At 41.3% G+C, this 57,671-nt stretch carries 52 protein-coding genes, 5 tRNA genes and 2 pseudogenes (2 of these 59 cut by a window edge); 36 read left to right on the forward strand and 23 right to left on the reverse strand.

The genetic code is table 11. The annotated features are described in order from the left end of the window. The 6 genes in view from thiC to thiH are tightly spaced (at most 27 nt apart) and all read left to right on the forward strand, a layout consistent with a single transcriptional unit that may run on beyond the window. Window positions 1-1,697: the 3' portion of a phosphomethylpyrimidine synthase ThiC gene (gene thiC / locus IM45_RS00235; protein ID WP_051984586.1), read on the forward strand. 157 nt of this gene lie to the left of the window's left edge; 1,697 of the gene's 1,854 nt are visible here — the last part of the coding sequence; its start codon lies beyond the left edge, outside the window; its stop codon occupies window positions 1,695-1,697. Window positions 1,698-1,715: 18 nt separating this feature from the next. Further along, the gene (thiE, locus tag IM45_RS00240) at window positions 1,716-2,363 is read left to right on the forward strand and encodes a thiamine phosphate synthase (RefSeq protein ID WP_038497769.1); all 648 of its coding nucleotides are present in this window, start codon (window positions 1,716-1,718) and stop codon (window positions 2,361-2,363) included. After that, window positions 2,356-3,117 carry a HesA/MoeB/ThiF family protein gene (locus tag IM45_RS00245; protein WP_038497772.1) on the forward strand — a complete coding sequence of 254 codons (762 nt, stop codon included), beginning with the start codon at window positions 2,356-2,358 and terminating at the stop codon, window positions 3,115-3,117. Before thiE ends, IM45_RS00245 begins: the two co-directional genes overlap by 8 nt. 27 nt (window positions 3,118-3,144) lie before the next feature. Beyond that, complete coding sequence (gene thiS, locus IM45_RS00250) at window positions 3,145-3,345, forward strand: sulfur carrier protein ThiS (protein ID WP_038497775.1); 201 nt, start codon at window positions 3,145-3,147, stop codon at window positions 3,343-3,345. Window positions 3,346-3,348: 3 nt separating this feature from the next. Continuing rightward, complete coding sequence (locus IM45_RS00255; RefSeq protein WP_038497778.1) at window positions 3,349-4,131, forward strand: thiazole synthase; 783 nt, start codon at window positions 3,349-3,351, stop codon at window positions 4,129-4,131. Continuing rightward, window positions 4,128-5,291, forward strand: a complete 1,164-nt coding sequence (gene thiH, locus IM45_RS00260) for a 2-iminoacetate synthase ThiH (RefSeq protein WP_051984587.1) — start codon at window positions 4,128-4,130, stop codon at window positions 5,289-5,291. The genes IM45_RS00255 and thiH overlap by 4 nt, the downstream gene beginning before the upstream one ends. 64 nt (window positions 5,292-5,355) lie before the next feature. On the opposite strand, the gene mreD is transcribed toward thiH, so the two are convergent. The 3 genes from mreD to mreB form a co-directional block, all read right to left on the reverse strand. Further along, entirely contained in the window at window positions 5,356-5,838 is a 483-nt protein-coding gene (mreD, locus tag IM45_RS00265) for a rod shape-determining protein MreD (RefSeq protein WP_038497781.1), read from the reverse strand. Window positions 5,839-5,867: 29 nt separating this feature from the next. Continuing rightward, window positions 5,868-6,824 carry a rod shape-determining protein MreC gene (gene mreC, locus IM45_RS00270; protein WP_051984626.1) on the reverse strand — a complete coding sequence of 319 codons (957 nt, stop codon included), beginning with the start codon at window positions 6,822-6,824 and terminating at the stop codon, window positions 5,868-5,870. 82 nt (window positions 6,825-6,906) lie between these two features. After that, window positions 6,907-7,950, reverse strand: a complete 1,044-nt coding sequence (mreB, locus tag IM45_RS00275; RefSeq protein WP_038497783.1) for a rod shape-determining protein MreB — start codon at window positions 7,948-7,950, stop codon at window positions 6,907-6,909. A 429-nt stretch (window positions 7,951-8,379) separates the two neighbouring features. Between mreB and aroQ the strand changes: the two genes are divergently transcribed. The 4 genes from aroQ to fis all read left to right on the forward strand — a co-directional run bounded on the left by aroQ (window position 8,380) and on the right by fis (window position 11,169). Further along, window positions 8,380-8,832, forward strand: coding sequence for a type II 3-dehydroquinate dehydratase (gene aroQ / locus IM45_RS00280; protein WP_038497786.1), 453 nt, complete (start codon window positions 8,380-8,382; stop codon window positions 8,830-8,832). Between the two features lie 21 nt (window positions 8,833-8,853). Further along, window positions 8,854-9,306: an acetyl-CoA carboxylase biotin carboxyl carrier protein gene (gene accB / locus IM45_RS00285; RefSeq protein ID WP_038497789.1), complete on the forward strand. Its 453-nt coding sequence runs from the start codon at window positions 8,854-8,856 to the stop codon at window positions 9,304-9,306. Window positions 9,307-9,317: 11 nt separating this feature from the next. Further along, complete coding sequence (accC, locus tag IM45_RS00290; RefSeq protein WP_038497792.1) at window positions 9,318-10,667, forward strand: acetyl-CoA carboxylase biotin carboxylase subunit; 1,350 nt, start codon at window positions 9,318-9,320, stop codon at window positions 10,665-10,667. Window positions 10,668-10,872: 205 nt separating this feature from the next. After that, window positions 10,873-11,169, forward strand: a complete 297-nt coding sequence (fis, locus tag IM45_RS00295; RefSeq protein ID WP_038497795.1) for a DNA-binding transcriptional regulator Fis — start codon at window positions 10,873-10,875, stop codon at window positions 11,167-11,169. Window positions 11,170-11,240: 71 nt separating this feature from the next. On the opposite strand, the gene IM45_RS00300 is transcribed toward fis, so the two are convergent. Then, entirely contained in the window at window positions 11,241-11,891 is a 651-nt protein-coding gene (locus IM45_RS00300) for a MarC family NAAT transporter (protein WP_038499438.1), read from the reverse strand. A 383-nt stretch (window positions 11,892-12,274) separates the two neighbouring features. On the opposite strand from IM45_RS00300, the gene prlC reads away from it, so the two are divergent. Beyond that, window positions 12,275-14,326: an oligopeptidase A gene (gene prlC, locus IM45_RS00305; protein ID WP_038497799.1), complete on the forward strand. Its 2,052-nt coding sequence runs from the start codon at window positions 12,275-12,277 to the stop codon at window positions 14,324-14,326. 6 nt (window positions 14,327-14,332) lie between these two features. On the opposite strand, the gene pitA is transcribed toward prlC, so the two are convergent. Then, window positions 14,333-15,847 (reverse strand): inorganic phosphate transporter PitA, encoded by a 1,515-nt coding sequence (pitA, locus tag IM45_RS00310; RefSeq protein WP_038497803.1) that lies wholly within the window; start codon window positions 15,845-15,847, stop codon window positions 14,333-14,335. Window positions 15,848-16,238: 391 nt separating this feature from the next. Here pitA and tusA point away from each other — a divergent pair, with 391 nt between their 5' ends. From tusA to hemD, 9 genes and pseudogenes are all read left to right on the forward strand, one after another. Next, window positions 16,239-16,529 carry a sulfurtransferase TusA gene (gene tusA, locus IM45_RS00315; protein ID WP_420021800.1) on the forward strand — a complete coding sequence of 97 codons (291 nt, stop codon included), beginning with the start codon at window positions 16,239-16,241 and terminating at the stop codon, window positions 16,527-16,529. Window positions 16,530-16,792: 263 nt separating this feature from the next. Further along, a pseudogene (gene ftsY, locus IM45_RS00320) lies at window positions 16,793-17,710 on the forward strand (signal recognition particle-docking protein FtsY); the annotation flags it as partial. 6 nt (window positions 17,711-17,716) lie between these two features. After that, on the forward strand, window positions 17,717-18,385 hold the full coding sequence (ftsE, locus tag IM45_RS00325; protein ID WP_038497805.1) for a cell division ATP-binding protein FtsE: 669 nt from the start codon (window positions 17,717-17,719) through the stop codon (window positions 18,383-18,385). After that, on the forward strand, window positions 18,375-19,337 hold the full coding sequence (ftsX, locus tag IM45_RS00330) for a permease-like cell division protein FtsX (RefSeq protein ID WP_038497808.1): 963 nt from the start codon (window positions 18,375-18,377) through the stop codon (window positions 19,335-19,337). The genes ftsE and ftsX overlap by 11 nt, the downstream gene beginning before the upstream one ends. Before the next feature lie 108 nt (window positions 19,338-19,445). Continuing rightward, window positions 19,446-20,306: an RNA polymerase sigma factor RpoH gene (gene rpoH, locus IM45_RS00335; RefSeq protein WP_038497811.1), complete on the forward strand. Its 861-nt coding sequence runs from the start codon at window positions 19,446-19,448 to the stop codon at window positions 20,304-20,306. 81 nt (window positions 20,307-20,387) lie between these two features. Next, complete coding sequence (ubiD, locus tag IM45_RS00340; protein ID WP_038497813.1) at window positions 20,388-21,869, forward strand: 4-hydroxy-3-polyprenylbenzoate decarboxylase; 1,482 nt, start codon at window positions 20,388-20,390, stop codon at window positions 21,867-21,869. A 56-nt stretch (window positions 21,870-21,925) separates the two neighbouring features. Further along, window positions 21,926-22,627, forward strand: coding sequence for an NAD(P)H-flavin reductase (gene fre, locus IM45_RS00345; RefSeq protein ID WP_038497816.1), 702 nt, complete (start codon window positions 21,926-21,928; stop codon window positions 22,625-22,627). A gap of 222 nt (window positions 22,628-22,849) precedes the next feature. Continuing rightward, entirely contained in the window at window positions 22,850-23,800 is a 951-nt protein-coding gene (gene hemC, locus IM45_RS00350) for a hydroxymethylbilane synthase (RefSeq protein WP_038497820.1), read from the forward strand. Beyond that, window positions 23,801-24,541, forward strand: a complete 741-nt coding sequence (hemD, locus tag IM45_RS00355; protein WP_038497823.1) for a uroporphyrinogen-III synthase — start codon at window positions 23,801-23,803, stop codon at window positions 24,539-24,541. It abuts the gene before it with no gap. 9 nt (window positions 24,542-24,550) lie between these two features. Here hemD and lnt read toward each other — a convergent pair whose 3' ends face one another. From lnt to miaB, 3 genes are all read right to left on the reverse strand, one after another. Further along, entirely contained in the window at window positions 24,551-26,146 is a 1,596-nt protein-coding gene (gene lnt, locus IM45_RS00360; protein ID WP_051984588.1) for an apolipoprotein N-acyltransferase, read from the reverse strand. Window positions 26,147-26,163: 17 nt separating this feature from the next. Beyond that, window positions 26,164-26,634 (reverse strand): rRNA maturation RNase YbeY, encoded by a 471-nt coding sequence (gene ybeY, locus IM45_RS00365; protein WP_038497826.1) that lies wholly within the window; start codon window positions 26,632-26,634, stop codon window positions 26,164-26,166. Window positions 26,635-26,758: 124 nt separating this feature from the next. Then, the gene (miaB, locus tag IM45_RS00370; protein WP_038497829.1) at window positions 26,759-28,096 is read right to left on the reverse strand and encodes a tRNA (N6-isopentenyl adenosine(37)-C2)-methylthiotransferase MiaB; all 1,338 of its coding nucleotides are present in this window, start codon (window positions 28,094-28,096) and stop codon (window positions 26,759-26,761) included. Between the two features lie 126 nt (window positions 28,097-28,222). Here miaB and IM45_RS00375 point away from each other — a divergent pair, with 126 nt between their 5' ends. Next, complete coding sequence (locus IM45_RS00375) at window positions 28,223-29,410, forward strand: FAD-dependent oxidoreductase (protein WP_038499448.1); 1,188 nt, start codon at window positions 28,223-28,225, stop codon at window positions 29,408-29,410. On the opposite strand, the gene ligA is transcribed toward IM45_RS00375, so the two are convergent. Both ligA and zipA read right to left on the reverse strand, forming a co-directional pair. Beyond that, a complete protein-coding gene (gene ligA, locus IM45_RS00380) occupies window positions 29,399-31,456 on the reverse strand; it encodes an NAD-dependent DNA ligase LigA (protein WP_038497833.1) in 2,058 nt (685 codons plus the stop codon). The genes IM45_RS00375 and ligA overlap by 12 nt on opposite strands. Window positions 31,457-31,526: 70 nt before the next feature. After that, window positions 31,527-32,318: a cell division protein ZipA gene (gene zipA / locus IM45_RS00385; RefSeq protein WP_038497835.1), complete on the reverse strand. Its 792-nt coding sequence runs from the start codon at window positions 32,316-32,318 to the stop codon at window positions 31,527-31,529. A 272-nt stretch (window positions 32,319-32,590) separates the two neighbouring features. Between zipA and cysK the strand changes: the two genes are divergently transcribed. The 4 genes from cysK to dapE all read left to right on the forward strand — a co-directional run bounded on the left by cysK (window position 32,591) and on the right by dapE (window position 37,215). Then, window positions 32,591-33,559: a cysteine synthase A gene (gene cysK / locus IM45_RS00390; protein ID WP_038497838.1), complete on the forward strand. Its 969-nt coding sequence runs from the start codon at window positions 32,591-32,593 to the stop codon at window positions 33,557-33,559. Between the two features lie 233 nt (window positions 33,560-33,792). Beyond that, window positions 33,793-34,050, forward strand: coding sequence for a phosphocarrier protein Hpr (gene ptsH, locus IM45_RS00395; protein ID WP_038497841.1), 258 nt, complete (start codon window positions 33,793-33,795; stop codon window positions 34,048-34,050). 55 nt (window positions 34,051-34,105) lie between these two features. Beyond that, window positions 34,106-35,830, forward strand: coding sequence for a phosphoenolpyruvate-protein phosphotransferase PtsI (ptsI, locus tag IM45_RS00400; RefSeq protein ID WP_038497845.1), 1,725 nt, complete (start codon window positions 34,106-34,108; stop codon window positions 35,828-35,830). Window positions 35,831-36,081: 251 nt separating this feature from the next. Then, window positions 36,082-37,215, forward strand: coding sequence for a succinyl-diaminopimelate desuccinylase (dapE, locus tag IM45_RS00405; RefSeq protein WP_038497849.1), 1,134 nt, complete (start codon window positions 36,082-36,084; stop codon window positions 37,213-37,215). A 50-nt stretch (window positions 37,216-37,265) separates the two neighbouring features. Here dapE and purC read toward each other — a convergent pair whose 3' ends face one another. Then, window positions 37,266-37,979, reverse strand: coding sequence for a phosphoribosylaminoimidazolesuccinocarboxamide synthase (purC, locus tag IM45_RS00410; protein WP_038497852.1), 714 nt, complete (start codon window positions 37,977-37,979; stop codon window positions 37,266-37,268). A 302-nt stretch (window positions 37,980-38,281) separates the two neighbouring features. Here purC and purM point away from each other — a divergent pair, with 302 nt between their 5' ends. The 3 genes from purM (at window position 38,282) to ppk1 (ending at window position 42,356) form a co-directional block, all read left to right on the forward strand. Next, on the forward strand, window positions 38,282-39,325 hold the full coding sequence (gene purM, locus IM45_RS00415; protein ID WP_038497855.1) for a phosphoribosylformylglycinamidine cyclo-ligase: 1,044 nt from the start codon (window positions 38,282-38,284) through the stop codon (window positions 39,323-39,325). Continuing rightward, the gene (gene purN, locus IM45_RS00420; protein WP_038497858.1) at window positions 39,325-39,990 is read left to right on the forward strand and encodes a phosphoribosylglycinamide formyltransferase; all 666 of its coding nucleotides are present in this window, start codon (window positions 39,325-39,327) and stop codon (window positions 39,988-39,990) included. The genes purM and purN overlap by 1 nt, the downstream gene beginning before the upstream one ends. Before the next feature lie 281 nt (window positions 39,991-40,271). Further along, the gene (gene ppk1, locus IM45_RS00425) at window positions 40,272-42,356 is read left to right on the forward strand and encodes a polyphosphate kinase 1 (RefSeq protein WP_038497861.1); all 2,085 of its coding nucleotides are present in this window, start codon (window positions 40,272-40,274) and stop codon (window positions 42,354-42,356) included. 54 nt (window positions 42,357-42,410) lie between these two features. Here the strand turns inward: ppk1 and tkt are convergent, their stop codons facing one another. Continuing rightward, on the reverse strand, window positions 42,411-44,405 hold the full coding sequence (gene tkt, locus IM45_RS00430; RefSeq protein ID WP_038497864.1) for a transketolase: 1,995 nt from the start codon (window positions 44,403-44,405) through the stop codon (window positions 42,411-42,413). A gap of 18 nt (window positions 44,406-44,423) precedes the next feature. Further along, complete coding sequence (gene tal, locus IM45_RS00435; protein ID WP_038497867.1) at window positions 44,424-45,374, reverse strand: transaldolase; 951 nt, start codon at window positions 45,372-45,374, stop codon at window positions 44,424-44,426. A 544-nt stretch (window positions 45,375-45,918) separates the two neighbouring features. Here tal and cysT point away from each other — a divergent pair. The 5 genes and pseudogenes from cysT to IM45_RS00460 form a co-directional block, all read left to right on the forward strand. Continuing rightward, window positions 45,919-46,749 (forward strand): sulfate/thiosulfate ABC transporter permease CysT, encoded by an 831-nt coding sequence (gene cysT, locus IM45_RS00440; RefSeq protein WP_038497870.1) that lies wholly within the window; start codon window positions 45,919-45,921, stop codon window positions 46,747-46,749. Between the two features lie 12 nt (window positions 46,750-46,761). Then, on the forward strand, window positions 46,762-47,628 hold the full coding sequence (gene cysW / locus IM45_RS00445; RefSeq protein WP_038497873.1) for a sulfate/thiosulfate ABC transporter permease CysW: 867 nt from the start codon (window positions 46,762-46,764) through the stop codon (window positions 47,626-47,628). Continuing rightward, on the forward strand, window positions 47,628-48,725 hold the full coding sequence (cysA, locus tag IM45_RS00450) for a sulfate/thiosulfate ABC transporter ATP-binding protein CysA (RefSeq protein WP_038497877.1): 1,098 nt from the start codon (window positions 47,628-47,630) through the stop codon (window positions 48,723-48,725). Before cysW ends, cysA begins: the two co-directional genes overlap by 1 nt. An 89-nt stretch (window positions 48,726-48,814) precedes the next feature. Continuing rightward, a complete protein-coding gene (locus tag IM45_RS00455) occupies window positions 48,815-49,150 on the forward strand; it encodes a DMT family transporter (RefSeq protein ID WP_038497880.1) in 336 nt (111 codons plus the stop codon). Between the two features lie 126 nt (window positions 49,151-49,276). Then, a pseudogene (locus IM45_RS00460) lies at window positions 49,277-49,462 on the forward strand (RnfABCDGE type electron transport complex subunit B); the annotation flags it as partial. 113 nt (window positions 49,463-49,575) lie between these two features. Here IM45_RS00460 and tyrS read toward each other — a convergent pair. The 3 genes from tyrS to slyA all read right to left on the reverse strand — a co-directional run bounded on the left by tyrS (window position 49,576) and on the right by slyA (window position 52,183). Beyond that, entirely contained in the window at window positions 49,576-50,850 is a 1,275-nt protein-coding gene (gene tyrS / locus IM45_RS00465) for a tyrosine--tRNA ligase (protein WP_038497884.1), read from the reverse strand. 24 nt (window positions 50,851-50,874) lie between these two features. Continuing rightward, window positions 50,875-51,525: a pyridoxamine 5'-phosphate oxidase gene (gene pdxH, locus IM45_RS00470; RefSeq protein ID WP_038497887.1), complete on the reverse strand. Its 651-nt coding sequence runs from the start codon at window positions 51,523-51,525 to the stop codon at window positions 50,875-50,877. Between the two features lie 223 nt (window positions 51,526-51,748). Continuing rightward, a complete protein-coding gene (slyA, locus tag IM45_RS00475; protein WP_038497890.1) occupies window positions 51,749-52,183 on the reverse strand; it encodes a transcriptional regulator SlyA in 435 nt (144 codons plus the stop codon). A 503-nt stretch (window positions 52,184-52,686) separates the two neighbouring features. On the opposite strand from slyA, the gene rnt reads away from it, so the two are divergent. Next, a complete protein-coding gene (rnt, locus tag IM45_RS00480; protein ID WP_038497893.1) occupies window positions 52,687-53,346 on the forward strand; it encodes a ribonuclease T in 660 nt (219 codons plus the stop codon). Between the two features lie 13 nt (window positions 53,347-53,359). Here the strand turns inward: rnt and IM45_RS00485 are convergent, their stop codons facing one another. After that, window positions 53,360-53,704: a Grx4 family monothiol glutaredoxin gene (locus tag IM45_RS00485; RefSeq protein WP_038499451.1), complete on the reverse strand. Its 345-nt coding sequence runs from the start codon at window positions 53,702-53,704 to the stop codon at window positions 53,360-53,362. Window positions 53,705-53,928: 224 nt separating this feature from the next. Further along, window positions 53,929-54,570 (reverse strand): riboflavin synthase, encoded by a 642-nt coding sequence (locus IM45_RS00490; RefSeq protein WP_038497895.1) that lies wholly within the window; start codon window positions 54,568-54,570, stop codon window positions 53,929-53,931. Window positions 54,571-54,799: 229 nt separating this feature from the next. Between IM45_RS00490 and IM45_RS00495 the strand changes: the two genes are divergently transcribed. Continuing rightward, a tRNA-Val gene (locus tag IM45_RS00495) sits at window positions 54,800-54,876 on the forward strand. Window positions 54,877-54,987: 111 nt separating this feature from the next. On the opposite strand, the gene IM45_RS00500 is transcribed toward IM45_RS00495, so the two are convergent. The 4 genes from IM45_RS00500 to IM45_RS00515 form a co-directional block, all read right to left on the reverse strand. Continuing rightward, window positions 54,988-55,059, reverse strand: a tRNA-Gln gene (locus IM45_RS00500). A gap of 22 nt (window positions 55,060-55,081) precedes the next feature. Then, a tRNA-Met gene (locus IM45_RS00505) sits at window positions 55,082-55,155 on the reverse strand. A 9-nt stretch (window positions 55,156-55,164) separates the two neighbouring features. Beyond that, window positions 55,165-55,238 (reverse strand) — tRNA-Gln (locus IM45_RS00510). 15 nt (window positions 55,239-55,253) lie between these two features. Beyond that, window positions 55,254-55,335, reverse strand: a tRNA-Leu gene (locus tag IM45_RS00515). A gap of 222 nt (window positions 55,336-55,557) precedes the next feature. Between IM45_RS00515 and glnS the strand changes: the two genes are divergently transcribed. After that, the gene (glnS, locus tag IM45_RS00520; RefSeq protein WP_038497898.1) at window positions 55,558-57,240 is read left to right on the forward strand and encodes a glutamine--tRNA ligase; all 1,683 of its coding nucleotides are present in this window, start codon (window positions 55,558-55,560) and stop codon (window positions 57,238-57,240) included. A gap of 17 nt (window positions 57,241-57,257) precedes the next feature. On the opposite strand, the gene fldA is transcribed toward glnS, so the two are convergent. Further along, window positions 57,258-57,671, reverse strand: partial view of a flavodoxin FldA gene (gene fldA, locus IM45_RS00525; protein ID WP_038497901.1) — the 3' portion only. 102 nt of this gene lie beyond the right edge of the window; 414 of the gene's 516 nt are visible here — the last part of the coding sequence; its start codon lies beyond the right edge, outside the window; it ends in the stop codon at window positions 57,258-57,260.

The raw sequence follows: 57,671 nt of genomic DNA on the forward strand, positions 1-57,671 counted from the left end.
AGCTCAATCCTACATTTATAGGTGATAACTGCGACGATGCACGTTATGAGAATAATGAACCAGTGCCTGTTTACGATACCTCAGGTCCTTACGGCGATCCAGCTGTGGTCATTAATGTGCGTACCGGTCTGCCACGTTTACGGGAAACGTGGATTGTCGCACGACAGGATAGCGAGCAAATTAGCGCCCTTAGTTATCGGGATAACAGGAAACGGCGTACCGAAAAGGGACTAGAGCAGTTGCGTTTTGCTGCCCACCATGATCCGCGTCGTGCTCGTAATAAGTGCTGCGTGACCCAGTTGCATTACGCACGCGCTGGCATCGTTACGCCAGAAATGGAGTTTATTGCCTTACGTGAAAATATGGGTCGGGAGCGTATCTATAGTGATGTACTACATCGGCAGCATTCTGGCCAGAGCTTTGGCGCGGCATTACCTGATCACATCACTGCAGAATTTGTGCGACAGGAAGTAGCTGCTGGACGCGCTATCATTCCGAGTAATATTAATCATCCAGAATCTGAACCGATGATTATCGGCCGTAATTTTCTAGTTAAGGTCAATGCAAATATCGGTAACTCGGCTGTTACCTCATCCATCGAGGAAGAAGTTGAAAAGCTAGTATGGTCTACTCGTTGGGGAGCAGACACAGTGATGGATCTCTCAACTGGCCGTTATATTCATGAAACTAGAGAATGGATATTACGCAATAGCCCAGTGCCTATCGGTACTGTGCCTATCTATCAAGCGTTAGAGAAAGTTAATGGAGTAGTGGAAAATCTTAACTGGAAGGTATTCTACGACACATTATTGGAACAAGCTAATCAAGGTGTAGATTATTTTACAATTCATGCTGGCGTGCTTATGCGTTACATTCCTATGACCGCTCGGAGGTTAACTGGTATCGTATCCCGTGGTGGTTCGATTATGGCACAATGGTGTTTAGCACATAATAAGGAAAACTTTCTTTATGAACGCTTTCGCGATATCTGTGATCTTTGTGCTGCTTATGATATTGCTTTATCTCTTGGAGATGGTCTGCGTCCTGGTTCCGTACAGGATGCTAATGACGAAGCACAATTTTCTGAACTTTATACCTTGGGTGAGTTGACGAAAATAGCCTGGGAGTATGATGTACAAGTAATGATTGAAGGACCAGGTCACGTTCCGATGCATATGATTGAGCGTAATATGACAGATCAACTAAAACATTGCCACGAAGCACCGTTTTATACTCTAGGGCCACTTACAACAGATATAGCCCCAGGCTATGACCATTTTACCTCAGGTATCGGTGCCGCACTAATCGGCTGGTTTGGATGCGCGATGCTGTGCTATGTAACTCCCAAAGAACATCTAGGTTTGCCTAATAAAGAAGATGTTAAACAAGGGCTGATAACCTATAAAATTGCTGCCCATGCCGCAGATCTTGCAAAGGGGCATCCTGGTGCGCAGATACGTGATAACGCTATGTCTAAGGCGCGTTTCGAATTCCGCTGGGAAGATCAATTCAATTTAGCGCTGGACCCAATTACAGCGCGTACCTATCACGATGAAACTATGCCGCAGGCAGCAGGTAAAATGGCACATTTTTGCTCAATGTGCGGCCCTAAATTCTGTTCGATGAAAATCTCTAAAGAAGTTCGTAATTACGCCGATGCCCAAGTTAGACAGGCTAATTCCCCTCATATCACTTAATTATGGTGTAAATAAAGAATGTTTAGTAACAAATCTTTTACACCGCTACCCTATCGGCTTGGTCTATATCCTATAGTAGATTCGCTGATGTGGTTAGTGCGCATGCTGGATGCTGGAGTGACCATCGTGCAATTACGAATAAAAGATAAGAGTGAGGCTGAGGTAGCGCCAGATATCGAGGCCGCGGTATTACTTGGACAACGTTATGCAGCGCGAATCTTTATAAATGACTACTGGCGCCTCGCTATTCGCTATAACGCCTATGGTGTACATCTGGGACAAGAAGACATGGATCAGGCTGATGCAAATGCTATTAATCGTGCCGGACTATTTTTGGGACTGTCTACTCATAATGAAGTCGAATTAATGCGTGCAATGGCTTGGCGTCCCTCCTATATTGCACTTGGTCATATCTTCCCTACGATCACTAAAAAAATGTCCTCTAGCCCACAGGGGTTAGAAGCATTACGGAGTATAGTTGCAAAGTTGCGGAATATTCCTACGGTGGCTATCGGAGGAATTAGCGCTGATAAGGTAGAGGCTGTACTAGAATGTGGTGTTGGTAGTATCGCTGTAGTCAGCGCGATCACTCGTGCGCCGGATTGGCGTCAGGCAACTCTTAGTCTACTAGATAAAATTAATCGCTGGCAGCACTGCCATGCTTAACGATCAGGATTTTTTACGCTACAGCCGTCAGCTGCTGCTAGAAGAAGTGGGTCCTGCGGGACAAAAACAGCTGCAGGCAGCTACAGTACTACTAGCTGGATTAGGCGGATTAGGATCAGTAGCGTCGCTGTATCTAGCTGCTGCAGGTGTTGGTACTTTATTGCTAGCAGATGACGATAGTCTCTATATGACTAACTTACAGCGGCAAATTCTCTATCGTACTGGAGATATTGGACAATTAAAAGCAGAGGTAGCCAAGCAACAACTTACTGCACTAAATCCACAGGTACGTTATATTGCTCTGACAAGGAGACTACAAAACACTACTTGGTTAGATGAGCAAGTAATGCGTGCTAATGTGGTACTAGACTGTAGCGATAATATGGTTACTCGCCACGTGATAAATACTACTTGTGTGCGCAGCAGTATACCGCTGATTAGTGCTAGTGCGGTAGGTTTTAACGGTCAAATGATGGTTTTGCAACCACCGTGGCGCAGCGGCTGTTACGCCTGTCTATTTCCAGATCTGCAGCCGCCACAGAATACGCAACGTAATTGTCGTACCGCAGGTATTCTGGGTCCGGTAGTAGGTATCATGGGTACCTTGCAGGCACTAGAGGCCATTAAATTGCTGTGCGGCTTACCAATGAAAACAGCAGGTAAATTGTGGTTATTCGATGGTAAAACCCTTCAGTGGCGTATTTTATACTTAAGTCGGAATAAGCAATGTTCGGTCTGCGCTACTAATACTTGACTGGTAGTAAGAAAGGAGAAAACTATAATGACAATTACTTTTAATGATCATCCGATGCAGTTAGCTCAGCCATTAACCTTAAGTACACTACTTAACCAACTCTATGCACAGACTTCTGGCTCCGCACTAGCTGTTAATCAGACGATCATTCCCCGCACGTGTTGGTCCGAATATCAGGTACAAGATGGCGACGATATTTTATTATTCGAGGCCATTGCCGGAGGATAAAAAATGTTTACTCTTGCTGATACTAATTTTCGTTCTAGATTATTCATTGGTACTGGAAAATTCGCTACCCAAGAACTGATGTTGCAAGCCATAGCTGCTGCTGGTAGTGAGCTAATAACCTTAGCGATGCGCAGGGTAGATCTAAAGGAAGGTAATGATGCTCTACTCCCGGGGCTGCGTCAAACAGGTGTGAAATTGCTACCTAATACCTCTGGTGCGAAAACAGCTGATGAGGCGCTTTTTGTCGCTAGGCTGGCACGCGAAGCCATCGGTACTAATTGGATCAAATTAGAAATTCATCCAGACATGCAATATCTACTACCAGACCCAATAGAAACTTTGAAGGCAGCAGGAAAATTAGTTAAGGAGGGTTTTATTGTACTGCCATATTGTAGCGCAGATCCAGTATTATGCCGCCGCCTTGAGGAAGTAGGTTGTGCGGCCGTTATGCCGCTAGGATCTCCTATAGGTTCCAATCAGGGGCTAAAAACTCGCGATTTCCTACAAATTATTATTCAACAAACGCAAGTACCTGTAGTAGTAGATGCAGGTATTGGAGCTCCAAGCCAGGCGCTAGAAGCACTAGAAATGGGTGCAGATGCAGTGTTAGTCAATACAGCTATTGCTGTCGCACAAGATCCCGTAGCCATGGCTAACGCTTTCCGACTAGCATTAATGGCGGGAGAGTTAGTTAACGCTGCAGGTCTAGCGCCGCGCAGACAGTATGCTAGTGCAACTAGCCCATTAACAGGATTTTTATCCTGCGACCGCGAGGTATGTTCATGACAACTTTTAGTCAGTACTGGCAACAGATAGACTGGAATGTTACCAGTATGCGTATCCATAGTCAGAATAAACTAGATGTAGAACGAGCGCTAATGGCTAGCTCTCTTGGTCCAGAAGAGATGATGGCACTATTATCACCAGTAGCGAGTGTATATCTAGAACCTCTCGCACAGCGAGCTCAGAATTTGACTCGCCAACGTTTCGGTAATATCGTTAGTTTCTATTTGCCGCTTTACCTCTCTAATCTTTGTGCTAATGAATGCAGCTATTGTGGTTTCTCAATAAGTAATCGCATACGGCGTAAAATTCTTGATGAACAGGAAATTATCGACGAATGTGAGGCGATTCGTGCCCAAAGTATCGACTCTCTACTGTTAGTAACCGGAGAACATAAAAATCAAGTAGGTATGAACTATTTTCGTCGTTGCGTACCGAAAGTACGCGACTACTTTAGTTCCCTGATTATGGAGGTTCAACCTCTTTTGCAACAGGAGTATACTGAATTAAAGATGCTTGGACTAGACGGTATACTAGTATACCAAGAAACTTATCATCTACCAACCTATCATCTTCATCATCTACGTGGTAAGAAGCGGGATTTCTTCTGGCGGTTAGAAACACCAGATCGTGTAGCACGCGCTGGAATAGATAAAATCGGTCTAGGAGCATTGATAGGGTTGTCGGAAGACTGGCGTACTGATTGTTATATGTTAGCCCGCCATTTACTTTATCTGCGCAATAGCTATTGGCGTAGTAACTACTCTCTATCGTTTCCGCGGCTGCGTCCTTGCGCTGGCCGCGGAGTCACGCCCTCATCTTTGATAAATGAAGCTCAATTATTGCAGATAATGTGTGCTTTTCGCCTACTAGCCCCTGAAGTTGAAATTTCTCTTTCTACCAGAGAATCGCCGTATTTCCGCGATAATGTTGTGCCCATCGTGGTAAATAGTGTGAGTGCAGGCTCTAAAACTCAACCTGGTGGTTATGCCCATGAAAAGCAGGAGCTGGAGCAGTTTTTACCACACGATAATCGTTCTCTACAAGATGTAGCGCAAGCATTTATCCGCGCTGGCTTACAGCCTATATGGAAAGACGGACTGGAATGCTTATCTATTGATTCGCCAGCTGAGAAAAATCAAAGAATCAAATCTATGAAATAATTTTCAAATCACTTTATAATTTTGCTGTTTACTAGTAAGAGAGCAGATCCGTGAGAAATATTTTTTATTGTACTTGGCGTCGTATTTTTCGCATGAGTAAAAAAAGCCAGGGCCACATTATGCCATCGACTAGACTGCTCCAAAATATTTCTGGTTTGAATAAAATATTCATAAAACAAAGAGATGTTATATATACAATAAATTTAGTTAATAATGATAGTATTGTGACAATAATAGCCTGTTGACAAAGGGTTATATTTCTGAATAACCTAAATTTTAATACCGCAAGATATGCGATAATACTAAGTGCTAGTGCATGTACACCTAGCGTCGAACCAATCATTAAATCCATGATGAGTCCTAGTAAAAATCCTGTTCCTACATTCACACGATGTGGTAAGACCATCACCCAATAAATCAGTAACAAACTTAGCCAAGAAGGACAGAAGATATTAATGGGTGGCGGGCAAGGCATGATTTGTAGGATTATCGTGATAATAAAAGAGAACCAGATAATCCAGCCTCCGTAACGATGATACCGATTCATTATTGCGTTTCAATCAACGTAGATGTAATTCAATGTTCGTTCAAGTAGGTTAAGCTTTGACCCGTAGCTGACGCTGAATACTGCAGGCCCTTTGGCATCATCTGTATTAGCCGTTCTTTAGCGACACGACGTACCTCATCTGGTGGTAGCGGGACTTCAAGACGTAGACCCGCACCCCACAGTAAGAGTAGATAACGTAAATGCTGCAACACGGCTGTAGGTCGCGCCTTAATTATAGTATGTGCATGCTGCGTATCTAGTTGAACCGACGATACAACAGCAACAGGATAACCTTCTGGAAAGCGGCCTCCAAGACCTGAGGTAACTAGTACATCACCGACACGAATATCAGTATTACACGGTAGATGTTCAAGCTGTAGATCTACCGTGCATCCATTACCCACGACAATTACCCGGATATCATTACGTAACACCTGAATTGGAAGCGCGTGGGAGGCATCACAAATTAGCAAGATACGACTAGTTAACTTACTGGTAGCAATAACCTGCCCTACTACTCCTTGGTCGCTGATAACTGGCTGGCCGATATACACACCATTACCCCACCCTTTATCAATTACCACTTGATGACGGTATGGATCAGTCCTGAGAGAAATCACTTTGGTAACCATTTTACGCTCATCTTGAAGCATCGGAGATACCAGTAGCTCACGTAGTTTACTATTTTCCTTTTTATACTCCCCGAGCAACAATTGCTCACTTTTTTTTAGCAGCAACTCTTGGCGCAAAGCACGATTTTCTAACTTTAGTTGAGCGTTAGTAGCCAAAATTTGTGAGATATCATCTAGCATTTGGCGTGGTCGATGAGCAATCAAATAAAACTGACTGACTGCAGTATCCATGTAGGTACGAATATTCACAAAAGTCTCTAGCCTACTATCTACCATAATTATAATTATGGCAACTATCATGGCTAGCAATAGTCGCAGCAGCAGAGAATAGCTTCTGCTGAAAATTGGCTTTATAAACGACACTTTGACCTCAATAAAAAAAGGAAGTACTATCTCGGACCTATTCTCCCTTATTTTTCTTTTAGTTTGAGGTAAGTTATTCTTCGCTGAATAAATCACCACCATGCATATCAATCATTTCTAACGCCTTACCACCGCCCCTGGCAACACAAGTTAATGGATCATCTGCTACGATAACAGGAATACCTGTCTCTTCCATTAGTAGACGATCTAAATTACGTAGCAGCGCACCTCCGCCAGTAAGCACCATACCACGCTCTGAAATATCTGATGCCAGCTCCGGCGGGCATTGTTCCAGCGCTACCCTAACTGGACTAACAATACCAGTAAGTGGCTCCTGTAGCGCTTCTAGAATCTCATTGGAGTTCAAAGTGAAACTACGTGGTACTCCCTCTGCTAGATTACGACCACGTACTTCAATCTCCCGCAGTTCATCGTCGGGATAGGCAGCACCAATGCTATGCTTAATTCGTTCAGCGGTAGCTTCACCAATCAGGGAACCGTAGTTGCGGCGTACATAATTAATAATAGCTTCATCAAAGCGATCGCCTCCAACGCGTACAGAAGAGGAGTAGACTACACCGTTCAGCGAAATTACTGCAACTTCTGTGGTACCGCCGCCAATATCGACTACCATTGATCCCGTTGCTTCAAATACCGGCAGTCCAGCACCTATTGCTGCAGCCATAGGCTCCTCAATCAAGAAAACCTCGCGTGCTCCAGCACCCTGTGCTGATTCACGGATAGCACGGCGTTCTACTTGGGTAGCACCTACCGGAACACAGACTAGTACACGCGGACTTGGACGCATGAAACTATTACTATGAACTTGTTTGATAAAGTGCTGCAGCATTTTCTCCGTCACAAAAAAGTCGGCAATCACACCATCTTTCATCGGACGGATGGCTGCAATATTACCGGGCGTACGCCCCAGCATCTGTTTTGCTTCATGGCCAACTGCCGCTACGCATTTCGGCGTACCAGCACGATCTTGACGAATCGCAACAACGGAAGGTGCGTTCAGGACAATGCCCTGTCCTTTTACATAAATGAGGGTATTCGCAGTCCCTAGATCAATGGATAAGTCATTAGAAAACATGCCTCTAAATTTTTTAAACATAAATTATATCCTGCTAGTAATAGTGCAAAATCAAAACGGTGTAAAAAACATACAATATGTTGTTATAGAAGAGATAATATTCGTAATATTATTACAAAAAAATAAATATTGGTTATAGATTTTAGCCCGGAGAGGTGCGAAACTATTGTCTTTTTTGCGGTCAAACATAAATTTGACTGAAATATTAAAAAAAATTTAAGACTAATCTGGGTTCAAAACATGAATATTTTTTATACTCCAGTAAGATCAGTACGAAACAAATATCAATTGCACCGATAAAAGTATCGGAAACCAATTGAGTGTTCAAAATACCTTTTTTCTATTATGTGATCATAATAAATAACAAATATTTAAGCAAAAAAGTGACAAATAATTTGTTGTTAGTTATCTTCTACGGGGTATCGTAAATTGAAGCTAGATCACCGTATAATGGCTGAAAAGTTCCACATTTTGCTTCTGAATGGCCCTAACCTAAATCTGCTAGGTAACCGTGAAGTCAAAAAGTATGGCGGTACCACACTTAATGAGATAATCATAGATATGATTAATCTTGCTGCTAGCCTTGGAGCAAAACTAAGTCATTTTCAGTCCAATGCAGAGCATACGCTAATCCATCATATACATGAAGCTCGTGGCAAGAATGATTTTATCATTATTAATCCTGCCGCGTTTACCCATACTAGCGTTGCCTTGCGTGATGCATTTTTAGCGGTAAATATTCCGTTTATCGAGATTCATCTCTCCAATATATATGCTCGTGAGCCTTTTAGACATTCTTCCTATCTGTCTGATATTGCGGTTGGCGTGATCTGTGGTTTCGGTGTTGATGGGTATCACTTTGCTTTAAAGACTGCGGTAAAACTTCTATCAAAATCTAATTAATTAGAGTATGGAACTTCACTTATGGATATTCGTAAGATCAAGAAACTAATTGAACTGGTTGAAGAATCTAGCATTTCAGAGCTGAAAATATCTGAAGGTGAAGAATCGGTTCGTATCAGTCGTGCTACGGTACAATCTGCCTACCCAATGATACAGACTTATATCCCTACTTCCCAACCGCAGTCAGGGACTGTACATGAAGCTGCTATCGAAACCGCTGCCGTACCTGCAACTATGAGTAGTCATATTGTGCGCTCACCAATGGTGGGGATTTTTTACCGTACTCCGAGTTCGGACACTAAAACTTTCATAGAAGTAGGTCAGAAAGTAAACGTCGGCGACACTCTATGCATAGTTGAAGCTATGAAAATAATGAATAGTATTCAATCCGATAAAGCCGGTGTGGTAAAAGCTATTTTACCAGATAACGGTCAACCGGTTGAATTTGATGAGCCACTAATTATCATCGAGTAACGAGGCGTCAAATGTTAGAAAAAATTGTCATCGCAAATCGCGGTGAAATTGCGCTGCGTATCCTTCGTGCATGTAAAGAACTAAACATTAAAACCGTAGCTGTGCACTCTACCGCCGACCGTGATCTCAAACATGTACTTTTAGCAGATGAAACGATATGCATCGGCCCTCCGCCCTCTATGAAAAGTTATCTAAATATTCCTGCCATAATTTCTGCCGCGGAAATTACCGGATCTACTGCTATTCATCCAGGGTATGGATTCCTGTCCGAGAACGCTGATTTTGCGGAGCAAGTTGAGCGTTCAGGATTTATTTTTATCGGTCCTAAAGCAGAGACTATTCGTCTGATGGGAGATAAAGTCTCTGCCATCAAAACAATGAAACAAACAGGTATACCATGTATACCTGGCTCAGATGGACCAGTTAGCGAAGATATGCAAAAAAACCACACTATTGCTAATCTTATCGGCTATCCAATAATTATTAAAGCTTCCGAAGGCGGTGGTGGACGCGGTATGCGTGTTGTGTGCAATTCGAAAGATCTAGAGTATTCGATCCGAATTACTCGCGCGGAGGCTAAAGCCATGTTTAGTAACGATATAGTCTATATGGAGAAGTATCTAGAGAATCCTCGCCATATCGAGATTCAGGTTTTAGCTGACAACCAAGGCAACGCTATCTATTTGGGGGAGCGTGATTGCTCAATGCAACGCCGACACCAGAAAGTTTTAGAAGAAGCGCCGGCGCCGGGTATAACTGATGAGTTACGTCGTAATATCGGAGAACGTTGTGCTAAGGCTTGTGTTGAAATAGGCTATCGTGGGGCTGGCACTTTCGAATTTCTATATGAAAAAGGCGAGTTCTTCTTTATCGAAATGAACACTCGTATCCAGGTTGAGCATCCAGTTACTGAAATGATCACTGGTATAGATATTATTAAAAAACAGTTATTAATTGCATCAGGCCAACCACTGTCCATCACTCAAGATAAGATCAAAATATCTGGCCATGCAGTTGAGTGCCGTATTAATGCAGAAGATCCCAATACTTTCCTGCCTAGTCCTGGCAAGATCACTCGTTTTCATGCTCCAAGCGGTTTCGGCGTTCGCTGGGAGTCACATATTTATACGAGTTACTCAGTACCGCCGTATTATGACTCTATGATTGGTAAACTGATTTGTTTTGGTGAGAACCGTAATGTCGCTATTTCACGTATGAAAAATGCACTTACAGAATTAATTATCGATAATATTAAAACTAATATCGATCTCCAGCTTCAAATAATAAATGATGAGAACTTCCAGAACGGTGGCACTAATATCCACTATTTAGAACAAAAGTTAGGTATACATAAAACTTAATATACTATGGTATTGTACCAAATATGGTATTGTACCAAATATTGAGTTTTCTTCTCGGAATAAAATGCGTAAGATATCTACTCTTGCGGAGAAAAGAGATTCTTAATGTTTTCTGTGCACATTCAATACTATACCTTTGTACATATCGGTAAGTTACATACCTAAATATGGGTGAAGAAATTATTTGGTTAAGGCTGACATAATTATGTTAGAACAACGTGTTAATTCTGATGTACTAATTGTTTCTACCATTAATGCGCAAGATAAGGTTACACAAAAACCTCTACGTAACTCAGTTAAACAAGCATTAAAAAACTATTTTGTTCTCCTGAATGGTCAGGATATTAAAAACTTATATGAATTGGTGTTAGCCGAAATAGAGCAACCACTCTTAGATATGGTCATGCAATATACTCGAGGAAACCAGACCCGCGCTGCTCTAATAATGGGTATTAACCGTGGCACACTACGTAAGAAATTAAAAAAGTATGGTATGAATTAATAATTTTTTTGATTGACTTTACTAGTTACGGCAATAGTAATGTATTTACTGTTGCCGTAACAACTAGCTTATTACTCTTGGACTAGTACTTCTAACATACCATTAATAATAAATTGTACACCCATACACACTAGTAAGAATCCCATTAGTTGTGAGATTACCTTAATTCCATTAGCGCCGATAAAACGCATGATTGCGCCTGAGCTACGCAGTACTCCCCAGACTATCAAGCTAACGGTGAGAAACACCAAAATAGGCGCAATCTTAGTTATCCAAGGTGCAAAATAAACACCCTCTTTAATCGTAGAGACCCAACTAATAATCATAGCGATAGTACCTGGCCCTGTTGTGCTTGGCATGGCGAGCGGTACAAAAGCTATATTAACGTTTTTTATCTTGTCTTTGGTCTGGTTTTCTATTTCGTTAGTCTGCTCTAGATCTGGAAATAACATGCGAAATCCAATAAATGAGACAATCAGACCACCAGCAATACGCAAACCTTGGAGAGAAATTCCAAAAGTTTTCATGACTAGGGTTCCAGCATAAAATACCACTATCATGATGATAAAGACATAAAAAGATGTCAGTAGCGACTGCTGGTTACGCTCCTCAGGAGTCATATTTTTACTGAGGCTCAAAAATAGTGCTAGGGTAGTAAGGGGGTTTGCGAGAGGTAATAGAGCCATCAGGCCCAGGCCAATAGCCTTAAAGAGTTCTAACATAGGTAATTTTTCTCCTAGTAAACTAGTAAATCTGGTGGCATATTCGATAGAATATCGTACAAAAATAAGAAGCGCCGGCCCTATCATTTAGAGCGTTACCTGCTACAACTACTTTGAATATCTATTCATTATTAAATGTACTGCCTACGACCGTAAATGCCAATCATTATACTTTATAGGTACTATTAATAAAAAGATTCTATTAATAAATTCTAGTGAACAGCAATATTTATTACGGTTTAAGTCAGTTAATAAGTTATTTCTTCAAATGAAGGGCGTTTATTCAGCTGGTTTGATTTTGTTTTAATCTTTATATAAGGAGTAAAAACAGTGCATTATTTGAATTATGGTTATGAACGAATGATCATCTGGAACGTACTACTATGAAAAATGCTTTGCTTACCCCTTTTTTCTTACCTCCTTTTTCCGCGATCCATCCTGAGGATATTATGCCGGCTGTCCAAGCAGCATTGAACCATTGTCGTCAAACCGTTGAAAAGGTAGTAGCCTATTCAGGTGCATTTAACTGGGATAATCTTTGTCAGATACTAGCAGATGCGGATGACGATTTAAGCCGTATTTGGTCACCAGTCAATCATCTAAATGCAGTACAGAATAGTGCACAACTACGCGCTGTCTATGAACAAATTCTGCCACTATTATCAGAGTACAGTACCTGGGTGGGGCAACATAAAGGGTTGTACAATGCCTATTATAATCTGCGTCATAGCGATGATTATAATCAGCTAAGCATAGCGCAGAAAAAAGCTATAGATAATACATTACGCTCTTTCGAACTTTCCGGAATTAACTTGACTACAGAAAAACAGCAGCGCTACGGACATATTGTCGCCAGGTTGTCTGAGTTAGAGTCAGCTTACAGCAATAATGTACTAGACTCCACAACCGGATGGAGTAAATTGATCACCGATGAACATACGTTATCTGGAATACCAGATAGTACGCGAATGGCTGCACGCGCCAATGCCGAGACCCACGAGCAGGAAGGGTGGTTACTTACGTTAAATCTTCCTAGCTATCTATCTGTTCTAACCTACTGTGATAATAGTATCTTACGTAAAGAATTATACCGAGCTTACAATACTCGTGCCTCAGATCAAGGACCAAATGCAGGTAAATGGGATAACGGACCTATTATGAGTGAAATACTAGCGTTACGCCATGAACTAGCGCAAATTCTGGGATTCAACAGCTACGCAGAAAAATCTTTGGTCACTAAAATGGCACGTGAACCTCAACAAGTACTCGATTTTCTGAACGATCTTGCTAAGCGCGCTCGACCGCAGGGAGAGCAAGAACTTGCGCAGCTACGTACTTTCGCAAAAATGCATTTTGATCATGATACGCTAGAGCCTTGGGATATCGCTTATTACAGTGAAAAACAAAAAGAGTCTCTATTTTCTATCAACGATGAACAGTTGCGTCCTTATTTTCCAGAACCGCAGGTTCTCAGCGGTATGTTTGAGGTCGTGAAACGTATTTATGGTATCACTACGGTAGAGCGTAATGATGTCAATACCTGGCATTCAGATGTTCGTTTTTTTGACTTATTTGATGAGCTAGGCGAATGGCGTGGCAGTTTCTATTTAGACTTATATACCCGCAACAATAAACGTGACGGTGCTTGGATGGATGAATGTGTAGGTATGATGCGTAAAGTAGATGGTACCTTACAAAAGCCTGTTGCTTATTTGACCTGCAACTTTAATCTTCCGGTGAGCGGAAAACCAGCACTATTTACCCACAACGAAGTTACCACATTATTCCATGAATTTGGTCATGGTTTACATCATATGCTAACTCGTATAGATACCCCAGGAGTAGCTGGTATTAATGGTGTTCCATGGGATGCGGTAGAGCTGCCAAGTCAGTTTATGGAAAACTTCTGTTGGCAACCTGAGGCGCTAGAGTTAATTTCCGGCCACTATGAAACCGGTAAACCACTACCAATAGAATTGCTGAATAATCTGCTAGACGTAAAGCACTACCAAGCTGCATTATTTATTTTACGCCAAGTAGAATTCGGCCTTTTCGATTTCTGCATGCATTACCAGTACAATCATCAGCAAGGAGCGCAAGTATTGGAAATACTGAAAAAAGTTAAAGCACAGGTCGCAGTTGTTCCTAGCGTTGAATGGGTACGTTTTCCCCATGCTTTTAGTCATATATTTTCTGGCGGTTATGCTGCCGGCTATTACAGCTATTTATGGGCTGATGTACTAGCTGCCGATGCATGGTCGCGCTTAGAAGAGGAGGGTATTTTCAACAGAAAAACCGGCGATTCATTTCTAGATAATATCCTTTCACGTGGCGGATCTGAAGATCCAATAGTATTATTTACACGTTTCCGCGGACGCAAACCACAGTTAGATGCTATGCTACGCCACTACGGTATCCGAGATATTAGTAAGTAATACTATTTAAATTAATTTAAGTGCCAGCCAGTATAACCCCCCTGCCAGCACAATAGCTACTGGCAGGGTTAAAATCCAAGCCATCAAAATATTTTTTACTGTTTTACCCTGTATACCACCACCGTCAACCAGCATAGTACCTGTCACAGCTGACGAAAGCACGTGAGTAGTAGACACCGGCATGCCGGTATAGCTAGCGATACCTATGAATAACGCTGCGGTCATCTGCGCCGAAAGACCTTGCGCATAGGTCATCTCTTTTTTGCCTATTTTTTCACCGATAGTGGTCGCGACCCTTTGCCAACCTACCATCGTACCTAGCGCCAGTGCTAGTGCTATGATTACAATAATCCATAGAGGTGCATACTCGACCGTGTACAATAGATCTTGTTGTAGATTATTTAAGAACAGTTTATCAGTAGCTGGCGTTTCTGGAAATTTCGTAACTTTGTCAGCAATATCGGCGAGGCACATAAGTAAACGACGTAGGTGTGAGCGCTGCTCTGGACTCAACTCGTCGTAACTATTGAGATTATTCAGTAGCAGCGAAGCACGATGTATCGGAATAAATGCCTGTGAAAGCTCACAGTGTAATTCTTGTCGTATAGGTTTTTCGCTCTGACTCCAACTCCAAACCTTGTGGTTAGTTTGTAACGTTAAAAAGGGATTTACGACACTAAAAGTGCATTGATGCTGCGTATAGTACTGCTGTAAGTGATTAACAGCATCACGGGTACGGCTGATATCATAACCGCTGGCATTCATATTGACGACAAAGCCCGCCGGCGCTACACCTATTAGTACTAGCATAATCAGGCCGATGCCTTTTTGACCATCATTAGCACCATGCGAAAAACTGACGCCGGCAACAGAGAAGATAAGTGCGATGCGAGTCCAGAATGGCGGCTTACGTTTTCCATCTTTTTTTTCTCGTTCGTTGGGCGTCATATGAATACGACGGCGCTTTTTAGTATTACTCCAATAGTAGCGTAGAAAAAAAACCATAGCACCGGCTAGCACCAAACCTACTAGAGGAGAAATGACTAACGATAGGAATATTTCAATCAGCTTAGGAATATTAAGAGCCTGTACTACTGAACTATTAATAATCAGCGCGTTTGTTAACCCTATGCCGATTATTGCACCGATAAGAGTATGGAAACTCGAGGCAGGTAAACCAAAATACCAGGTACCTAAATTCCAAAGAATCGCTGCCAATAGCATAGAAAACATCATAGCTAGCCCCTGTGCCGAACTAACATTAAGGAGTAGATCAATCGGTAATAGATGAACAATGGTATAAGCCACACTCAGACCACCCATCAGTACACCAAGAAAGTTGAACAAACCAGACATCGCAACTGCTAATTGAGAACGCAAGGCTCTAGTATAAATAACAGTTGCTACGGCATTCGCAGTATCATGAAAGCCATTAATCGCCTCATAAAGTAAGATAAAAAATAATGCACAAATTAACATTGTACCGGTATGGAAATCCATGCCGTCGAACAAATGTAGCATAGGAGAGGGGTGCCATTGTTTGGACATGAACGGGCCGCATTATCTGCGACAAATAGCCCTAGGGAAAAGAAAAATATGGCTTTTTTGACGATTATTGTAGTGCAGATAGAATTAGCAATACCTTTATATGATGTTATTCAACTCTTTACTTTCGAAGGTTTCAATCATTAATGAGCTTAATTTAAGTAGCAAGTCAGGTTGCTTCTACTAGTAATTGTTGTACTGCAGTATAAGACTAATACTATGTTTCGCCGACTTATAACAGACCAAATTATGTCAACAAAAAACTGATCACTCACGTATACTCAGTAGTGTAGTGACAGTAAGTAGTGCGATTTTTTTAATTGAATAGTATCAATTTTTTTACTAACAATAGGAGAATTAATCCTTAATGTTGATATCGAAGGTTTTTGACTCTGCGAATGAAATTCTAGATGCTCGCGGTCTACGTTGTCCTGAGCCTGTCATGATATTACGTAAGACTTTGCGTCATATGCCCGAAGAGCAAATACTGCTGATTATTACCGATGATCCATCTACAATACGCGATATTCCATCGTTTTGCCGGTTTATGGAGCATACTTTGTTGGCACAAGCAACAAAGCAGCTACCGTATCATTATCTATTACGCAAGGAAGGAAAAAGGAAAGAGGGGGCGCCTAAAAAAATTAGGATAGGATAGCGTCGATATTAGACGAATAATATTTACGAGCAATAAATAGTGGTAATATTAAGTAAGGAGCATAGTCGCACATGGCAAAAGAAAACAAAAGAAGTTTCTTTTCCTCTTTCAGCTATCGTCGTAACGATGATCATAATCATAGCAAATCAGACCTATTGCATGATACCGTATCGCCAACCACTGGTAGCAAAACCAATCATACTTCCTCTGCTATTGATATTACTATACGAAATTTCTCTCACAAGCAGGAGCACCAGTTACACGAGGGATTATTCACTAGGCTGAAACATAGTCTAGTAAAAACACGTAACAATTTTGGATCTGGATTGATCAAATTGTTCTGCGGCAAAAAAATAGATCATGATTTATTCGATAAACTAGAAGCGCAACTTTTGATTGCCGACGTAGGGTTAGAAACCACTACAAAAATCATGGATAACCTTATTGCGCATGTAGATAGCCGTAAACTAAAAGATGCAGAGGCGCTTTACAGTAAACTATACGAAGAGATGACGGCGATTCTTTCGTTAGTTAGTCAGCCGCTAGTCATAGATGGTCAAAAGCCATTCGTCATCCTTATAGTTGGTGTCAACGGTGTAGGTAAAACTACCACTATTGGTAAAATGGCGCGCCAATATCAGGCTGAAGGAAAAAATGTGATGTTGGCTGCAGGCGATACTTTCCGCGCGGCCGCAGTAGAACAGTTACAAGTGTGGGGTGAACGTAATAATGTAACTGTGGTAGCACAGCATACTGGTGCTGATTCAGCCTCGGTTATCTTTGACGCTATTCAGGCGGCTAAAGCGCGTAGCATTGACGTTCTAATTGCAGATACATCTGGACGGTTACAAAATAACATCTCTCTAATGGAAGAGCTAAAGAAAATAGTCCGGGTGATCAAAAAATTAGACGTTGAGGCACCCCATGAGATTATGCTAACTATTGATGCAGGTACTGGGCAAAATGCAATTAATCAGGCCTATTTATTCAATCAAACTATTGGACTAACCGGTATCACCCTGACAAAATTAGACGGTACAGCTAAAGGAGGGGTAATTTTTGCTATCGCAGACCGTTTCGGTATTCCAATTCGCTACATCGGGATCGGTGAAGGTATTAATGATTTACGACCTTTTAACGCCGAGACTTTTGTGCAGGCAATATTTTCCCGAGATGATTAATAAAACATGATTTATTTTCAACAAGTCAGTAAAAGCTATCTTAGTGGAATACAAGCTATTCAAGATGTTGATCTTCATATTCGTCCGGCTGAGATGGTTTTTATTACTGGGAATTCTAGCGCAGGGAAAAGCACTCTTCTAAAACTAATATGTGGTCTTGAACGCCCGAGTACCGGTCATATTTTGTTTTGCGGTCATAATCTCAGCCGACTCAAATATAACGAAGTGCCTTTCTTACGGCGGAAAATTGGGATGATATTTCCAGATCATCTTATGTTACTAGATGGTACTGTTTATGAGAACGTAGCGATGCCGCTGGTGATAACCGGCACGAGCATCGAAGATATCCGCCGTAGAGTATCTGCAACGCTGGATAAGGTCGGTTTATTGGATAAAGCATGCTACTTTATCGGACAGTTATCCCGCGGTGAAAAGCAGCTAGTAGCTATTGCTCGCGCAGTAGTCAACAAACCGGTCATCCTACTTGCGGATGAACCAACTGGTAACTTAGATGAAGTTTTATCCCAGGGTATGTTACGGTTATTCGAAGAGTTTAACCGCTTTGGCGTTACGGTACTAATAGCTACCCACGATACTAGATTAATTACCAGTAGAAATTATCGAATTCTCACACTGAAGCAAGGAAGAATGTGTAGAGGCATATATGGATTATAAAGTTTACCAACGAGCCCGCCTTAAAAGCAAAAAGCGAAGCTGGTGCTGGAAAGAGCAATGGCGCTATGCCTGGTTGAATACTATTGTGGATATGTGGCGTCAGCCGCTAACGACCTTGTTTACAATCATATTCATTGCCATTTCTTTCACGTTGCCTAGCTTAAGTTACTTAGTATGGAAAAATATCAGTAAGGCAGCAGAGCAGTGGTATCCTACCCCACAGTTGACAGCATATCTAGATAAGGAGCTAGATGACGATGCGGCGATTAAGATTATCGAAAGACTCAAACAAGAATCTGGTGTCTATAAAGTTAACTATCTGTCGCGGGAAGAAGCAATGGACGAGTTTAGTCACTGGTCTGGTTTTAGCAACGCGATTAACATGCTAGAAGATAACCCTTTACCAGCAGTAGCTATTATCACACCCAAGCTTAGTTTTCAACAGGCTGAAATATTAAAGAAGCTGTGCGATAAGCTTGCTGGGTTTAAGGGTATTTATGAAGTACGAATGGATGATAGCTGGTTTACTCGCTTAGCAGCATTCACAGATCTCATAAGTCAAATATCAGTAGTAATTAGCATATTAATGATAGTTACTACTTTTTTGGTAATAGGCAATAGTATCCGTATTAGTATTTTCAACCGGCGTAATACGATCAACGTGATGAAGTTTATTGGTGCGGCTGATAGCTTTATCTTGTGGCCTTTTCTCAACAGTGGAGTACTACTAGGGGTAATAGGAGCAATATTATCTGTAATCTTTTCTACTACTCTAGAATGGCAGCTAAATTCAGTTGTTGCTAAAGTAGCAGCCGTATTTGGAACTACTTTTGTGCTGTATGGGCTGAGTTGGGATGAAGTAGTTCTACTGCTATTACTATCCGCGATTATGGGCTGGTTGGCTGCCTGGTTGGCCACTATACAACATTTACGGCATTTCACACCGGACTAATATTTTTCTACTCAGAGTTTTTAACTATTTAACTAATTGCCCCATCAAATTAGCATCAGTTAAATCTAAATCGTACCGCACCTTAAATGCTTTTGTGAGAGGTATTGAATGATTAAAAAGAAGCCAGTTTTGGCTGTAATGACTAAAGGTAGTCTAGAATACTATGTTAAGGCTGCCAATACTTACCCAATGCTTACAGCAGAGGAAGAACTTCAGTTCGCTGAAAAACTGCATTATCAAGGTGATATAGAAGCTGCAAAGCAACTAATTTTATCTCATCTACGCTTTGTAGTTAATATTGCTCGTAACTATTCTGGTTATGGTTTACCTCAAGCTGACTTAATCCAGGAAGGTAATATAGGTCTGATGAAAGCGGTACGTCGGTTCAATCCAGAAGTTGGTGTACGCCTAGTATCCTTTGCTGTGCACTGGATTAAAGCAGAAATTCACGAATATGTACTACGTAACTGGCGCATTGTTAAGGTAGCTACTACCAAGGCACAACGTAGGTTATTTTTTAATTTACGAAAAATCAAGCAACGTTTGGGCTGGTTTAATAAGGACGAGGTAGAAATGGTTGCTAAAGCGCTAGGAGTAACCAGCAAAGATGTCCGTGAAATGGAGTCCCGCATGGCCGCGCAGGACATGACATTCGATCCTATGCTAGATGATGAGGGACAAGATGGGCTGTTTATTGCGCCAATGCTCTATCTACAGGATAAATACTCTGATTTTGCCGATAGCATCGAAGAACAAAACTGGGATGATCATGCAGCAGACAAACTTCAAATAGCTTTGGAAAAACTAGATGAACGCAGTCAGTACATAATACGTACTCGCTGGCTGGATAATAATAACAAGAGTACCCTACAAGATCTAGCAAAGAAATATGGTGTATCCGCAGAGCGCATTCGTCAATTAGAAAAGAACGCAATGAAGAAAATACGCATGGCGATTGAAGCACAATGATAATAATTTTTTTTACTATAAACATAGTATAATATACTAACGTAACCGACAATTAGGCTGAATGCTATTTCTGATAATGCTATGAAATACCGTAACTTACGTGAATTTCTGAATATTTTAGAGCAACGTGGTAAATTAAAACGTATTAGCTTGCCTGTTGATCCTTATCTTGAAATGACCGAAATTGCAGATCGTACTCTACGCGCTAATGGACCTGCCTTATTGTTCGAACATCCTAAAGGTTATTCAATGCCGGTGCTATGTAACTTATTCGGCACTATAGAGCGGATAGTATTAGGCATGGGGCAGGAGGAAGTTACCGCACTACGGGATGTAGGTAAGCTCCTCGCGTTTCTTAAAGAACCAGAGCCACCTAAAGGGTTCCGTGACCTACTGAAGATAGTACCGAAGTTCTGTCAAGTGCTACATATGCCGACTAAGCTCCTTCGTTCCGCGCCATGCCAGGAGCAGATATGGCAAGGTGCTGATGTGAACCTCAGTTGTCTTCCAGTTATGCATTGTTGGCCAGGTGACGTCGCGCCTCTTATTACTTGTGGGATTACGGTAACGCGCGGGCCACATAAAGAACGACAGAATCTAGGTATTTACCGCCAGCAAGTTATTGACAAAAATAAGGTGATTATGCGTTGGTTGTCCCATCGCGGTGGCGCTCTGGATTTCTATGAATGGACCCAGAGACACGCTAATAAGCGCTTTCCCGTAGCAGTGGCATTGGGCGCTGATCCGGCTACCATTCTTAGCGCGATTACTCCAGTACCTGACACGCTATCGGAATATGCTTTTGCAGGTTTATTACGTGGCTATAAAACAGAAGTAGTTAAATGTATTTCCTGTGATTTAGAAGTTCCTGCTAGCGCAGAAATAGTTCTAGAGGGCTACCTTAAAATGGGAGATATGGCTACTGAGGGACCATATGGCGATCATACCGGTTATTATAATGAAAGCGATCGTTTCCCTGTTTTAACTATCACCCATATCACTCAGCAACGTGATGCGATCTATCATTCGACTTATACCGGTCGACCAATCGATGAACCTGCAGTGATAGGTGTCGCTCTTAATGAAGTATTCGTTCCTATTTTGCAAAAACAGTTTCCAGAAATAGTAGACTTTTATCTCCCCCCAGAAGGTTGTTCTTATCGCTTAGCAGTGGTTACTATAAAAAAACAATATGCAGGCCAGGCCAAGCGAGTCATGATGGGAGTCTGGTCTTTCTTACATCAATTTATGTATACCAAATTTATCATCGTATGTGATGATGATATTAACGCGCGTAACTGGAAGGACGTTATATGGGCAATCACAACTCGTATGGACCCAATACGCGATACTGTATTCATAGATAATACGCCGATAGATTATCTTGATTTTGCATCACCCGTGTCTGGCCTAGGATCCAAAATGGGTATGGATGCAACTAATAAGTTACCAGGTGAAACGCAGCGTGAATGGGGCACACCTATTCAAAGGGATGAGAAAATACAGGCGCATGTCGATGCTATTTGGGAACAACTTGGTATCCTTAACCACTGTTATTCTTAATAATATCTACTATGGCGCTTAATAACTTCACTATTTTATCAGATCAGAGGGTAAGCATGACAACATTAACCTGTAAGGTCTCTTCCGTAGATGCGATTACCAAAAAGGTTTACCGGGTTCGATTGACGCCGAAAGTAGCTTTTAATTTCCGCGCCGGTCAATATCTCATGGTTATAATGGATGAACGCGATAAATTACCGTTTTCCCTAGCATCTACTCCGAAGGAAACACGCTTTATTGAACTACATATTAGTGCTTCTGAACGGCATTTGTGCGCTATGGCGGTTATAGATCGCATCCTGAAAGACCGTGAAATTATGGTAGAGATTCCTAAGGGAGAAGCCTGGTTACGTGATGATACAGAACGTCCTATCGTATTGATCGCTAGCGGCACAGGATTCTCCTACGCCCGTTCTATTCTACTCACCGTGCTAGAGCACCAGCCGCATCGTGTAGTGGCTCTTTACTGGGGTGGTAGAGAACGAAATGATCTGTATGATTTAAGTGAATTGACATTATTTGAACGAAAGTATTCCCAACTTACAGTAGTGCCTGTGGTAGAGCAGCCTGATAAAAACTGGCAAGGTAGAACGGGTACTATGTTAAGTGCGGTGATGCAAGACTATCACAACTTAAATCCTTACGATCTCTATATCGCAGGTAGTTTTGAAATGTCGAAGTCTGCCCGTAAACTGTTTTGCACTGAGCGTTACGCTTGTGTAGATCGTATGTTTAGCGATGCCTTTACTTTGATCTGATATCTTAGTAATTACATCAGCCTCCGTACCTGAGCTCTCTACCTAGCAACACAACTTACCGTACGATGTATCTGTAACAAACTATGAGGCCAAATTGTTATTAAATTTTTGCTATAACAACGACTGCTGGAGTACTACGATTCGACCACTACTAGTTTAGTTAAATATTCCTGCTGATTTTCTTCTATCTTACTTAAAATTAACTACATAACTAATGATTGTATGCGAAATAACAGATTGAAAATAGCAACTCGTCAAAGTCCGCTCGCTCTTTGGCAAGCGAACTATGTACGCAAAGAATTATTAGGATATTATCCTAATCTACTAGTAGAACTAGTGCCGATTGTTACTCGCGGCGATCTGATTCTTAACAAGCCACTGACCAAATTAGGAGGAAAAAGATTATTTATTAAAGAGTTAGAACAAGCAATGTTAGACCGGCGTGCTGACATCGCAGTTCATTCTATGAAAGATATAACAATTTCTTTTCCCGAAGGTATCGGACTAGCTGTGCTGTGCGCCCGTGAAGATCCGCGCGACGCTTTTGTTAGTGTGCGTTATACGAGTATCGATACGCTACCAACTGGTGCTATAGTTGGTACTTCTAGCCTACGCCGGCAATGCCAATTGCGCGAACGTCGCCCCGATTTAGTCATGCGTGATTTGCGGGGGAATGTTGGTACCAGATTAGATCAATTAGATAAAGGTGAATATGACGCACTGATCTTGGCAGTTGCCGGACTTAAGCGGCTTGATTTAGCACATCGCATCGGCATGGCCATCGATCCTGCTGATTTATTACCAGCAGTAGGTCAGGGCGCTGTAGGTATTGAATACAGACTAGAGGATACTCATATTCTTGCGATATTAGCGCCGTTACATCACCGCGATACTGCTCTGCGTGTCGGTGCAGAACGCGCAATGAACGCTAGGCTGGCAGGTGGATGTCAAGTGCCTATTGGTAGTTACGCCGAGATTGAGGGCGACCAAATCTGGTTACGTGCTCTAGTTGGTGCGCCCGATGGTTCTGCTATTATCCGTAGCGAGGGACGAGCACCTTTGGCTCAAGCAGAAAAGCTTGGCCAACGCTTGGCCGATGATCTCTTGTGCCGAGGAGCGTACGCTATTCTTAACCGTGTCTATCAGTACAACTCAACTCTTAGCGAGAGATGAATGAGTATTCTGGTTACACGACCATCTCCAGCTGGTGAGCAGCTAGTAAAAATATTACGCACATACGGTAAATCAGCTTGGCATCTTCCGCTGATTTACTTTTTACCAGGCCTCGATCTTCCCATGCTTGCAAAGCGCCTAACTGCTCTTTCTCATGATGATTTGCTATTTATTATATCTCAACATGCTATTGATTATGCTCATTCCTGGCTACTGCAACAAGGAATAACATGGCCAGTTAGACTACGTTATTTCGCTATTGGTCGTACTAGCGGGCGCAGGCTACGTAGTTTAAGTGGTTTGCCGGTAAGCTATCCGTATCAGTGCGAAACTAGTGAAAGCTTGTTAAGTCTACCTTCTCTAGCTAGCTTAGATGGGCGGCGCGCTCTTATACTACGCGGAAACGGAGGACGAGACTTGCTAAAGAGCACTCTACTCCAGCGAGGCGTTCAAGTAGAATATTGTGAATGTTACCGGAGATACCCCATTCCTTACGATGGTGAGGAGCAGGGCCATCGCCTACTATCGCTTGGAATTAAAACGTTGATCATAACTAGTGGTGAAATGTTACAACAATTCTATACTTTAATGCCTAAATACAGTCACAACTACTGGTTTATGCGATGCCGGTTAATAGTTATGAGTGAACGTTTAGCCATCATTGCCGATCAATTAGGCTGGAAAAATATCATCGTCGTAAACGTGGCAGATAATGATGCCTTAATGCGTGTATTGCTTTAAACTTGAGAATCATTCTTGCGAAAAATATTCACTATTTGATCTATCAAGCCGGTTGCGTCCCAAAATCAGTGCGCTAAAACCTATGATTAGGGTAACAATCCATCGTAAACAAGATCCTGTCCGGGCGTAGGGAGTAAGACCACTAGTTGGTGTTACTAGAACGTTAAGTACTTTACGGGTGAACTGTGGTAACTGTGCTTGCGGTGTCCCATCAGCGTAGATGACCGCAGTAATTCCGTTATTAGTACTATGTAGCAGGGGCCGGCCCAGTTCCAGAGAGCGCATCCGAGCCATCTGAAAATGCTGCCATGGACCTATAGAATCACCAAACCAGGCATTATTAGAAATGGTTAGCAGAAAGTCTGAATCAGAGCGAAAATTATCGAGTACCTGGCTGCTCATAATGATCTCATAGCATACGGTAGCTGTTAGTTTCATCCCAGCCGCCGTTAATGGCGGCTGAATATAATTTCCCTTAGTTAAAGATGACATAGGCATATTGAAGAATGGTGTTAGTAGCCGTAATAGACGTGGTAGCGGTACCATTTCCCCAAATGGCACCAGATGGTGCTTATTATAGCGATCCATACTAGGATAACGGTATGGGGTAGACTCTCCTAGTATTATAATACTGTTATAGTAATTATAACCATATGATGTAGGACGTGAATCAATAATACCAGTAATTAGACTAGTATGTTGCAATCGTAAATTTTGATCTAGTGTCGTCAAGAAAGCATTTTGATCTCTCTCATTATCTGGAATAGCTGACTCCGGCCAAATAACAATTTGCGCTTTACCAAGCACAGGTTGTGTACACTGCAGATAAATATCTAGTATGAGCGGTATTTGATTAGCATTCCACTTCATTGACTGTGCAATATTTCCCTGTACCAATGCAACTTTTATTGCACTATTGTGCTGGGGTTGATACCAGTGCAACAAGGACAAAGGCCAGGGTAATACTAGTAAAGCTAGCGCCCAGAGCGCATGCAACATGCGTCTTTTTGACAGCGCGCTGGCAGTAAGGCCACTGATGATAACTAATAGAAAAGTTATTGCTTCAACGCCTAATATCGGTGCTAAACCTTTCAACGGACCGTCAATTTGACTGTAGCCGAACTGTAACCAGGGAAAACCGGTAAGCACCCAACCGCGCATAAACTCGGTAAGTGACCATAATACTGGGGCACCGAGCGCAAGCCGCCACAGACTATTACGCGGCCAAAGCTGCGCTAGTAGGCAGGCGAACAACATGGGATAAAGCGCGAGATATATTACCAGCAGTACCACCAGCGCAACATTAACTAGGCAGGGCATACCACTAAACTGAGCTATGCTAACATAAACCCAGTTGATGCCGGTACCAAATAGGCTAATGCCCCAGATAAAACCTAGCAAGGCGGCATGCCGTACGACGCTATTAAGCGTGACAACCAACAAGCCCGTCAGGGAAATAATAGCAGCTGGCCAAAAATTATACGGAGAAAAAGCCAGGGTACCACACGCACCTGTTAATAGCGGGATAGTCAGGTTCCAGTGGTCTTTTAAGAGATAGGCAATAGTTCTTTTATACTCTATTTGCCTGGATAGATTGATAACCATAAGGTAATAATTTTGGTTTATGTATTCTTATCAGCAAGATAGGGATCTAAATAGCCTAGTTTCTGCATGATTTCGGTTTCTAGATCCTCCATCTTCTTAGCTTTTTCCTCGAGGAAATGATCATACCCTAGTAAATGCAGGGATCCATGAATAACCATATGCGCCCAATAAGCTTCGGACGTTATATTTTGTTCCTGTGCTTCTCGTTCTACTACTGGCTGGCAGATAACGATATCACCTAGTAGCAAAAGTTCTACTTCTGGTGGTGCCTCGAAAGGAAACGAAAGTACATTAGTTGGGTAATTTTGACCTCGATAAGTCTTATTCAAATAAGAACTTTCTGCCTCATCTACCAGGCGAATGGTAACCTCAGCTTGATCACGAAACAGCGGTAATACTCCCTGCAACCAACGCATTAAAGCTTTCTCAGGCGGTAAATTATACAGTTCATTACAGGCCAGTTGTAAATCTAAAATAATTATGCTCATAAATTGTTACATACCCTTCAGCCGGCGAGCGGGTATTTACCCTGATGATAGGACTGTATATATTTAACATCACAATATATTTACATTTAGGCATTATTTTTAGTGTGATTTGATGTAGTTAATACTATTCTATATCCGCAGATCTGAAGATACCGCGCAAAGAATTTGGATATACATCAACAATTTCTACATCAACGAATTTTCCTATCATCCCAAGGTTACCTACAAAGTTTACCACACGGTTATTTTCGGTACGTCCTGATAGGTTCATCACATTTTTGCGTGAGGTACCTTCCACCAAAATACGCTGTATTGTACCTTTCATAGCATTGCTAAACCGCATAGCCTGCTGGCGAATACGCTCCTGTAAAATATATAGTCGTTGCTTTTTTTCTTGCTGACTCACTGGATCAACGATATTAGCAGCAGGTGTGCCCGGACGGGCGGAATAGATGAAACTAAAGCTTATATCAAAATTTACCTCTGATATAAAATTCATGGTCTGCTCGAAATCTTCCTGGGTTTCACCTGGAAAACCAACAATAAAATCTGAACTAATTTGGATCGACGGTCGTACCTTATGTAGCTTACGAATAATATATTTATACTCTAAGGCAGTGTGAGCACGTTTCATCATAGTCAAAATACGGTCTGAACCGCTTTGCACCGGAAGATGAACGAAACTGACTAGTTCCGGAGTATCTCGGTAGACATCAATGAGATCATCCGTGAAGTCAAGAGGGTGACTTGTAGTAAAACGGATGCGGTCGATACCACTAATGCCCGCAACCAGCCGTAGTAGTTCAGCAAAGGTGCAAATTCCGCCGCCGTCGCGCGTACCATAGTAGGCATTGACATTCTGCCCTAATAGATGGATTTCACGAACTTTTTGATCTGCAAGTTTGGTGATCTCGAAAAGAATATCTTCGCACGGCCTGCTTACTTCCTCGCCGCGAGTATAAGGTACCACGCAGAAGCTACAGTATTTATTACAGCCTTCCATAATAGAGACAAATGCTGTGGGGCCTTTTGCGCGAGGTTCAGGTAGATGATCAAATTTTTCTATTTCAGGAAAACTTATATCCACAACAGGACTACGGGTACTACGCACGTGGTTAATCATATCCGGCAGGCGGTGCAAGGTCTGCGGCCCAAAGACAATATCCACATAATTAGCGCGGTCACGTATGCGAGATCCTTCCTGCGAAGCTACGCAACCGCCTACGCCAATAATTAAATCCGGATTTGCTTCCTTTAGAATTCGCCAGCGGCCTAATTGGTGAAAAACTTTTTCCTGAACCTTATCCCTGATTGAACAGGTATTCAGCAATAGAACATCTGCTTCTTCGGCGAGATCTGTCAAATGATACCTATGAGTACTATCTAATAAATCAGCTATCTTCGATGAATCATACTGATTCATCTGACAGCCACAGGTTTTGATATGTAATTTGGCGTTCATTAGCTTACCCTTACTCAGTATAGTAAAAAAAGCTGAAGGCTCGTGCAGGATTAGTTTTGAGATATAATAATAAGTATACCACGTATAATGGGTATGAAAATGGTAACATTTGAACATCAGAATAAGATTAATACGCCTAAAGAGTACCATGATGTAGTAGTTGTCGGCGGCGGAATGGTGGGTGCTACTTTTGCACTGACTCTAGCAAAAGCCGGTTTTAGTGTTCTGGTAATAGAATCTTTGCCTCTGGCTAAAGTAGTAAACAGGATCAAACCAGATATTCGAGTATCGGCAATTAATTATACATCAGTGGAATTCTTACGTAGTCTACAAGTATGGCAAAATATAGGCGATGATTTTTGCGTTCCTTATCGTCAGTTATATATATGGGAATGTCCATCGTCAGAAGTAGTATTTGATGCAGCATCTATTAATTTACCAGAACTAGGTTGTATGGTAGAAAATAGGAGGCTACAGCAAGCATTATGGCAGAGCTTATCCGGGTGCGACAAGCTTAAGCTACGCTGTCCGGCAGTACTAAAAGCAATGCAATATGACGGCAGTCGCTGGCTATTGAGACTCTCTGACGGCAGTGAAATTACCAACCGTTTGTTGGTCGGGGCCGATGGTACGAATTCACAGGTCAGGCAGCATGCAGGTATCACCATCAGTGGCTGGCAGTATCGACAGTCTTGCATGCTGCTTAGTGCTGAGATAGAAGATAAAAGCTATCAACATAAATCAACCTGGCAGATGTTAACTCCGACTGGACCACGAGCATTTTTGCCCTTGTATGATAAGTGGGCATCCCTGGTATGGTATGATAGTTCATGGCGTATCCGGCAGCTACAACAATTAACGCTGCAGTCATTAACGCATAAGGTTATGACAGCTTTTCCAGCGCGTCTAGGTACTATAAAGCTGCACAACGCAGCTTCATTTCTATTAACACGTAGTCACGCGGGCAATTACGTTAAACCTGGTTTAGCGCTTATTGGCGACGCTGCACATACCATTAACCCTTTGGGAGGACAAGGATTCAATCTTGGCTTACGTGATGCTCGGACGCTGGCCGAGGTTTTAATCAGTGCGATAGAACATGATGAGCCCTGGGATAGTCTACAGGTACTTAGACGTTATGAGCATCAACGCCGCTGCAACAATTTACTGATACAAGCAGTAATGGATGTTTTTTACACCACCTTTAGTAATGATCTACCGCCGTTAAAGCTAGCGCGCAATATCGGTCTAATGTTAGCGCAGCGCGCAGATGGTATCAAACTAAGAGTACTAAAATATGTACTAGGTTTGTGATATTTTTGCTGACTTTACTACTGCATCTAAAATAGAAAGTAATTCCGCTTCTTCCATAATCTTAATGTTCAGTTGTTGTGCTTTCATAAACTTGGAGCCAGGAGCCTTGCCAACAATCAATAAGTCGGTTTTAGCAGAGACGCTCCCACTAATCCTAGCGCCTAATGCTACCAGCTTACCCTTGATTTCTTCCCGTGATAAGGTAGTAATAGAACCTGTTAGCACAATAGTTTTACTAGAAAACGGATGAGCATGATTTACTGCGTCCAAGACGGATAGCGGAGATGCCCATTGAATGCCAATATCTGGGCTTAATAATTCATTGATTACAGCGAGATTGTTTTTGTTATTAAAAAAATTTTGTACATGGGTCGCAACTATTATTCCTATATCTTGAACATTAGTTAGTGATTCGATATCAGCTACCATGAGCGCACCCATATTTCTATAATACATTGCCAAATGGGCTGCTTTTGCCTCCCCGACTTCGCGAATGCCAAGCGCATAAATAAAACGGGCAAAAGTAGTTTCTTTAGCACGTTCGAGTGCATTAATCAATTTTTGCGCTGCCTTTGGCCCCATACGATGCAAACAAGTCACTCTATCTTTGTTTAGCCGAAATAAATCAGCTGGGTTTTGCACTAGTTTGCAATCTACTAGTTGATCAATAATTTGACTTCCCATACCAATGACATTCATTGCACGGCGGGAAACAAAGTGTTTCAGCGCCTCCTTACGTTGCGCATCGCAGTCTATACCGGCGATACAGCGAATAATCTTATCCCCTGTGACTTGCTCAACTTCGTTGCCGCATACTGGACAGTGTCGGGGACATTTCACTGTATGCGCATCCGTAGACCGTTGCGCGGTCACAACATTGATAATCTGCGGTATCACGTGACCGGCACGGCGAATCACGACCGTATCACCGATCATCAATCCAAGGCGTTTAATTTCATCATAATTATGTAAGCTAGCGTTACTAACTAGAGCACCAGCAACCAAAACGGGCTCTAGCCGTGCTACTGGCGTTATTCTCCCAGTACGACCGACCTGAAACTCAATATTTTGTACCCGGGTTAGTTGCTCCTGAGCCGGGAATTTATAAGCAATGGCCCAGCGAGGCGCACGAGCGATAAAGCCAAGCTGCTGCTGCTGCACTAAAGAATCGACCTTAATTACGACACCATCGATGTTAAAACCTAGCACCGGCCTCATCTTAAGCACCTGGCGATAAAACCCTAAAACCTTATTGTAGCCTGCACAACGGCGGATACGATCACTGACGGGCAAGCCCCATATTTTAAACTGCTGCAAGAGTTCCCAATGACCTCCTGGTAGTTCTTTTCCTTCGATTAGTCCTACTCCATAACACAAAAAATTTAGTGATCGTGTCGCGGTAATAGCAGGATCTATTTGTCGTAGCGAGCCAGCCGCTGCGTTGCGCGGATTAGCAAAAACCTTGCTTTTTTCTCGTTTCGCTATCTCATTCAGACGCAGGAAACCGGCTTCTGACATAAAAACTTCGCCACGAATTTCAATTAAGCGTGGCACATTGCCGTCATCTTTCAACCATAACGGAATCATACGTATAGTGCGCACATTAGTAGTGACGTCTTCACCTATCAGACCGTCTCCGCGAGTCGCAGCTCGTATTAGCTTACCATTTTTATAGAGTAAACTTACTGCTAGTCCGTCTAATTTTAGTTCACAGCAGTAGGTTAGATCATCGTTATGCTTTAATCTATCACGCACCCGCTTATCAAAAGTAAGGAAATCTGTATCTTCTAATATTTTATCTAGTGAGAGCATCGGCACCTTGTGGCGTACCTGGCGAAAGCGGCTTTGTGCTTGTCCACCAACATGTTGTGTGGGAGAATCGTTGGTTAGAAGATCAGGACGTTGCTTTTCTAGTTCGCGTAATTGCGTCATAACCCAGTCATATTCAACATCAGACACTTCTGGTGCGTCTTCTACGTAATATAACCAATTCCAATAACGTAGCTGTTCACGTAATTGCTGAATATGTTGTTCGATCTGTTTCATGGAGAATTTCATTCTCGCAGCAAAATAAGATATAAGCTAAGAAATTAAACTATTTTACCAAACGGTAGCGTCAAGTGCCGTTATTGATCTCCAGAATATTATAGATACGCGCTTTATATACATCTAACTTTTGCGGAGTCAACATATTACGCTTATCATCTAACACGACGCCGCCGCAATCATCGGCAATCTGCTGGGCAGATTGTAACATCAGCTTGAAGTTCTGATGGGCATCACCATAGGATGGTACTATCATGAACATAGATATGCCAGGAGTCGTAAATGTGGTCATGTTCTCCGTATTAAACCAACCAGGTTTGATCATATTTGCTAAACTAAATAGTACTGGTCCGCCGCCAGTAGGACTCAAATGACGGTGAAATATCTTCATATCACCAAATTGGAATCCAGCCTGTAAAAGGCTTTGCCATAAGTCTTCCCCGCCTATTACAGTGCCATTATAGGCAGCTATATTTAGCACAAGCACTGTTTCCCTTTCCCTATGAGGTGCCTGTGTAGTCTGAGTCTGCTGTGCGGAACACGAAGCATGGCTTTCCTGTTGAGTCTCATACGCTAACAAAGGTTCATCCGGCGGTATTAGTACGTCATAGTTAAATGAATCGTACTTAGTGTACGTGCACTCAAATGGTACGTCATTATCAAAATCTGGTTTATCTATATTTGTCTTATCAGATAGCTGCGTTTCACTATCACTACCATCCTGATATTTTTTTTTAGTTACTGAAGGATCGTGGAAAACTGCAGACTGCTCTTTACGACTAGTCCAAAAACCATGTAACAGCAGTACAATGATGGCCATTCCACCCATAATAATTAATATTAGACGCAAATTTTGTATCATTACTATCTCAGCTATTTGAGTTCATTTGATATTACCTACCAAACTGGCAAAACATTTATTCTTTTAAACTGTATTTCTCCGTGCCGACAAGTACAAGTCTTATAGTACAAAGTATTTCTAAGTTGATGGTAAAATACCAACATAGCAAATTCTATTTTGAAAACTTATTTCTTAATAACATATCGATAGATGATTATTTTACTTTTACCGATATACTGAAAGAGTATACTTATACTTAAATTATTCCTCTAATCTGTACTATAGGACTGGCCATGAGCAAAATTTACGAAGACAATTCGCTGACAATCGGCCATACCCCGCTTGTCCGTTTAAACCGTATTGGCAATGGCCGTATTCTAGCAAAAGTGGAATATCGTAATCCAAGTGGCAGCATTAAGTGCCGCATTGGTGCTAATATGATCTGGGATGCAGAGAAACGTGGCGTGCTAAAACCAGGTATAGAACTAGTAGAACCTACTAGCGGTAATACAGGTATTGCATTAGCCTATGTAGCGGCTGCACGTAGATATAAGCTAACTCTTACTATGCCAGAAACCATGAGTATTGAGCGGCGCAAACTACTGAAAGCCCTAGGAGCGAACTTAGTGCTGACTAATGGACAAAAAGGGATGAAGGGCGCTATTGCTAAAGCAGAAGAGATTGTTCTCACTAATCCAAAACGTTACCTTATGCTACAGCAGTTTAGTAATCCTGCTAACCCTGAGATTCATGAGCATACCACCGGCCCTGAAATATGGGAGGACACTGATGGAGAAGTGGATATTTTTATTGCTGGTGTTGGCACAGGCGGTACTCTAACTGGTGTCGGCCGTTATCTTAAGCGCCGCACCCAGAACCATAATGTGATCACAGTTGCGGTAGAACCTAGCGATTCGCCGGTGATCAGCCAGGCACTAGCTGGAGAAGTTATTACACCGGGACCACATAAAATTCAGGGTATTGGTGCCGGTTTCATTCCAGAAAACTTAGATCTAAGTATTATTGATCGTGTTGAAAAAATTACTAATGAAAAAGCAATCCATACCGCACGACGTTTAATGGAAGAGGAAGGCATCCTAGCTGGTATTTCTTCTGGTGCTGCGGTAGCTGCCGCGCTGAAATTACAAGAAGAAAAAACTTTATTTAATAAAAATATAGTTGTTATCTTGCCTTCTTCCGGTGAACGTTACCTCAGTACAGCTCTATTCGCAGATCTTTTCACAGCAACAGAATTACAATGAAATTTACCATAGCTTAATGAAAAGCACCCTACTGGGTGCTTTTTTGTAGTTAATATGCATGAAGCAATTATTATCTGCATATTGTAGTTTGTTATAAATGATATTTGAAATTATTTATCATAGCGTAGCGACTGTAGGACTAGTTCTTAATTATAATATAAGCTAAAGTAAACCTTTTAGGTTAAACTTTAGCACCATGAGACTGATATAATCTAATGAGTTGGGGAAACAAAATGTACCAACAAACAGTGATAATTACCGCTCCCAACGGTTTACATACTAGGCCAGCAACCCAGTTTGTCAAAAAAGCTAAAGGTTTTAATTCTGAAATTACCATCACCTCTAATGGTAAAAGCGTTAGTGCTAAAAGCTTGTTTAAACTGCAAACCCTCGGTCTTACGCATGGTACTATGATCACTATTGCCGCGAAAGGTGAAGACGAAAAGACAGCAGTAGAACATTTAGTCAAACTAATGGCAGAGCTTGTGTAATACATATAAAGGCACGTTATTTTTAGTTAACATATGTCACGAATAAGGTAGGGTTATGATTTCAGGCATATTAGCATCACCGGGCATTGCCTTTGGTAAAGCGCTACTCTTAAAAGAAGATAATATTGTCATCAACCGGAAAAACATTACTACCCCCCAGGTTGAACAAGAAGTCGAACGTTTTATCGCTGGACGCACCAAAGCGTCCGCACAGTTGGAAGCCATTAAAAAGAAAGCAGGTGCAACTTTCGGTAAAGAAAAAGAAGCTATATTAGAAGGACAAATTGCATTATTAGAAGACGAAGAATTTGAGCAGGACATCATAGTTCTGATTAAAGAAGATCTCGTAAGCGCCGATGCTGCTGTTTACTCTGTCATTGAGACTCAGGCTCAAGCACTAGAAAAACTTGACGACGAATATCTTAAAGAACGTGTCACTGATGTGCGTGACGTTGGTAAACGCCTGCTACGCAATATTCTTAGCATGCCTATCATTGATTTGAGTGCCATTAACGAAGAAGTAGTGCTAGTAGCTGTCGATCTGACACCATCCGAGACCGCGCAGCTGAATCTGGATAAAGTGCTAGGTTTTGTTACTAATCTAGGTGGTCAGACATCGCATACCTCTATTATGGCTCGCTCACTAGAATTGCCGGCAATAGTAGGTACCAGCAATGTGACAACAATAGTGAATAATGGTGACTACCTGATTATCGATGCAATTAACAACCATCTTTATATTAACCCAGCGCCGGTAATAGTAGAAAAACTAAAAAAGCTGCAAAGTCAGTATGTTGCTGAAAAAAACGAGCTAGCTAAGATTAAAGAACTACCAGCAATTACTATCGACGGGCACCAAGTAGAACTTTGCGCTAACATTGGTACTATACGTGAAATAGCCAGTGCGGAGCGTAATGGTGCAGAAGGTATCGGTCTTTATCGTACTGAATTTTTATTTATGAACCGCGATTCCCTGCCAAGCGAAGAAGAGCAATTTCAGGTCTATAAAAATATAGTAAAGTCGATGCCTACCGGTTGGGTTATAGCACGAACTCTAGATATAGGTGGTGACAAAGACCTCCCTTATATGCATCTACCGAAAGAAGACAACCCATTCCTAGGCTGGCGAGCGATCCGTATTGGCCTCGATCGTAAGGAAATATTACATACTCAGCTGCGCGCTATTCTTCGAGCGTCGGCATTTGGAAAACTACGTATCATGTATCCGATGATTATTTCAGTGGAAGAAGTACGTATCCTGAAGCTTGAATTAGATGTGCTAAAGGAGCAATTGCATAAAGAGCATCATAAGTTTGACAAAGATATTAAAGTTGGCGTTATGGTAGAAACACCGGCTGCAGCCGTGATAGCTAGTCATCTATCCAAGGAAGTAGACTTCTTTAGTATTGGAACAAACGATTTGACACAGTATACTCTTGCAGTCGATCGGGGTAATAAGTTAATTTCTCATCTTTATAATCCTATGTCTCCGGCTGTATTAATGTTAATTAAGCAAGTTATCGACGCATCTCATGCCGAAGGAAAATGGACTGGTATGTGTGGCGAGCTAGCAGGAGATGAACGTGCTACATTATTGTTATTAGGTATGGGACTAGATGAATTCAGTATGAGTGCAATTTCTCTCCCGCGTATAAAAAAAATTATTCGTAACACAACTTTTATTAATGCAAAATTATTAGCAGAAGAAGCACTAGCTCAACCAACCGCCGAAGATGTAATTAATCTAGTCAATAAGTTTATCAATAAGTTTATTAACTAAAAAGAGATGGGAAATAGTTACTCCTAAGTCAGGGTAAGAGATCTTCTGACGGAAGAAGAAACATTGAAGTGATTTTCAACGATAATATTATCAGTAATCCTGACGTTAGGTAACATTAAGTAAGTATGTGTATTAGCTCAGAGCAATCTACTTCAACTTGGGATAATGATTTGGTCGAAACATACCTTTGCTAGCTTACCTGTTGTTATTCCATGATACGTATAACACATTAACCGCCTGCGAGGTCCAATATGTCTTGTCCAGTTCTAGAACTCACGCAGCAGTTAATGATGTCTCCATCACTTAGCAATCAGGAGACCGGAGGCCAAGCTATCATAATTGCACGTCTACAGGCACTTGGCTTTACCATCGAACCTATGGTTTTCGATAACACCATAAATTTTTGGTCCTGGCGCGGTAATGGTCGTACGTTGGCCTTCTCCGGGCACACAGAAGTAGTGCCTAGTTATGGTGAGCAAAGCTGGGATAAGGAGAATCCACAGTTTAAACCAGCGCTACGTGATGGTATGCTATATGGCCGTGGCGCGGTAGATATGAAAGGCTCACTAGCAGCTATGGTCGTAGCCGCCGAGCGCTTTGTCAAACAACATCCGCACCATGAGGGCCGTCTAGCATTTCTGATAACTTCTGATGAAGAAGCGAGCGCACACAATGGAATAGGAACGGTTAAGGTAGTTGATACTCTGAGAGCTCGTAATGAACGGCTAGATTATTGTTTAGTAGGTGAACCTTCTAGCAAACGTCAGGTAGGAGATGTTATCAAAAACGGACGATGTGGATCGCTCATCGCTAATATTGTGGTTAAGGGCGTGCAGGATAATATTAGTTATCAGCATCTCGCGGATAACCCGGTACACCGAGCTATAAAACTATTACAAACTCTGGTATCCACAGAATGGGATCAAGGTAATGCTTTCTTCCCACCTACTACAATGCAGATTGCGAACATTCATGCTGGTACTAGTAGTATCCATGCTATACCAAGTGAACTAATAGTACAGTTGCATTTTCTGTTTAGCACCGAATTAACTGATGAAATCATCCGGAAGCGGGTGGATGCTATATTGCAACAATACGGCCTATATTACCACATTGACTGGTGGCTTTCCGGCAACCCATTTCTCACTACTCATGGAGAACTTTTAGAAGCGGTAGTTCGAGCAGTACAGCAATATCAAGAGATAACCCCTAGGTTAGAAACTACTGGAGGAACCTCCTACGGTCCCTTTATCGCACGCATGGGCGCGCAGATAGTTGAGCTCGGCCCGGTGAGCACAACTATCCATAAGGAGTGCGTTAGCGCTGCTGATTTACAGCTGTTGAGCCGTATGTACCAACGTATTATGGAGCTGCTAATTTTATAAAGTCTATTCGATGGTAATTGATTATATTGTATATAATCAAAACTTAGTAATTAGTTAAAAGAAACGCCGATACGTCTAGCTACTTCCTCGTATGCTTCAATAACACCGCCTAAGCTTTGACGAAAAAGATCTTTATCCATTTTCTTTAATGTTTTCTTATCCCATAATCGGCTAACGTCTGGAGAAAACTCATCACCTAAAACAACTTCGTCATTAAACAACCCAAACTCTAACTTAAAGTCTACCAAAATAAGTCCAGCATCATCAAAAAAATTTTTTAGAATATGATTAGTCTGATAAGTTAACTCTTTCATCTTAGCAAAATGCACCTCGCTAACCCAACCGAAGGTTCTGCAGTATGAAGCGTTGATGATTGGATCATTCATGGAGTCGTTTTTTAAAAATAAATCGTACAATGGAGGATCGAGAATCTGACCCTCTTTTATGCCTAAACGTTTTACGATTGAACCAGCAGCTCGGTTACGTACAACAAACTCTACAGGAATCATCTTTAGCTTCTTAACCAAAGTTTCATGATGAGATAGTACTCGCTCTATCTGTGTTGGAATACCGGATCTCAATAATTTTTGCATAATAATATAATTAAACTGATTATTTATCATACCTTTGCGATCAAATTGCTTGAGATACTTACCATCTAGCATTGAGATATCATTGCGGAATTCTAGTATCACAAAATGTGGGTCATCGGTAGTATAGACAGTTTTTGCTTTGCCGCGATAAAACTCCGCTAACTTTTTCATCTTTGCATTGATTCCTATTGACTTAACTATTGATCCTATTCTCTAGTTAATCCGCTGTATTAAAATAGTATTTTAGGGGGTAATATATCTAACTTACCGTTTTTGTTACTCATAATTGATGGGAACATATCATATAGCAGCAGAGTATGCCAGCTACTGTTTTGGTATACGCTCCTAATAAATCCTCTACTGATCATCGGTAAAATAAATATATATTCCTTTCTCGCAAATAATAGCTCATGCAGTTAAAATGATTTAGTTCCCATTTTTAAGCCATAAATTATTTTGGTAAATAGCGTACTATGATTGACAAAACCGTCTTCAGCTATAAAGAGGCAGGTGTAGATATCGATGCCGGTAATGCATTAGTCAACTATATTCAAGGTGTCGTTAAACAAACTGAACGTCCGGAAGTAATGAGTAAGTTGGGTGGATTCGGTGCTTTATGCGCGTTACCGCAGAAGTACCATGAGCCTATTCTGGTATCTTGCATTGACGGTGTTGGTACGAAACTCCGTCTGGCTATTGATTTAAAGCGATACCACACTATCGGGATCGATTTAGTAGCAATGTGCGTAAATGATTTAGTAGTACAAGGCGCTGAGCCTTTATTCTTTCTAGACTATTATGCTACTGGAAAACTTAATATAGAAACGGCTATGGTGGTGATACATAGTATCGCCGAAGGTTGCAGACAATCTGGTTGTGCACTCGTAGGTGGCGAAACTGCAGAAATGCCGGGTATATATCACGGTGAAGACTACGATATCGCGGGCTTCTGCGTCGGAGTCGTGGAAAAAGATAACATAATCGACGGCAGCATGGTACAAGCTGGCGATTCACTTCTAGCGTTGGCATCTAGCGGACTACACTCTAATGGCTATTCACTAGTGCGAAAAATTATAGCATGTCACCAGATTGACGCTAACTCTACTAAGGTAGAAGGAAAATTACTGGTAGATTATCTACTAACTCCTACGCGTATTTATGTTAAAACGCTGCTATCATTGATCCAGCAAATTCAGGTAAATGCTATCGTACATCTTACTGGTGGTGGATTCTGGGAAAATATCCCGCGCGTTCTACCAGTGAATACTCGGGCGATAATTAATGAAAATAGCTGGGAATGGCCAGCTGTATTCCATTGGATACAGCAAACTGGTAATATCAGCCATAATGAAATGTACCATATTTTCAACTGCGGAGTTGGTATGATTATCATAGTTCCTTCTACTAACCAAAAACAGGCGCTAAAAATTCTATCTAGCTTCGGAGAAAAAGCCTGGGTACTCGGTGAAATTAAGCAAGCTAAAGCTAAAAGTGAAAAGAAAGTTATGATTATCTGATGAAACGGCTTGTAGTTTTAATATCAGGTGAAGGAAGTAATCTCCAGGCGCTAATTGAAGCCTGTCAGCAGAGAAAGCTACCAGCGCAAATTTCGGCGGTAGTTAGTAACAAAGCTAGTGCCTACGGTCTAGTGCGCGCGGCAGTTATGAATATTCATGTCCATACCCTAGAAATTGAAAACTTTACTGAAAGTGAAGCTTTCGATCACGCTCTGATAGATATTATTGATCAATATCAACCTGATGCAGTGGTATTAGCAGGATATATGCGTCTTTTATCGGTGGCATTTGTCACCCACTACGCAGATCGTTTGTTAAATATCCATCCCTCGCTCTTACCACGTTATCCAGGTCTACATACTCACCGTCAGGCACTCACAAATGGTGACATAGTGCACGGAACTTCGGTACATTTCGTAACCGATAAGCTAGATAGTGGGCCCGTTATCTTGCAGGCACGAGTGCCTATTTTACCCAACGACGACGAAATCACATTAGCACTACGGGTAAAAAATCAGGAACATGTAATTTATCCTATTGTTATTGGCTGGTTACTATCAGGCAGATTAGTACTGCGCGCTGGTGCCGCCTGGCTAGATAACGTTCAACTGCCACCTAGCGGTTACGCTCTCAACTATCCGATAGTTACCTACAGTGATTTTTAGTAACCCATTACACTAAATTTACTTGTTATCTAAATCACAAACTATTACTGCGCACTAAACCTACACTTGATTACGTCCTCCAGAACGCCAGAGGAATCTCCCTACTTACAGCAACTCAACCATACGGTATTACAGTAATGTTGACCCTTTTAGCTAAGCATATAGGGATTGCATTGCCGATAGATCATATCAATTAGATGATTCATGTCGTTAAAGTTAAACAATAGCGTAAATTTTCCTACTATGGTAGACCAAAAGAGATAAATGGAGTCAAAAGAATAATGAGTAATAAAAAGCGCTATATAGAAAAAGAATTAAGCTGGTTATCTTTTAATGAACGTATTTTACAGGAAGTCGCCGATCAGAGCAATTCATTAATAGAACGTATGCGGTTTCTTGGTATTTACTCTAGTAATCTTGATGAATTTTACCAAGTTAGATTCGCTAATCTAAAACGCAGTATTTTGAGAACAGAAGCAAAAGGTACATACGCAATCTCACGCTCTCTTATCAAAGAAATTCAGGATAAAGTTCTTCACGCAGAGCATCAATTTGACTATTTGTACAAAGAATTATTGTTAGAGATGGCGCGCCATCAAATTTTTTTGATCAACGAAAAGCAGCTATCGCTTAGTCAACAGAATTGGTTACGTAATTATTTTCAAAAAAACTTACTACAGCATATCAAACCTATCATTATCCAGCACAACACCAACCTTGTACAAATATTAAAAGAGAATTCAGCTTATTTGGTTGTTGAAATTATTCAAGGCATAACAGTTCGCTATGCACTGCTAGAAATTCCTTCGGACAAGATAACGCGATTTATTCAATTACCAGACCAATCATCGAAATTGCATCTAAAAATGATACTCTTAGACAATATCCTGCGCTATTGCCTAGACGATATTTTCGTAGTATTGTTTGATTATGATGCACTCAATGCTTACTCAATGAAAATTACTCGTGATGCTCAATGTGAGTTTTTGAAGAAAAAGAAAACTGAATGTAGCCTACTAGAATTAATGTCATCTAGACTAAAACAAAGATTGACGGCAGAGCCAGTATGCTTAGTTTATCAAAGAGATATGCCTAATACTATGGTGGAAATGCTAAAAAATAAACTAGGTATGTCTTCTTGTGACTCTTTGATTCCGGGCGGACGCTATCATAATTTTAAAGATTTTATTACTTTTCCCTATGTAGGTTATGCAGGTAAAGCAAGTTTAGTTAATAACGAGCAGCCACGCTTACGTAATGTACGGTTCGATCAGGGCCGCAACGCATTCGATGCTATCCGCGCACAGGATGTACTATTATACTTTCCTTATCATACTTTTAGCCATGTGCTGGAGCTTCTACGTCAAGCTTCTTTTGATCTAAACGTTTTATTAATAAAAATCAGCATCTATCGGGTGGCTCAAAACTCGCATATTATGGATACTATCATCCATGCAGCTCATAATGGTAAAAAAGTTACAGTCGTGGTAGAACTGCAGGCGCGTTTTGATGAAGAGGCAAATATTAACTGGGCTAAGCGGCTGACTCAAGCTGGCGTACACGTAGTTTTTTCAGTTCCTGGGCTTAAGATACACGCTAAGCTGTTTCTTATCTCCCGCCGTGAAGGCTCCGATGTTATATACTATGCATATATTGGTACTGGTAACTTTAATGAGGAAACTGCTAGGCTATATACTGACTATTCTCTACTGACCTCTGATGCACGAATTACCAAAGATGTACGGCGGGTTTTCAATTTTATTGAAAATCCTTATAGACCGGTAAATTTCGATTATCTTATAGTATCACCGCAAAACGCGCGGCAAAAACTTTATCAGACTATTGATAAAGAGATGGCTAATGCCCAAGCAGGCAGAATCGCAGGTATTACGCTTAAGGTGAATAACCTAGTCGATAAAGGCTTGATAGATCGCCTATATGCAGCATCCAGCAGTGGCGTATGCATCCGTATTTTGGTGCGTGGAATGTGTTCTCTAATACCGGAGATGCCTGATATTAGCGAAAATATTAAAGTAACCAGTATTGTTGACCGTTATTTGGAGCACGATAGGGTCTATGTATTTGAAAATGGTGGTGATCAAACAGTTTTTTTATCTTCAGCAGACTGGATGCCCCGTAATATCGACTACCGTATTGAAGTAGCTGTACCGCTATTAGACCGACGTATTAAAAAGCAGGTATTAGATATTTTAGCATTGTTATTTAGCGATACAGTCAAAGCTCGGTATCTTGATGCTGGGCTCAGTAACCGCTATGTGCCGCACGGCAACCAATGTAAGATTCGTGCGCAAATTGCTGTCTACGATTATATTCAACAACTGGAAAAAACAGGATTGCAAACCTGACGTCTACCTATAAAGCAGGATTGCAAACCTAATGTCTACCTATAATAATAATTATTATTTCATGAGTGTGTACGCTTGATTTAACACGTTATCGATGGTGAAACCAAAGAATTTAAATAGTTCTTCCGCCGGTGCTGACTTACCAAAAGTATTCATACCAACAATAACACCGTCTACCCCTACGTACTTATACCAATAATCGGCAATACCTGCTTCAATCGCAATACGTGCAGTGACTACCTTCGGTAATACTAATTCACGATAGACTTTATCTTGTTGATCAAAAACGTCGGTAGAAGGCATAGATACTACACGAACTTGCCGGCCTTCATGGTTTAATTGCTGGTAAGTAGCAACGGCTAGCTCTACTTCCGAACCAGTGGCGATGATAATAAGTTCTGGTTGTCCAATGCAATCTTTTAAAATATAACCTCCGCGGGCAATATTAGCTAGCTGCTGCGTACTACGCTCCTGCTGCGCTAAATTTTGACGAGATAGAATAAGTGCTGTTGGACCATTATTACGCTCTATGGCTTTTTGCCAAGCGACGGCTGTTTCTACTTGGTCACAGGGACGCCAGTTGCTCATGTTAGGTGTTATGCGTAAGGTGGCTAGTTGTTCTACCGGCTGATGAGTTGGACCGTCTTCACCTAGCCCAATAGAGTCATGAGTATAAACCATGATATGCCGTGTTTTCATCATTGCCGCCATCCGTACGGCATTACGTGCATATTCGGCAAACATCAGGAAAGTAGCGGTATAGGGTAGGAAACTACCATGATGGGCAATACCATTTCCAATAGCCGTCATACCAAACTCACGTACACCGTAATGAATATAATTACCTGCAGGATCTTCTGTGATAGAGGTTGATCTCGACAAAAAAGTTAGGTTACTTGGACTTAAGTCAGCTGAACCACCAATTAGTTCTGGCAACATCGTACTGAAGACTTCTAATATATTTTGCGATGCTTTACGGCTGGCTATATTTTTTGGTTTAGCCTGCAATTGTTCTATGATTTTTTTGCTTTCTACCTGCCAGTTCGCTGGAAGACTACGATTTATCCTTCGGGTGAACTCTTGGGCTAGTTCAGGATAAACTTTATGGTAGGAAGCAAATTTTTTGTTCCAGGCTATTTCTTTTTTTTGTCCTGCTTTTTTTGCATCCCAACCATAATAGATGTTGTGTGGAATAACGAAAGGTTGTTCGTGCCAATCAAGAGCTTTTCTGGTTGCCTCTATTTCTTGATCTCCCAATGGGGCGCCGTGCGCACTATGGTTACCGGCTTGGTTCGGTGCCCCAAAAGCTATAATAGTTTTACACAGCAACAGCGATGGCTTATTAACTACGGCTCTAGCGCTTTCTATGCCAGCTTTGATTGAATTGCTATCGTGTCCATCGACATTACGTACTATGTGCCAACCGTAGGCTTCAAATCTAGCTGCTGTATCATCGCGAAACCAGCCTGTTACATTACCGTCGATAGAAATACCATTATCGTCGTAAAAAGCAATGAGTTTTCCCAGCTTCATGATGCCAGCTAAAGAACCGGCTTCGTGGGAAATGCCTTCCATTATGCAGCCGTCGCCTAAAAAGACATAAGTGTAATGATCAACAATTTGATGTTGCGGACGGTTAAACTGTGCTGCTAAAGTACGTTCACCAATGGCTAATCCTACTGCGTTGGCAAAACCTTGCCCAAGTGGTCCAGTAGTAATTTCTACCCCATCAGTGTAACCATATTCTGGGTGTCCCGGTGTTTTTGAGTGTAGCTGACGGAAGTGTTTGAGTTCTTCCATCGGCAAATTGTAGCCTGTTAGATGAAGTAAGCTATATAAGAGCATAGAACCGTGGCCATTAGAAAGAATGAAACGGTCGCGATCTACCCAGTTTGGGTTAATAGGACTGTGATTCATATAGTCACGCCATAAGACTTCAGCAATATCAGCCATGCCCATAGGGGCGCCGGGATGGCCCGAGTTCGCTTTCTGCACTGCGTCCATGCTTAAAACACGGATTGCGTTGGCGAACGCTTTTCTTGATGTCATTGAATGCTCACTCCAATATTACAATTTTTCCGCTAGAATATTTTCTAGATGTTGCTGATCACGCGCGAATTGACGGATACCATCAGCTAATTGATCAACGGCCATGGCGTCCTGGTTGTGTTCCCAGCGAAATTCTGATTCAGAAAGTAGTGTTGGATGATGAAATACTTTAGTAGAGGGAGAAAGTTGACGCTCTACATACTGATAGCGATTACGCAGTTCTTCTAGCATTGCTGGCGAAATAGTTAGACGGTCACAACCTGCAAGGGCTAATATTTGCTCCACTTTACGAAAGCTAGCGCCCATAATGACAGTTTGATAGCCGTGCTGCTTATAATAGTTATAAATGGTACGCACTGATTTAATACCGGGATCATCATGAACCGAATACGGTTCCAGCAGTTGACGCTGGTGATACCAATCATAGATACGGCCGACAAAAGGTGAGATAAGATAAACACCTGCCTCGGCACAAGCGCGAGCTTGTGCGAATGAGAAGATCAAAGTAAGATTACAATTAATACCTTCTTTTTCTAGCTGTTCTGCTGCTTTAATACCTTCCCAAGTCGAAGCAATTTTTATCAGCACACGCGATTTATCGATACCTTCCTCTTGATACAAACGGACTATTTTGTGGGCCTTAGCTATGCACATGTCGCAATTAAATGAGAGACGTGCATCTACTTCAGTAGAGATACGCCCTGGTATAATTTTAAGAATTTCTACACCTATATTTACTGCAAGCTTATCACTTGCATTTATGATCTGAGAATTGCGATTTCCCCCTTGCTTACGTGCATAAGCAAGTATATATTCAAGCATTATCTGGTAAGAGCTTAATCTAGCTGCTTTCAGAATAAGAGAAGGATTAGTCGTAGCATCCTGCGGTGTATAATTTAAGATTGACTCGATGTCTCCACTATCAGCGACTATGGTGGTAAACTTTTTTAGGCCTTCTAACTGATTCATTTTTTTACTCCATGAGTATTATGATATCGTATTAAGATATCAAGTCAAATATGTTTGGGTATCTTTTTTCAATACTAGGTTAAAACTTCACTACGTATCGTGAGATATCATAACTTAATCAGTTCCGTTAATAACGACTCTCCTCAATACTGAATAACAGTATTATTCTGCTGATTCTAGTGTACAACAAGGTACCTTCCGAATAAGGCTTATAGCTTTTCACACTTCTAAAGCACGAATCGATATATAAAATCATTACATATTATCCATCAGTTATAAATAAACTAGAGAGTAATTCGTAGTTGTATTCAACATGAAAAACATCACATAGCAAATTTTATAGTTGCTTAGGTAAATAGGTAGCAATGGCATTTTTCCTAAATAAGGTAAGAAACAGAAAGCAAATTTATGAATCTAAATTATTCCTAATTTCCCTCCTGCGGCAGTTAGATCTAGTGGAGGCTTAGTTGAGAAGATGGCAGTAAGTTATGGAACAGTACAGTAGTGATAAGCAAAATCAATTAATTGTGGGTAGGTAGCGGTAATGCTATCTCTAACTACTCAACGCGTATTGCCCGGCTTTAGAATGAGTCTTGGCAGCAGTTTGTTGTTTATAGGTATAATCTTAATACCACCGCTCACCGCTCTTTTAATACAATTGGCACATATGAGCTGGTCACAATACTGGGCTGTTATAACTAGCCCAGAGCTTATCGCTGCCTATAAAGTAACCATACTATCGGCCTGTGTAGCTTCGCTGTTCAATGCTATTTTTGGTATGTTGATGGCTTGGATATTGACCCGCTACCGGTTTCCAGGCCGAATGTTACTAGACAGTTTGATAGATCTACCATTCGCCTTACCTACCGCTGTAGCGGGCCTAACGCTAGCAACACTCTTTTCCACTAATGGCTGGTATGGTAGCTGGCTAGCGCAGTTTGGAATACAGGTTTCGTATACTTGGCTGGGTATTACGGTAGCAATGGCATTTACGAGTATCCCGTTTGTTGTGCGTACAGTGCAACCAGTACTAGAAGAATTGGGATCTGAGTTTGAGGAAGCGGCCGAAACGTTGGGAGCAAGACGATGGCAGACATTTTTCTACGTTATGTTACCAGAGCTTACGCCGGCGTTGCTAGCTGGCACCGCGCTCTCTTTTACCCGTAGCCTAGGTGAGTTTGGTGCCGTTATTTTTATTGCCGGCAATATCGCTTGGAAGACTGAAGTTACATCACTGATGATTTTTATTCGCCTACAGGAGTTTGATTACCCAGCGGCCAGCGCTATAGCTTCTGTGATCCTAGCCGTTTCATTGCTACTGTTATTGGCGATTCATGTGTTGCAATCACGTTTTGGCCGACGCTTGGGAGAATAATTGAGGATAATAATGACCGCTATCTCCGCTGTAAATGATGCACCACGCTATAATAGCCATTGGAGAAAATGGCTATTGATTAGTCTAGGCGCTCTAACCTCTATACTGCTGCTATTTATTCCAATGTTATATATCTTTTTTACCGCCTTATCTGAGGGCTTATCGGCCGTTTGGCTGAATATCATAGACAAAGATATGTTGCACGCAATCTGGCTGACAGTATTAGTAGCTCTTATTACGGTACCAGTCAATCTTATTTTTGGCATTTGCATGGCATGGTTGGTAACCCGCTTCCACTTTCGTGGTCGTCAGTTGTTACTAACGCTAATCGATGTACCGTTTGCAGTTTCGCCGGTAGTAGCAGGGTTACTCTATCTGTTATTCTATAGCACTAACAGTCCTATTGGTGTATGGCTAAATAACCATAATCTACAACTAATGTTCTCTTGGCCTGGTATGGCTATGGTAACTATTTTCGTAACCTGTCCGTTTGTGGTACGTGAGTTGGTACCGGTGATGCTAAGTCAGGGTAGACAGGAAGATGAAGCGGCTGTTTTGCTAGGAGCATCTGGCTCACAGATGTTTCATCGCGTCACTTTGCCAAACATTCGCTGGGCATTACTATATGGCTTAATTCTCACTAATGCTCGTGCAATTGGTGAGTTTGGAGCAGTTTCGGTGGTATCCGGCTCTATTCGCGGTGAGACATATACCTTACCGCTGCAAGTTGAATTACTACATCAGGATTACAATAATATAGGCGCTTTTACTGCCGCTGCATTGCTTACTTTGATGGCCATATTAACTTTATTTCTAAAGAGTGGCTTGCAATGGCGTCTCGCGCGCCATCAGGCAGAACTGCAACCTAGGAAATCATAATGAGTATTGCTATTGAGAATGTTAGTAAATTTTTTGAGCATACCAAAGTGTTGAACGATATCTCTTTGGATATCACGTCTGGTCAAATGGTCGCACTATTAGGGCCGTCTGGCTCGGGTAAAACAACATTACTCCGGATTATCGCTGGTCTAGAACACCACAATAGCGGTAGTCTACGTTTTGCTGGAAAAGATGTTAGCCAGGTGCATGCCCGTGATCGTCATGTTGGTTTTGTGTTTCAACATTACGCGTTATTCCGACATATGACTGTCGCAAATAATATTGCCTTTGGCCTTACCGTTTTACCACGTCGATCACGTCCGAGTGTCTCCGTTATTAAACAAAAGGTTACTCGTTTACTAGATATGGTGCAACTGGGACATTTAGCTAATCGCTATCCCGCACAGCTATCTGGCGGACAAAAACAACGTGTGGCGCTAGCGCGCGCCTTAGCGGTAGAGCCGGAGATTTTGTTACTAGATGAACCATTCGGTGCATTAGACGCCCAGGTACGTAAAGAGCTACGCCGTTGGCTGCGTCAGCTCCATGAAGAGTTGAAATTTACTAGCGTATTTGTAACGCATGATCAAGAAGAAGCAATGGAAGTCGCAGATCAGGTAGTAGTCATGAGCCAGGGTAATATCGAGCAGGTTGGTACACCACAGGCTGTCTGGCGTAATCCGGCTAGCCGCTTTGTCTTAGAGTTTCTGGGAGAAGTCAATCAATTAGAAGGTGAGATACGTAGTTCACAGCTATTTGTCGGCCCGCATCACTGGCCGCTAGATTATTCGACATCTATAGGTTACCAGGGAAAAGTTGATTTATTTCTACGACCTTGGGAAATGGAAGTCAGTGAACAGTTTAGTACCCGTTGTCCATTGCAAGTACAGATTGTTGATGTCAGCCCACGCGGATATTACTGGCAGTTGACCGTTCAGCCTTTAAGTGGGCATTCAGAAATGTTAACGGTGGTAATTCCTGGTGACGTACCTAACGTACCACAGCGAGGTACGAACCTCTATTTGGGTGGTCAGAATGCTAGATTATACGCAGGTAATAAAGCTTTGTGGCCAGTAACTTTAGCAAAAAGTGCTTGACTGACATTCTCTCGCTCTAGCGCATCATATTTTATGGCATGGTTAAAAGTGCTAATATTAAAGCTTAATAATCTTGCAAAGAGTCCATTATGGCTTATTTCTATTTGTTCATTGCCATTACTTCGGAAGTTATTGCTACCTCATCGCTAAAGGCATCTGCTGGTTTTACTAAATTATATCCCTCTATCGTTGTAGTTATGGGTTATACTATTTCATTTATAATGCTTTCACTAGTTTTACAAACACTACCAGTGGGCATTGCTTATGCTTGCTGGGCAGGGCTAGGTATTTTTTTTGTAACTATTGCGGGTTATTTTTTATATGGACAAAAGCTAGATATTTTTGCTATCAGCGGTATTAGCTTAATCATCGTAGGAGTGCTGGTAATTAATATATTCTCCGAAACAGCCCGTTCTAACTGTTAGAGATATTGCAAGCAAAAGTCTTTAGATTGAGAAATAAAATTCAGGTACCGTTTTATTTATTGAAACATTTTAAGTATAAAGGTAAATGACTAAATGAATCAGCATCAAGAACTCATAGATAAGAATAAAAAACAGGTAGCCTGGATAAATGAGGCAGACTGTATTGGCTGTACCAAATGCATGAAAGTATGTCCTGTCTACGCTATTATTGGTACGCGCCACGCCATACATACTGTCGTACGTGATCTTTGTACTGGCTGTGCTCGCTGTATTCAACCTTGTCCTACGGACTGTGTAGTCATGCGTTCTGTTAAAGTTATTAACATTAAGTAATAACTATGTGATGTAAACAAAGTAAAATATAAAGTTATTTTCACAGTCCCCACTCGACTACTTAAATAGTTTGACTTATGTATGTCATATCACTATTGCCACTTAAGTAAGCAATAATTTTTTTTACCCCGTTGCAAGAGCGTGTAACGTCTATATAGACGGTCTGCTTCGCGAAAAACGTACTCGGTCGAAACAAGTTTCTTACCATTAATTGCTATAGCATTGGAGGTAATCATTCTACGTGCCTGCCCGCGGGACGGCGCTAGTGAGGCAGCTACTAGTGCCTGCTGCAAATCAACGTTCTGTGTAATATTTACCATAGGTATTCCATCTTGTGCTAATTGGTTCAAGTCATGCTCAGTGAGATCGCTAAAGGCCCCGGTAAATAGGCTAGTGGTAATACGTTTTGCCGCCGTTAATCCATGCTCGCCATGTACCATACGAGTTACTTCTTCTGCTAGTATATATTGGGCGCGGTGCGCTTTATGACTTATGTTATCTTCCTCTTCCAGCGCTTTTATTTCAGCTAGCGATATAAAGGTAAAAAACTTGAGAAAACGATATACCTCGTTGTCAGAGGTATTAAGTAAAAATTGGTATAATTTGTATGGACTCGTCTTCTGGGGATCTAGCCACACCGCACCACCATGAGTTTTACCTAATTTAGTCCCATCAGACTTAGTCAGCAATGGCACTGTTAAACCATATACCGTGTTCTGATACATTCTCCTAGTAAGATCGATGCCCGAGATGATATTGCCCCATTGGTCTGAGCCTCCGATCTGTAGTACCACGCCATATTTTTGGTTTAGGCAGGCAAAGTCATACCCTTGCAATAGATTATAAGAGAATTCGGTAAATGAAATACCACTTTCGTATCGGTTAAGGCGCAGTTTGACTGCTTCTTTATTGATCATTTGGTTAACCGAAAAATGTTTACCTATATCGCGTAAAAACGTCAGCACATTCATAGCTCCAAACCAGTCATAGTTGTTGGCTACGATCGCGCTATTGTTGCCACTGTTGAAATCCAAGAATAGCGAGATATTATTTTTGATCTTTTCTGTCCAAAACTGCGCGGTCTCTATAGTATTCAACTTACGTTCAGTAGCTTTAAAGCTTGGATCTCCAATGAGACCAGTGGCACCACCAATTAGTACCACTGGTCGATGACCAGCTAGTTGAAAGCGTTTAAGACATAGCAAAGGTAGCAAATGTCCTAAATGCAAGCTATCATTGGTAGGATCAAAACCACAATAGAGTGAAATTGGTCCAGAGTTTAACCGGTTAGCTAAACCTTTATCGTCTGTAATCTTAGCAATCAAGTTTCGCTCATGCAATTGTTGTATTAAGTTACTACAGACCATCTCTTTCCTTATATAAAAGAGCTGTTATGGCGCCAGCCTGTCAATATGCCAGCCACTTTTTACGCGTTGGTAAATAAATCGATCATGTAATCGATGCGCGCCACCCTGCCAGAACTCCATGGTATCAATATTAATACGGTAGCCGCCCCAAAAACTTGGTAATGGTACTTTACCTTCCTGAAAATTTTGTTTCAATTCCTGGAAAGTACTTTCCAGGAATTCACGGGCTTCAAGCCTACTAGACTGTCGGGAAGCCCAGGTACCAATCTGGCTGTCTCGTGGACGACTGTAAAAGTAATGCATCACTTCGCTGAGCGATACTAGTTCGGCACTACCTAACACCATTACCTGTCGCTCCAAAGCATGCCAAGGAAAGTGCAAGCAGATACGTGGATTATACGTAAGATGTTGTGCTTTGCGACTACCTAGATTGGTGTAGAAGACCATTCCCTTAGTATCGAAGTGTTTTAGCAAAACTAAACGTTGATAAGGTTGTCCGGTTTTGTCTACGGTCGCGACACTAACGGCGGTGGTGTCAAACAATTGCGCTGTGCGGGCTTGTTGCAGCCATCGCTCAAATAGCTCCATAGGTTCTGCCGTTAAATCAGTACGACGTAACCCGCTCCGTGTATACTCTCGTCGCATCCGGGCGATATCAATCTTATTTTTATTCATTATCTAATGTCGTTATTGTATGCAAGCAGAGCTAAAGTAGTGTAGTACTATTATTTTTTTTATTAAAATAATAGTACTACATTTTTTATTTTTATCTGAGTCTTAGCATGTAGACTTACCATCAGTATTGGAAGCCAAAAAACTAATTATCTAATATAATTAGATGGTATGATATATACAAAACCGGCCTGAAGGAAGGTCGGTTTTTTTCTTATTGCGATAGCTAAGATTTATTATAAAGCTCGAGAATATTTTTCTCTAGTTTGGTAATCATATTACTTAATAAACGAATCTCCTCTTGGCTAATGCCATTTAGGATTTCGTCTCTGGTACCATCGATAACATCATTAACTTTTTTAATAATAGGTTCTGCTGCGTCCGTAAGTTTTATCCTCTTTGCGCGTCGATCGTTAGCGCAAGTCTGCCGGGTTATAAGTCCTTTTTCTTCTAATTGATCTAGCGTCCGTACTAAGGATGGCTGTTCGATACCGATAGCTTTTGCTAACTGAATCTGCGACTGTTCAGGAGGTAACTGACAAATATTATGCAAAGTTATCCAATGCGTTTGTGTGAGTTCTAAAGGTTTTAAGCGGTGGTCAATTAAAGCGCGCCAGACTCTAACAAGTCGCGCTAAGTCAGATCCTAATGGTGATTCCAATTTTCTCTCCTTATAATTTAAGCTAGTTAAGCTTACTCCCTCAATTATCCTCCTTCCTAATGGGTGAAGGAGCAAATGACAAAGAGATATACATACCAGTATATAAGCATCTTGCAGATACTGATGAAAAAGTAATTTTTCTGAATTATACTATAAATAGTATGTGATATTACAACATATGTTAAATAATATTTACAGACAATAAATCAATATTACCGTAGCTAGCATGGTAGACTGACACCTTCAAAAGGTATTCATAACTGTAACACTATTATTGCCATATACGTAGTTTATTGTTAATTTAAGTTTATCAAATAATATAAGTTATTATACCATGTGGTTTATTTATATTAAGCGTGATTCAAATATGATTGTAATCAGAATCAAAATTAACTTATTTATGATCGGCTATTACTCATAAATAAGTAACTCGCGATATAAGTGCAAGGCGTAGTAAAATTTGCCATAATTAGAACTAGATTCGCTAACAATTAAGAATAAGCATGGCCGAAAAAGACGAAGTAAACACCCTCCGTGCCCGTTTTCGTGGTTTTTATCCAGTTGTCATTGATGTGGAAACCGCTGGTTTTAATGCTGGTACCGATGCTTTACTAGAAATTGCAGCCATAACCATTAAAATGGACGATAAAGGTTGGTTAAAAGCTGACAAAACTCTACATTTTCATGTAGAACCATTTCCTGGTGCTATTTTACAACCCGAAGCACTCATCTTTAACGGTATTGATCCAGATAATCCCCTGCGCGGAGCGGTTACAGAACATGAAGCGTTACATGATATTTTTAGAATGGTACGTAAAGGTATTAAAGATCAAAAATGTCACCGGGCGATTCTTGTCGCGCACAATGCTGCTTTTGACCACGGTTTCCTGATGGCGGCTGCAGGTCGTACGAGTCTAAAGCGTAATCCTTTTCATCCATTTGCTACGTTTGATACAGCAGCTCTCAGCGGCTTAGTTCTTGGTCAGACAGTACTAGCAAAAGCTTGTATTACTGCAGGTATTGCTTTTAATAACAGTGAAGCACATTCCGCACTGTACGATACTGAGCGGACTGCAGAACTTTTCTGCGAGCTAGTCAACCGTTGGAAACGATTAGGTGGCTGGACAGATATTAGATCACTATCTAATATGATTAACAGCTGATTTGATTATTATATTATGGGTTATTTTGAGCCTGGCTATTGTATTTATCTACCGTCTTCTTAATCAGCGACTGTAGTTCGCCACGCTGATACATTTCAATGATGATGTCACAGCCGCCTATCAACTCACCGTCTATCCATAATTGAGGAAAAGTAGGCCATTGTGCCCATTTTGGTAGCGCAGCGCGGATATCAGGAGTGATCAAGACATCAATATAAGCAAAACGCTCGCCACAGGCTGATAGTGCTTGCACTGCCTGAGCTGAAAAACCACAGCTGGGTAATTTGGGTGAACCTTTCATATATAGAAGGATTGGGTTGTCTGTTATTTGTTGCTTGATTTTATCAATGATCTTCATCATAAGATGATTTCCTATTTTTTATTTACTATTTCTGATGATATTAACGTATTACTATTAATAGTAAATTTTTATATACCAGAATACTAAGTCAAATAATCCCAAAGAATTTGAAGCACATATCTAAATTAGATGAACGGAATTAGCTTAATCATAGACTACTATTTTACTATTTGTTGCATAGAGCTTCAAATTGTATTTTTGAGTTTGAATAGGTACTGATATTAACGGATTCTACGAAGATCAGTTTCTTCCCTTTCGCGTGCTATTAAAAATCTCTCCACTGTATCTACAGTAGCCTGCGTTTGCTGATCTATTTCGATATTTACTATCGCCTTGCTCAGCTTTTGACCTAGCGTTGTGCGGGTAATAGTTTCCGGAATTAAATTAAGGCAAAATATATGATCTGCGACTTCTCCTATTGTCAAACTAATACCATCTATACCAATATAATTTTTATAAAAAATATATTTTTTAAGCTTTTTATTAGCTAAGCTACACCAAACTTTACGGTTGTTCTCTGAAGAGGTAATTTTTATCAATTCTGCGGTGCCGATGATATGTCCGGACATCAAGTGACCACTTATTTCAGCATTAAGGCAAGCGGCTCGCTCAAGATTTATATTATCACCTACCTGTAAGGTGCCTAAATTAGTCTGTTTTAGTGTCTCTTTGATGAGATCGAAACTTACTAGGTTTCCGTTAATATGGGTTACTGTTAAGCAGCAACCATTGTGAGCTACCGATGCGCCGTTAGTTAGTCCTGGCAACAAATGATCTGGAAATTCGATTTGATGGGTGCGTAAATCATCTTTCTCTGTTATAGCGATAATGGGCGCGATACCCTGAACAATACCTGTAAACATACATTTACCTTTTATTCTAAGAATACTTCTCGAAATATTATTGAATTAGGAGTATATGATATTTTCCTTTCTATTCTTCTATTCTGACATATTATGATAAGTATGGGGTACTATATATCTGATTATTAGTATTACTGTTTATCTGATGTTAATATAAATATATACAAATACTATTGCCTCTTATAAGTAAGGGGGTTAATATTATTCTGTAACGTAGAAATAGTACTATGCGTCCGTAGCTCAGTTGGTGAGAGCACTATCTTGACATGGTAGGGGTCGGTGGTTCAAGTCCACTCGGACGCACCAAATTTCTTTTATGAGTTCCCTTCTTAAGGCCTTGCCTTGATTTTCGTACGACGCAACTAGCTCGAGTAGCGTCTTATGACCCTAAAATTTGAATAAGCAAAAGTAAACTTGCTGGGGTACCAGGATTCGAACCTGGGGATGCCGGAATCAGAATCCGGTGCCTTACCGCTTGGCTATACCCCAAAAAATTGTGGTGAGGGTAGGGTGGCTACGACGGGACTTGAACCTGTGACCCCAGCATTATGAGTGCTGTGCTCTAACCAGCTGAGCTACGTAGCCAAATTAGATTGGCTGGGATACCAGGATTTGAACCTGGGGTGGCGGGATCAAAACCCGCTGCCTTACCACTTGGCTATATCCCAATATATGGGATTGGATACGGGAGGCGAGACTTGAACTCGCAAACCTTACGGCGCCAGAACCTAAATCTGGTGCGTTTACCAATTTCGCCACTCCCGTATACTCTTATAATTATATGTAATGATACGTGAAAAGGCGCATTATGATGATTTGCTTAACTTCAGTCAATATCTTTTTCTCAAGATTCATGACCTTATGATATCTAATCATACCTGAACTACACTATATTATCTGGTATACTCAATTAGTCATAATTACTACTAATATTTATGTTGCTTATTAAGAAATATATAAACATGAGACATCATGAGGAATATCAACATGAGTAAAGCTCCAGCTTATTTAAATAACTTTATAATTAAGATTATTAACCAAGATCTAGCGTTAGGTAAGTATACTTCGGTGCATACTCGTTTTCCTCCTGAGCCCAATGGTTACTTACATATAGGACATGCTAAATCTATTTGCCTAAACTTTGGTCTTGCCGAAAATTATCAGGGGCAGTGTAATTTAAGATTTGATGATACTAATCCGGTCAAAGAATATATAGAATTCATTGAATCGATTAAAAACGACATACTCTGGTTGGGATTTAAATGGAGTGGTGACATTCATTATTCCTCAGACTATTTTGATCAATTATACGACTATGCACGAGAACTGATTAGTAAAAGCCTAGCCTACGTTGACCATCTATCTTCAGATGAAATACGCGAATATCGCGGCACTTTGACGAAACTCGGAATAAATAGTCCTTACCGCAATCGTAGTGTTGATGATAACTTGGTGCTGTTCGCAAAAATGCGTCGTGGAGAATTTATGGAAGGTAGTGCCTGCTTGCGGGCTAAGATTGATATGGAATCGCCGTTTATCGTGATGCGTGATCCAGTGCTCTATCGCATAAAATTTACTGATCATCACAGGACGGGAACCAAGTGGTGTATTTATCCTATGTACGATTTTAGCCATTGCATTTGTGATGCTCTGGAAGGAATCACGCATTCTTTATGCACCCTTGAATTTCAAGATAACCGCCGTCTTTATGATTGGATTCTTAATAACATTAGTATCGATGTCCACCCGCGCCAGTATGAGTTTTCTAGGCTTAATATCGAATATACAATAATGTCTAAACGTAAATTACATCTGCTTGTCAGCGACAATATTGTTGAATGCTGGGACGACCCGCGTATGCCCACCATTGCCGGTTTGCGACGTAGAGGCTATACTGCAGCATCAATTCGAGAATTTTGTCACCGTATCGGTGTTACAAAGCAGGATAATAATGTCCAAATCGCAGCTCTGGAAGCCTGCATTCGCGAAGAGTTGAATGAAAGCGCGCCGCGTATTATGGCTGTGATAGATCCAGTTAAAGTGATTATCGATAATTTGCCAGTCGGCTATCAGGAAAAAATAGCTATGCCGAACCATCCCAATAAACCAGAGATGGGTATACGTCAGGTGACTTTAAGCCGCGAAATATATATTGATCGTGCCGATTTTAGTGAAATTAATTATCAGAAGCAATATAAACGCCTGGTACTTGGTAAAGAAGTACGCCTACGTTATGCATATGTGATTAAAGCTGAGCGTGTTGAAAAAAATGAACAAGGTGAAATTGTTATTATTTATTGTCGTTATGATCCACATACTTTAAATAAAGTACCAGCCGATAACCGTAAAGTAAAAGGTGTAATTCACTGGGTTTCAGCTACCCACTGTATCGTAGCATCGTTCCGGCTATACGATAAGCTATTCACATTACCTAATCCAGTAACTGCAGAAGATTTTAGGGTAAACCTAAATCATAAATCGTTAGTTATTCGCCAAGGAGTCGTTGAAGCTAGCCTACTAACTACTAAAGTAGGGGAATCCTATCAGTTTGAGCGTGAGGGATATTTCTGTACTGATAGTCACCAATGTAGCCAATTTAGTAAATCGCGACTAGTTTTTAACCGTATTGTAAGACTGCGTGATACTTGGTTAGCAAAGGTTGAGCTCTGAGGTAGTAGTCAGTAAAATTAGTCTATATGCCACTCACATCGCACCTGCTTGACCCAACTTGTAACTCTATCAGTCGTTAATTCTGGTTGACGGTCTTCATCGATAGCTAAACCTATAAAGTGATCGTCATTAGCGAGTGCTTTCGAAGCTTGAAAATGATAGCTTGCGGTGGACCACGATCCAACTAGGGTGGCGCCATGTGGTTCGATAATATCGCGGAGGATGCCCAACGCGTCACAAAAGTACTCAGTATAATCTTCCTGGTCACCGCAGCCAAATAACGCGACTGATTTTCCTGAGAAATCTATTTTCTTCATAGTCGGCAAGAAATCGTCCCAGTCACATTGTGCTTCTCCGTAGTACCAAGTTGATATACCAAACAGCAGTAGCTCATACTGCTCTAAATCTTCTTGATTGCTTCTTGCAATGTC

The organism is Candidatus Palibaumannia cicadellinicola (genome assembly GCF_000754265.1).
Taxonomy (GTDB): domain Bacteria; phylum Pseudomonadota; class Gammaproteobacteria; order Enterobacterales; family Enterobacteriaceae; genus Baumannia; species Baumannia cicadellinicola_B.

Excerpts from the sequence above, each read along its gene's own strand:
- thiE (WP_038497769.1), top strand. The coding sequence starts at position 1,716 with ATGTTTAGTAACAAATCTTTTACACCGCTACCCTATCGGCTTGGTCTA.
- IM45_RS00245 (WP_038497772.1), top strand. The coding sequence starts at position 2,356 with ATGCTTAACGATCAGGATTTTTTACGCTACAGCCGTCAGCTGCTGCTA.
- thiS (WP_038497775.1), top strand. The coding sequence starts at position 3,145 with ATGACAATTACTTTTAATGATCATCCGATGCAGTTAGCTCAGCCATTA.
- IM45_RS00255 (WP_038497778.1), top strand. The coding sequence starts at position 3,349 with ATGTTTACTCTTGCTGATACTAATTTTCGTTCTAGATTATTCATTGGT.
- thiH (WP_051984587.1), top strand. The coding sequence starts at position 4,128 with ATGACAACTTTTAGTCAGTACTGGCAACAGATAGACTGGAATGTTACC.
- mreD (WP_038497781.1), bottom strand. The coding sequence starts at position 5,838 with ATGAATCGGTATCATCGTTACGGAGGCTGGATTATCTGGTTCTCTTTT.
- mreB (WP_038497783.1), bottom strand. The coding sequence starts at position 7,950 with ATGTTTAAAAAATTTAGAGGCATGTTTTCTAATGACTTATCCATTGAT.
- aroQ (WP_038497786.1), top strand. The coding sequence starts at position 8,380 with ATGGCTGAAAAGTTCCACATTTTGCTTCTGAATGGCCCTAACCTAAAT.
- accB (WP_038497789.1), top strand. The coding sequence starts at position 8,854 with ATGGATATTCGTAAGATCAAGAAACTAATTGAACTGGTTGAAGAATCT.
- accC (WP_038497792.1), top strand. The coding sequence starts at position 9,318 with ATGTTAGAAAAAATTGTCATCGCAAATCGCGGTGAAATTGCGCTGCGT.
- fis (WP_038497795.1), top strand. The coding sequence starts at position 10,873 with ATGTTAGAACAACGTGTTAATTCTGATGTACTAATTGTTTCTACCATT.
- IM45_RS00300 (WP_038499438.1), bottom strand. The coding sequence starts at position 11,891 with ATGTTAGAACTCTTTAAGGCTATTGGCCTGGGCCTGATGGCTCTATTA.
- prlC (WP_038497799.1), top strand. The coding sequence starts at position 12,275 with ATGAAAAATGCTTTGCTTACCCCTTTTTTCTTACCTCCTTTTTCCGCG.
- pitA (WP_038497803.1), bottom strand. The coding sequence starts at position 15,847 with ATGCTACATTTGTTCGACGGCATGGATTTCCATACCGGTACAATGTTA.
- tusA (WP_420021800.1), top strand. The coding sequence starts at position 16,239 with ATGTTGATATCGAAGGTTTTTGACTCTGCGAATGAAATTCTAGATGCT.
- ftsE (WP_038497805.1), top strand. The coding sequence starts at position 17,717 with ATGATTTATTTTCAACAAGTCAGTAAAAGCTATCTTAGTGGAATACAA.
- ftsX (WP_038497808.1), top strand. The coding sequence starts at position 18,375 with ATGGATTATAAAGTTTACCAACGAGCCCGCCTTAAAAGCAAAAAGCGA.
- rpoH (WP_038497811.1), top strand. The coding sequence starts at position 19,446 with ATGATTAAAAAGAAGCCAGTTTTGGCTGTAATGACTAAAGGTAGTCTA.
- ubiD (WP_038497813.1), top strand. The coding sequence starts at position 20,388 with ATGAAATACCGTAACTTACGTGAATTTCTGAATATTTTAGAGCAACGT.
- fre (WP_038497816.1), top strand. The coding sequence starts at position 21,926 with ATGACAACATTAACCTGTAAGGTCTCTTCCGTAGATGCGATTACCAAA.
- hemC (WP_038497820.1), top strand. The coding sequence starts at position 22,850 with ATGCGAAATAACAGATTGAAAATAGCAACTCGTCAAAGTCCGCTCGCT.
- hemD (WP_038497823.1), top strand. The coding sequence starts at position 23,801 with ATGAGTATTCTGGTTACACGACCATCTCCAGCTGGTGAGCAGCTAGTA.
- lnt (WP_051984588.1), bottom strand. The coding sequence starts at position 26,146 with ATGGTTATCAATCTATCCAGGCAAATAGAGTATAAAAGAACTATTGCC.
- ybeY (WP_038497826.1), bottom strand. The coding sequence starts at position 26,634 with ATGAGCATAATTATTTTAGATTTACAACTGGCCTGTAATGAACTGTAT.
- miaB (WP_038497829.1), bottom strand. The coding sequence starts at position 28,096 with ATGAACGCCAAATTACATATCAAAACCTGTGGCTGTCAGATGAATCAG.
- ligA (WP_038497833.1), bottom strand. The coding sequence starts at position 31,456 with ATGAAACAGATCGAACAACATATTCAGCAATTACGTGAACAGCTACGT.
- zipA (WP_038497835.1), bottom strand. The coding sequence starts at position 32,318 with ATGATACAAAATTTGCGTCTAATATTAATTATTATGGGTGGAATGGCC.
- cysK (WP_038497838.1), top strand. The coding sequence starts at position 32,591 with ATGAGCAAAATTTACGAAGACAATTCGCTGACAATCGGCCATACCCCG.
- ptsH (WP_038497841.1), top strand. The coding sequence starts at position 33,793 with ATGTACCAACAAACAGTGATAATTACCGCTCCCAACGGTTTACATACT.
- ptsI (WP_038497845.1), top strand. The coding sequence starts at position 34,106 with ATGATTTCAGGCATATTAGCATCACCGGGCATTGCCTTTGGTAAAGCG.
- dapE (WP_038497849.1), top strand. The coding sequence starts at position 36,082 with ATGTCTTGTCCAGTTCTAGAACTCACGCAGCAGTTAATGATGTCTCCA.
- purC (WP_038497852.1), bottom strand. The coding sequence starts at position 37,979 with ATGAAAAAGTTAGCGGAGTTTTATCGCGGCAAAGCAAAAACTGTCTAT.
- purM (WP_038497855.1), top strand. The coding sequence starts at position 38,282 with ATGATTGACAAAACCGTCTTCAGCTATAAAGAGGCAGGTGTAGATATC.
- purN (WP_038497858.1), top strand. The coding sequence starts at position 39,325 with ATGAAACGGCTTGTAGTTTTAATATCAGGTGAAGGAAGTAATCTCCAG.
- ppk1 (WP_038497861.1), top strand. The coding sequence starts at position 40,272 with ATGAGTAATAAAAAGCGCTATATAGAAAAAGAATTAAGCTGGTTATCT.
- tkt (WP_038497864.1), bottom strand. The coding sequence starts at position 44,405 with ATGACATCAAGAAAAGCGTTCGCCAACGCAATCCGTGTTTTAAGCATG.
- tal (WP_038497867.1), bottom strand. The coding sequence starts at position 45,374 with ATGAATCAGTTAGAAGGCCTAAAAAAGTTTACCACCATAGTCGCTGAT.
- cysT (WP_038497870.1), top strand. The coding sequence starts at position 45,919 with ATGCTATCTCTAACTACTCAACGCGTATTGCCCGGCTTTAGAATGAGT.
- cysW (WP_038497873.1), top strand. The coding sequence starts at position 46,762 with ATGACCGCTATCTCCGCTGTAAATGATGCACCACGCTATAATAGCCAT.
- cysA (WP_038497877.1), top strand. The coding sequence starts at position 47,628 with ATGAGTATTGCTATTGAGAATGTTAGTAAATTTTTTGAGCATACCAAA.
- IM45_RS00455 (WP_038497880.1), top strand. The coding sequence starts at position 48,815 with ATGGCTTATTTCTATTTGTTCATTGCCATTACTTCGGAAGTTATTGCT.
- tyrS (WP_038497884.1), bottom strand. The coding sequence starts at position 50,850 with ATGGTCTGTAGTAACTTAATACAACAATTGCATGAGCGAAACTTGATT.
- pdxH (WP_038497887.1), bottom strand. The coding sequence starts at position 51,525 with ATGAATAAAAATAAGATTGATATCGCCCGGATGCGACGAGAGTATACA.
- rnt (WP_038497893.1), top strand. The coding sequence starts at position 52,687 with ATGGCCGAAAAAGACGAAGTAAACACCCTCCGTGCCCGTTTTCGTGGT.
- IM45_RS00485 (WP_038499451.1), bottom strand. The coding sequence starts at position 53,704 with ATGAAGATCATTGATAAAATCAAGCAACAAATAACAGACAACCCAATC.
- IM45_RS00490 (WP_038497895.1), bottom strand. The coding sequence starts at position 54,570 with ATGTTTACAGGTATTGTTCAGGGTATCGCGCCCATTATCGCTATAACA.
- glnS (WP_038497898.1), top strand. The coding sequence starts at position 55,558 with ATGAGTAAAGCTCCAGCTTATTTAAATAACTTTATAATTAAGATTATT.